Below are 57,172 nucleotides of genomic sequence, written 5' to 3'. Positions count from 1 at the left end.
GCTCATCAATGTCTGGCACAGGGATGATGCACTCCTTTACCTTCTTGGTACTTATTGTGTTCAAGCCCGTCGTCGTCCGCGACGAAGACGTTAGGTGCTTCCGACCGGTGATGGAGTTCATATAACTACTGAAAAACTGCGGGATAATCCGAGCTTGGTTCGGCCGAAACCTGATCAAGTGGTTCTGGTGGACGCAAGAATCGATCTCGCCACCCCAGACCGCTGTCCTTCCGATTTCGTCTGGATTCCCGTGTCCCTCAACGATCAACACATCACCAGGTTGGAGTTCCGTCCGCTCTGCCTCTGCATCGGTCAGGCTGATAGTTTTGATTTCGTCAAGATCAAGCCGGTCACGGTAGACATTAGCGACTCTGAGATACGGGGCGCGTCTTTCGTGAGCATCCCGCTTCCTCGAAACTTGTAGCCCCCCCTGAACTTCGCCCAAATTGCCGACTGCTTCCATGACTGGCTGCGCACCGTCAAACATTTCATGAAAGATCGCCTGGCCGAGGGTGTTGAGTTTGTAGAGGGCACGGGTGCGGAGGCGGCAGAGCTCTGCTGCCTGATCCAGTATCCCCGCAATTCGCTTCTGCTCCTCCAGCGGCGGGAGGGGGATTTTGAGACCACGTAGAACATTCAACTTAATGCCTTTGACCGTAGCGCCTGTTGCTTGTTCTAGTAGTTTGTCGCTGCTGCCGAGGAGCGCGTGATATAGATAACGGGTATCTACGCTAGGCTTCGGAAAAAGAGCTTTCAGGTCTTGATTGATTGCAAGGTCAATAGTGTTGATGGCTGCCTTGCCTACTGCCATGCGGGTCGGAACAATAATATGCCCAGCAGGAATTACTTGGGTGGCCGACGCGGCAACTCCTGCACTCGTTATGCGGTCGGCGGTTCGATCAAGAACTCCGCTCTTGAAGTCCTTCACTGATGCCCACGGAATGTCGCCATCCCAGTATGCTTGAACCTTCTTGTCAGGGGTGCCTCCGCCCTTGATGTCTACGATCTCTCCCAGAGGGACTAAGTTCGTCATCCCAGCATCCCCTCAAGCCAATCCAGCCCTTCGGCGATCTCGGCCTCCAGCACGCGCAGCTCGGCGATGATCTCGGCGGGGGCGGCGTGCGCGACCTCTTCGTGCTCGACTTCCTTGTAGCGGTTCAGCGACAGGTCCCAGGACCCGGTGGAGATGATGTCCTCCGCAGACACGACAAAGCTCTGCGCGGTTCGGGGCCGAGCGGCCTCTGCCTCCCAATTGCCCCAGCGTGCGAGGATGTCGGGCAGGTTGTTTTTCGCATGCTCCTCTGCCGTCAGCGCCTGCGTCGGGCAGGCCCCGAGCTTCTCCGCCTCCAGCAGCGGTGTGCGCTTGTCATCAAGGCTGAAGCCGTCTGCCGTCATGTCGTAGAACCAGAGGCCTTCGGTGCCGCCGACGCCGGTCTTGGTGAACACCACGACGGCGCAGGACACCCCGGCGTAGGGCCGGAAGACGCCCGAGGGCAACTTGATGATGGCGTCGAGCTTATGATCCTCCACCAGCATGCGGCGGATATCCTTGTGCGCCTTGGATGAGCCGAAGAGCACCCCGTCCGGCACGACCACCGCCGCACGTCCGCCGACCCGCAGCTGACGTAGGAAGAGCGCGATGAAGAGCAGTTCTGTCTTCTTTGTCTTCACGATCTTCAGCAGGTTCTTGGCCGTGGTGTCGTAGTCGAGCGAGCCCGCGAAGGGCGGGTTGGCGAGGATCAGCGAATAGGCACCCGCGTCCGCACCATGCTCTTCGGCAAGGCTGTCACGGTAGGAGACATCGGCGCTGTCCACTCCGTGCAGGGTCATATTCATCGCGCCGATCCGCAGCATGGTGGCATCAAAGTCGAAGCCGTGGAACATCGTCCGGTGGAAATGGTCGCGCTGTTCCTTGTTTCGCAGCATCTCGGGGTGGTGTTCCCGCAGGTATTCTCCCGCGGCCACAAGGAAGCCGCAGGTGCCCGCGGCCGGGTCGCAGATTGTGTCGCCGGGCTGAGGCTTCATGATGTTGACCATCAGCGCGATGATGTGGCGCGGCGTACGGAATTGGCCGTTGGTGCCCGCGCTGGCGATCTTGCCCAGCATGTATTCGTAGACGTCGCCCTTGGTGTCGCGGTCAACCATGGGGATATCGTCGAGCATCTGCACGATCTTGGCCAGCAGATTGGCGTTGGAAAAGCCAAGCCGCGCATCCTTCATGTGGGTGCCGTAAGAGGAGCCAACCTCGCCCAGCTGACGCAGGAAGGGAAAGACGTGCTCATCGACGATTCGCATCATCTCGCGAGCCTCGAAGTGCTTGAATCGGGACCAGCGGAGGTTGTCGTAGGGCTCGCCCTTGTTGTTGGCGCCTTCGGGGAAGATGCGGCGGGCCATGGGGATGCCGAGGTCTTCGGACTTGCGCTCCTCGACCGTGTGGAGATCGTCGAGCCGCTTGATGAACATGAGGAAGGTGAGCTGTTCGATCACGGAAAGCGGGTTGGAGACCCCGCCGGACCAAAACGCGTTCCAGATCTGGTCGATCTGCGATTTGATAGTGCCTGTAATCATTTGGGGTCCGGTGTGCTTTTGGCGCGATGGTAAAACATGAGATAGCGGGTACAACTCTTATCGCTGAGAACACACCCTCACCTGCAACCGACGGCCGGGCTAATCGATGTGCATCGCCAGCGAGCCCCCGTGCTGATTGATTGGACAGTGTGAAACACCAAGACCGGCATGCTCGCCAAAAGGAAGGTCGTTGCCAGATCGGTCGAACAGGGCCAGCACGGCTGCCAACCTGCACGATGTCTGTGGCATGTCAGGCCGCGAGTCGGCCTACTCGCAGTTGCAGTAGGCATATCGCTGACATCGACGCTCGGCCGTTGCGTGCCACCACATCCAAGTGTTTTCACATTGGGGGGTCCGTTGGCGGGTGAATTCGCCAAAAGCCGAATTTTCACAATGAAATCAGCAATGTATGGCGGAGACGAAGGGATTCGAACCCTCGAGACCCTTCCGGGCCTACTCCCTTAGCAGGGGAGCGCCTTCGACCACTCGGCCACGTCTCCGCGGACCCGTTTAGAGATGCGGTGGCCGAGAAACAAGGCGAAAATGTCGGTTTCTCGATCATCGCACGCGCGGAGATGGATCGGTCGTCTTCCCCAGCTTTTCGGGCAATGCATATGACAAAGACCTCTCCGGCGCTGGCATGCCGGGATCAGCCGCCCAGGCTCTGCGCCTCTGCCGGCACATGAGGCAAGATAGGAGCTCCTGCGGAGCCGCTCAGGCCGTCGACCGGTTTGAACCGTCGGCCGGGGCCAGCGAGGAGGCGTCCTCGAGCGCCTCCTGCCCGCGCGCCGCGGCGGCGAGGGGCAGCACGATGCTCACGTCGGTCCCCTCGTCGGAATTCTCGATCTGCACGAATCCGCCCGACTGGTTGGCGAAGCCCGAGACCATCGCGAGCCCCAGCCCCGTGCCCGCGCCCACCTCCTTGGTCGTGAAGAAGGGTTCCAGCACCCGGTGACGGATTTCTTCGGGGATGCCCGGCCCGGTGTCGCGTACCGTGACGCGGGCGAAGGTGCCGGGACCGTGCGCGCCACCGTCCGCGGCAATGACCGGCCTGTCGAGGTCGAGGAGATCGGCGGAGATCGTGATCCGCCCCGCGCCGCCCATCGCGTCCTTGGCGTTGATGATCAGGTTCAGGATCGCCGTGGTCAGATGGCTCCTGTCGACCATGACCGGCAGCGGGCGCAGCGCGACCTCGCTGTCGAGCGTGATCGAGGTGGTGACGAGGGGCCGCCCGAGCTGGATGGAGTGCCGCACGAAGTCGCGAAGATCGCCTTCGCGGACGTCGAAATCGGCCCGCCGGGCGAAGGTCAAGAGCTGCTCTACGGTGCCGCGCGCGCGTTCTGCCGCGGCGCGGGCGGCGGCGAGCGTCTCCATCTTCTCGACCCGCGTGTCTGCCAGCTCGTGCAGTTCGAGATTGCCCAGGATAACCGTCAGCATGTTGTTGAAGTCATGCGCCACGCCGCCGGCCAGCTTGCCGATGGCCTCCATCTTCTGGCACTGGATCGAGGCCTTCATCGCCGCCTCGGCGTTCAGCCGGTTCCGGCGCGCCACCAGCAGTGTCTGCATGTAGTAGCCGACCAGCCCCGCTTCCGAGGCGAGGATCACCAGCTGGAGCGCCGGTTCGTCGAGATGACTCAGCACGCGCAGGGCGACGGAGGCCGCGGCGGCGGCCACCACCAGAACCTGTAGGGCAATGACGTCGAGCCGCGTGTCGGCGCGGCTGATCATGAAGAGCATGAAGGCCAGGATCGCGACCGTGGCAGGGATGTGCAGGGCCGGGTCGTCGATCTGCATGAGGTAGATCGGCATCCACACGAAGGCGCATATCAACAGGGCATAGAGGCTGGCCGCAATAGCAAGCGATCGCGGCAGGCGCCCGCTTATGGCAAGCCTGAGGTAGCCGAAATAGGCCGCGTGCAGGATGGCGTAGCCCGCCATCCAAGCCAGCGCGGCCACCCAGCCGGTGTAGCTGTAGAGCACATAGGCCGAGCCGAAGATGATAGCGCACCGAACCGCGAATTCGGCACGATTCTTGTACTCGATCCTGTACTGGCGCGACAGCTCGTCCAGCGTGTCATCCTCCGGGGCGCCGGGGATGGCGCCTTTTCCCATCAAGGACATACGATACTGACCCTGCCTGCCTCAAGGCAAGCATGACGAGCCTTGTCGCATTCGTCGCGCATCGCCCCGATGCCAGGGCGCCCCAGGGTTGCCCTGGGGCCACACCTTGCATGCGGTACCGGCGGTCAGTCGGGGCCGAGGTCCACGTGGCCATAGTGGCGGCGGGCGTGATCTTCGGTGATGTAGCCGTCGGCCAGATCGTCACGCACCGCCTGCGGGTCGCGGCTGGCGGGATCGCCGTAGCCGCCACCGCCACCGGTGCGCAGCGACAGCAGGTCGCCCTTGGGCACCGATATCCGGGTGGCCTTGGGTTTGTGTTCCTCGGAGCCGTCAGCGCGGTGGATCACCGCGTCATTGGCGCGACCGCCGATGCCGCCGAGCAAGCCCCAGGGGCCGTTGCGGGTGCGTTCGACTGAGGTCGTGACGTAAGTGTCCTCGAGCATCCGGAAGGCGAAATCGATGCCCGAGCCGCCCCGCCATTCGCCGGGCCCGCAGGAATCCGCGGCGAGCTCCATCTTTTCGAGCAGCCAGGGGTTGCGGCTTTCCCAGACCTCGACCGGGGAAAAGCGGGTGGCGCTTTCGGCGATGTGCAACATGGTGCCACCGTCGTGGCCCTTCCAGGCCCCCTGCCCCACCGGATGCGGCGCGCCGTCGGCCCAGGGTTCGCCCGTGGCCTCGCGCGTGCCCCAGTGCACCAGCGAACAGATGCAGCCGCCCGACATGGCCGGGACGATCTCGGGCGAGGCCTTGGAGAGAGCCTGGTAGACCGCCTCGATGGCCTGCACCGCGGGCCAGCCGTAGAGAAAGCAGGGCGCGGGCGGCAGCGGGTGGAACATGGTGCCGGGCCTGGTCACCACCTCGATGGCGCGGAAGTGTCCTTCGTTCGGGGCCTCGCCCATGCCCGCCAGCATCGAGATGGCGACCCGGCTGGTGGAGATGGTCGAGGGCACCGGCGTGTTGATCGGCCCCGCCTGCTGCGGCGGGGCCGCGGAATAGTCGAGCCGCACGCTGTCGTCCTCGACCACGACGGTGATCTCGAAGGGGACCTCGCCCACCTCGACGCCGTTGTCGTCCATGATGCCGCCGCCCGTGTAGGTGCCGTTCGGGACGCGCGAGAAGTAGTCGCGCACGACGCGTTCGCCGTGGTCGAACATTTGCTCCACCGCGCGGCCGAACTCGTCCTTGCCGTGGCGCGCCACGACCTCGAGCAGCGCGCGCACGCCGGTGCGGACGCCGACGATCTCGGCGTTGAGGTCCCCGGCGATCATCTTGGGCACGCGCGAGTTGGCCAGGATAATGCGGTAGATCGGGTCGACCATCCTGCCGGCCTCGACGATCTTCACGCCCGGGTAGATCGTGCCCTCCTGGAAGACGTCCACCGTGTCGGTGCAGTAGGGGTCCTTGCCGCCGATATCGAGCCAGTGGCCCTTGATCGCGGCGTAGCCCACCAGTTCGCCCTCGTGGAACGCTGGCATGACCACGGCAAGGTCCTGCGGGTGCGAGCCGGTCCCGTAGGGCCAGTTGTAGATGATGATGTCGCCCTCGTTGAGGTTCTCCTCGCCGCCGATGCCCTTCACGGCCTCGGTCACGCAGAAGTTCAGGGTTCCCATGAACATGGGCAGGCTGGGCGCCTGCGCCAGCAACCGCACGTCGCGGTCATAGAGCGCCACGGCGAAGTCGAGCACCTCGTAGATGACGGGCGAGAAGGCGGTGCGCACCAGCGCGCGCTTCATCTGGTTCGCGGCGGAGTTCAGGGCGTGGCGCACCACTTCGGTCGTGATCGGGTCCACCGGGTCAGAGGGGGCGGTGCGCGACAGGCCCGCCTTGTGCAGAACGGTCTCCATAAATCAGGACTCCTTGCGCTCGAGGATGAGTTCGCCCATGCCGCCGGGCGTTATGCGCCAGCCGGTATCGACGTAGAGGGTGGAGGTCGCCTCGGTCACGATGCACGGTCCCTCGATTGGGCCTGCGATGGTGTCACGCGGCACGATGGCGAAGGTCAGGCGACGGCCCGTGGCGAAGGACCAGGCCTCGACACTGCGGGCCTCGGCCGGGGCCGGTTGCGGCGCCGGGACCTTCACCTCGCGCTTGGCGAGCTTCTCGGTGTAGGTCGCGCGGACGGCGACGGTTTCCACCTGCTCGTCGAGCACGCCGCCGAAGGTCTTTTCGTAGTCCTCGACGAAGGTGGCGAGGATCTGCGGCAGTTCCGCCGTGATGCGGCCGCCCTCCATGGGCAACTCCACCGTTAGCGAGTGCTCCTGCCCCTTGTAGCGCAGGTCCAGCCTTGCGCTCGCCACGGCCCTGTCGGGCCGCGCGCCGCGCTCTTCGAGACCCGCCAGAAGCTCGGTCAGAAGCGCCTGCGCCCGGGCCAGCCCGTCTGTTTCGAGATCCGTCACCAGCGTGCGGGCGGCCGACTGCACGCGGTCCGCGCCCAGCAGGCCCCAGGCCGAGAAGTTACCTGCGAAGGGCGGCAGGACGATGCGGGACATACCCAGTTCGTCCGCCAGCAGGCAGGCCATGAGCGGCCCGGCCCCCCCGAAGGGCAAAAGCGTCATGCCGCGCGGGTCGAGTCCCTGCTCGACCGTCACTTCGCGCATGGCGCCGCCCATGGCGGCCGAGGCAATGCGCAGCGCGCCGGTGGCCACGGTTTCCACGTCCTGCCCCAGCTTACCCGCGACGGTGTGCAGTGCGGTTTCGGAGGCCGCGATGTCGAGGGTGATGCCAGAGGCGAGTTCACCGGGCCCCAGCATCCCGAGGTAGGCCGCCGCGTCGGTCAATGCCGGCTCGGTCCCGCCCTTGCCGTAGCAGGCAGGGCCCGGCACGGCGCCCGCGCTGCGCGGACCGACGCGCATCAGCCCGCCTCGGTCAACGTGGGCGAGCGAGCCGCCCCCTGCCCCGATGGAGCGCACGTCGACCCAGGGGGTCTGCACCGGCATGCCGTCGATGACGCCCTCGTAAAGCACCTGTGGCTCGCCGTTCAGCACCAACGCGGTATCGAAGCTCGTCCCGCCCACGTCGGCGGTGATGAGCGCCTCGACCCCCAGCGCCTTGCCGATCTCGGAGGCGCCATGCGCACCGCCGACCGGGCCCGACATGATGGTCTCGAAGGGGCGGTCTTCGGCCTCCGCAAAGGTCATGGAGCCGCTGCCCGAGCGGGTGATGAGCGCGGTGCCGGAAAAGCCGAGCTCCTGCAGACGGGTTTCCAGCCGGCGCAGGTAGTTGGACATGCGCCCGCGCACGAAGGCGTCGATGACGGTGGTCGAGGTGCGTTCGTATTCACGATATTCGCCCGAGATGCGGTGCGAGAGCGAGATACCGCCCTCGAAGCCCTCGTCCAGGATCAGTCGTTCGACCGCCAGTTCATGCTCGGGATTGGCCCAGGCGTTCATCAGCGCCACGGCGATGGCATCGACCTTTTGCGCCATGATGGTGCGGATCGCCTCGCGCGCGGCGGCCTCGTCCAGCGCGCGGTGTACGGCGCCGTCTGCGCGGACGCGTTCGGGGATGCCGAGACGGCGGCGGCGCGGGACCAACGCGGGGGGCTGCTCCCAGAAGAGGTTGTACATCTCGGCCCGGTCGCCGCGGCGGATTTCGAGCACGTCGCGGAAGCCCTCGGTGGAGATCAGCCCGACCTCGGCGCCGCGACGCTCCAGCAGCGCGTTGAGGCCCACGGTGGTGCCGTGCAGGAAGTAGGCCGCGTCGCGCACGACCTGTACCGGCACGTGATCGCGGACCGCGTGGATCACCCCTTCCTCGGGGGCATGAGGGACGGTCGGCACCTTGGCCTCGACCGTCTCGCCCGTGGATTCGTCATAGTAAATGAGATCGGTGAACGTGCCACCGATGTCGACGCCGATGCGTGTCGCCACCTGTCTCTTCCTTCTGTGTCGCCGGGCGCCGCCCGGCCCCGTGCTATGCCACCCCGGCGCGTCCCGTCGTGCGGATCGCCTCGCGCATGGCTTCTTCCTCGTCGCTGGCGACCGGCACCGCGCCGATGAGCTGGCGGGTGAAAGCGGCCTTGGGCGCGCTGAAAATCTCGTCCGTGGTGCCGGTCTCGACCCGCTCGCCCTCGGCAAAGACGCTGATCCGGTCGGCAAGCGCCCGCACCACGGCAAGGTCGTGGGTGATGAAGATGTAGGTCAGGCCGCGGTCGCGCCGCAGCCGGTCGAGCAGCTTGAGCACGCGCGCCTGCACCAGCACGTCGAGCGCCGAGGTGGGCTCGTCCAGCACGATCAGATCCGGGTCGGCGGCCAGCGCCCGCGCGATGGCGACCCGCTGACGCTGTCCCCCGGAAAGCGAGGCCGGCGTGCGGCGGGCCATCTCGGGCTCGAGCCCGACCTCTTCGAGCAGTTCCTCGACCCGCGCCTTGCGCCCGCCGCGGTCGCCGATGCCGTGCACGTCGAGCGGCAGCCGAATGGAGCTGCCGATGCGGCGGCGGATGTTGAGCGACGAAAGCGGGTTCTGCTGCACAAGCTGGATGCGACGGCGCATGGCGCGCGGACGGTCCTGCCGCAGCGGCGCGCCGTCGAACTGCACCTCGCCATAGGTGGCCGGGTAGATGCCCAGGATGATGTTGGCGAGCGTCGACTTGCCCGAGCCGCTTTCGCCGACGACCGCGTGGCATTCGCCGCGCCGCACGTCGATGTTCACGTCCTTGAGGGCCTGCACCTCGTGGTCGCCCACCTTGAAGGTCTTGGACAGGCGCACCGTCCGCAGGAGGGTATCCTCGCTCATGCCGTCACCTCGTCGTCGGGTTCGCCGCAGCCCTCGTGCACGATCAGCGGATCGCGGAAGGCGTCGGAATGTTCGGGCAGGTCCGGAAGACCGCCACCGATGAGCTTGGGCGCGGCCGAGAGGAGCGCCCGCGTGTAGGGGTGGCGCGGATCGGAGAAGAGCTGATCGGTCCGGCCATGCTCGACGATCTTGCCGCGGTAGATGACGTAGACCCGGTCCGCGAATTCCCGCACCACCGACAGGTTGTGCGAGATGAAGAGCACGGCGGTGCCCTTCGACGTCACCATCTCGTCCATGAGCCGCAGCGTCTGCGCCTGCACCGTTACGTCGAGCGCCGTGCCCGGTTCGTCCGCGAGCAGCAGCTCGGGTTCGTTGGCAAGCGCCATGGCGATCATCACACGCTGGTTCATGCCGCCCGACAGCTGAAACGGATAACTGTCGAGCGCGCGGGCGGGATCGGGGATGTGCACCTCGGCCAGGGCCTGTTCGGCCTTCCTGCGGGCGTCGGCCTCGGAAATCTTCTGGCCGCCGGCGCGCAGCACCTGGGTGAAGATCTCGCCGATGCGGAAGACCGGGTTCAGCGCCGAGGTCGGGTCCTGGAAGATCATCGTGACCCTGTGGCCGCGGATGCGGGCGATCTCGGCGGGGCTATGGGTGGCATCGTGGCCCACGACCTCGACCAGGCCGTCGACCAGCGTACCCTTTTCCTGCTGCAGCCGCGCCAGCGCGAGCTGCGCCGTCACCGACTTGCCCGAGCCACTTTCGCCGACGAGCGCGACCTTCTCGCCCGCGTTCACGTGGAGCGAGACGCCGTGCAGTACCTCGGTCGTGTGGCGCCCCTTGCGGAAGGCAAGGTGCAGGTCGCGGACCTTGAGAACGGGATCTGCCATCGTCACACCTCCGCGTCGAAGGCTTCGCGCAGCCCGTCGCCCAGCAGGTTGAAGCCGAGCACGAGCACCATGATCGCGAGCGCGGGAAAGATCGAAAGCCACCATGCGTCGGGCATGTACTTGGCGCCGTCGGCCACCATGGACCCGAGATCCGGGGTGGGCGGCTGCACGCCGAGACCGAGGAAGCTGAGCGACGACACCATGAGCACCACGAAGCCCACGTCGAGCGTCAGCTTGGTCAGGATCGCCGGCACGCAGTTTGGCAGGATCTCGCGGAACATGGTGTGGAGGGGCGAGGCGCCGATGACCTCGGCGGCAAGCACGTAGCCCTCGCGCGCCTCGGAGCGCACCACGTTGTAGACGAGCCGCGTGTACCAGGGCCACCACATGACCGTGACGGCGAGCATGGCGTTGGTCAGCGTCGCGGGCAGGAAGCCCATGATCGCCATGGCCAGCACCAGCGGCGGAATGGCCAGGAAGATGTCCGTGAGACGCATCAGCACGAACTCGACCCAGCCCCCGAGGTAGCCCGCCAGCAGGCCGAGCACCACGCCCACGGGCATCGAGATCGACAGCACCATGACCGCCATGATGAGTGACAGGCGGAAGCCGTAGATGATCCGCGTCAGCAGGTCCCGCCCTATGGTGTCGGTGCCGAACCAGTGCGCCGCCGAGGGGGCCTGGTTGATGGCGGTGAAATCGCCGATGGGCCCGACGTGTGCGGGATAGGGCGTTATGAAATCGGCCAGCAGCGCAAGCCCGATGCAGAAGCAGACCAGCGTCAGGCCGATGATCGAGATCGGGTTCGACTTGAACTCGGTCCAGGCGACGGAGGATGTCTTGGAGCTCACGACTTGGCCCTCCTTTCGGCAAGGCGGATGCGGGGATTGATGATCGACACGATGAGGTCGACGATCAGGTTGGTGACGAGGAACATGGCCGCGATCACGAGGACCACACCGACGATGGCGTCGAGGTCCTTGCGCAGGATCACCTCCACCCCGTAGCGGCTGAGCCCCGGCCAGACGAAGACCCTTTCCACGAGGAAGGCGTTGGCGAGCATCGCCGCGAAGTCGAGCCCCAGGATCGTCAGCGTCGGGATAAGCGCGGGGCGGAAGGCGTAGCGGCGCGAGATACGGTCCTCGCGGAAACCGTAAGCGCGCGACATCTCGATGAAGGGCTTGCGGTAGGTCTCGATCATCGACGACCGGGTGAGGCGCGCCGACTGGCCGATCCCCGAGAGCGCCAGCGCGGTGGCGGGCAGGATCAGGTGGTAGAGCGCGTCGAAGAAGGTGGCGAACTGTCCCGCCATGAGGGAATCCAGCGTGTAGAAGCCGGTGATCCCCGGCGGCGCGTCGACGCCGTTGGACAGGCGCCCCTCGAGCGGGAAGATCGGCCAGATGTAGGCCAGCAGCAGCTGCAGGATCACGCCCCAGACGAAGGCCGGCGTACAGACCGCGACCACCGCGGCAAAGCGCGCCGCATGGTCGGGTCCCCGCTTGGCATAGCGCGCGGCGAGCCGCCCCAGCGGCAGGCCCAGCAGGATCATCATGGCACCCGCCACGAAGACAAGCTCGAGCGTCGCCGGCAGGTAGGCGGCGATATCCGTCGTCACCGGCCGCCGGGTATAGAGCGAAGTGCCGAGGTCGCCCTGTGCGAGGTCCCTCACGAACCAGCCGTACTGGATGATGAGCGGGTCGTTGAGGTGGCGCGCCTCGCGCATGGCATCGACGGCGGCCTGGCTGGCGTTGGGGCCCAGCGCGATGCGCGCGGGATCGCCCGGCACCACGCGGGCCACGAAGAAGATCAGGATCGACACGCCCACGAGCACGAGGAGCGATATGGCGAGCCGCTGAAGGAGGAGTCGGAGGACAGGGTTCATCAGAAATCCACTCGGTTCGCGATGTCGGGGGGTGCGAGCGCACCTGCGATCTCTGCGGCGGGGGGAGCGGCTGCCGCCCCGGCCCGGCCCGGCAACCAGCCGAAGGATGCCTTGCCATGGGCCAGCATCTCGGCGTGGCCGAGCGGCGCGCGCACGGCGTCGATCACCGGGACGCCCAGTGTGTCACCAAGCCGAAGCGCCGCCTCGATCTCGAGCGTGCAGCCCAGCGCGATAGCCTCGGCGCCGTCTTCCTCGACGGCGGCGCGGGCCTCGGTGCGGATGCGGCCCTCGGTCAGCGCCGGATCGGCGCGCATCTCGGGCGGCAGCTGGCCCAGCGTCCGGATGGAAGCGAGCTGCCCGGCGGCGCCGTAGCCGGTGATGCGGGGGCGGATGTGGGCGGCGGACTTGGAGGTCCCCGCGAGGACCGAGAAGCGCCCGGCGAGTGCACCGGCAAAGCTCAGGGCGGCGGTGCAGGGTCCGGTGACGATCATCTCGCCGGACACCTCGCGCGCGGCCTCGAGCGCGGTGTCGTAGAAACAGCCGATGACCATGACGTCGAAGTTTTCACGCTCGTGGCAGGCGGTCCGGACGAGCTGCGGCACGGCCATGGCCTCGAAGGCGTCGAACTCGAGGTGTTCGGGCACCGTGCCGGGGGCGTAGGACACGACGGTCCCCCGTGTGCCGGGCCGGGCCGCGGCGGCGAGGGTTTCGGCCATCATCTCGTCATCCCGCGGCGTGCCGACGGGATTGACCCAAAGAACGCGCATGGGGCGTCTCCGCTCGGGGTGGTCGGGAAATTCGGAAAAAGACCGGGACGGACCAGGCCGCCCCGGCAGACAGGGATCAGTCGTTGACCTGGATGTCCTTGAACAGCATCGAGAAGCCGGAGATCGGGTAAAGCTTGCCCTCCTCCTGCAGGTTCGGGACCTCGACGCCATTGCGCACGCCGTAGACGCCGGTGAACTCGTAGGCCCAGATGGCGGGGGCGAGGTCACGCAGACGTTCGGACATGGCCTTGTAGATCTCGGCACGCGCTTCGGGGTCCGTCTCGGTCCGGCCCTCGTTCAGCAGGCGGTCGACTTCGTCATCGGCAAGGTAGGTCGCCGACATCCAGGTGTGCGGCACGCTGGAGCTGAACATGTTGAAGGCAAGCGAGTCGGTGTCCGGCGTGCGGGCCGAAACGGCAATCTCGATGGCGTGGGGCGCGGTTTCGGGCTCGGTCACCTGCTGGGTGATGAGCGCCCAGGGCGTCCGCGTCACCTTCACGTCGAAGCCGAGCTGCGTGAAGGTCGCCTGCATCAGCAGGGCCAGACGTTCGCGCGCCGGAACCTCGGCGATCCAGGCAAGGTCGAGCGGGTAGTCGTCGACCGAGTACTGGCATTCGGCCAGTTCGGCCTGCGCCGCTTCCATGTCCTGCGCCAGCGGCGGGCGATCTGGGTTCGACCCGAAGAAGCCCTGCGGCATGGGACCGTTCATCGCCACGCCCTGCGCCATGTCGTCGGTGACCGACAGAAGCTGCAGCGTGGTGGCGTAGTCGTAGGCCAGCGTCAGCGCGCGGCGGCAGTGCACGTCGTCGAGCGGCGGGCGCTGGGTATTGAGCATGATATACTCGCCGGTCCCGCCGGGCTCGGCCTCGAGATGCACGGTGCCCTCGTCCGCCATGGCCTTGAGAACCTCGGGCGGCAGCCAGAGCGAGGAGATGTCATGCTCGCCGCGGGCCATGAGCGCGCGCACGGTCGAGGCCTCGAGCGAGTAGCGGTAGGTGACCTCGTCGGGTGCCGCGGCATCCATGGCCTGGCCGTTGTAGTTCTCGTTCGGCACCATGACGGTTTCGACCTGGGGGTCGTGCTCGGTCACCACATAGGCGCCGGAGCCCGCGCTGTTGGCGGAAAGCCAGTTCGGAGCGTATTCCTCCTCGGCATTCTCCTGCACCAGCGTGCTGTCGACGATGGAAAGCTGCACCAGCGAGGCGAGGAAGGGCGCGAACTGGTCGGTCAGCGTGAAGGTGACGGTGCTGTCGTCCACCGCCTCGACCGAGGCGACACGCCCCTCGAAGAGGGACGAGGGCCCCTGCCCCAACGCCATCAGGCGCTCGAAGGAATAAACCACGTCCTCGGCCGTGACCGGGTTGCCCGAGGCAAAGGTCGCGCCGTCGCGGATGGTGAAGGTGTAGTCGAGCCCGTCGATGGTCCAGTCACTGGCCAGCCACGGCTGCACGCCCGGCGCGCCCTGGTTGGGGTAGACGAGCGGTTCGTAGAGGTTCACGGCCAGCACGGTATCGGCGTAATCGCTGCCCTTCGCGGGGTCGATTTCGCCGATGGCGGCCTCGTCGAGGCGCAGTGGCCGGTCCTGTGCGAACGCCCCGGTGGCGAGCATCAGGGCCGTCGAGCAGGCCAGAAGGCCCGTCCCTGTCAGTTTCCTCATGATCCTGTTTCCTCTGTTGGAAGGTCGCTTTGGTCTTTGTTGGTCTTGTTGCGGGGCGTCTGGGCGCCCCATCCCCCGCCGTTGGCGGTCTCGATCATCAGCGCGTCGCCGGGATCGATCCGGATGCCCGAGGCGAAGGTGAAATCCTCCTCCGCCCCGTCGCGGCGGCGGACCGCGATCCTGTTGAGCCCCCCGGCCCCGCCCCCGGCGGCGCCCCAGACGGGCACGCGGGTGTGCGAGTAGCCGGCGGACAGCGTGGCGCTGGCGCGCGGGCGGTAGCAGGTGGAAAGCCCCCGCCCGCCGCTATTGCGCCCCTGCCCCGCAGAGCTGTCCGACAGCCTGCGCCAGCCGACCTCGATGCCGTAGCGTGCCTCGCAGATCTCGACCGGGCAGTTGAACGTGTCGCCGTGGTTGGTGGAATACATCGCGTCGAGCCCGTCGCGCGAGGCGGTGGCGCCCCAGCCGCCCATCTGCGGCTCGACCATGGTGTAGCGCCGCCCGGTTTCGGGGTGCGCGCCCGCGATCACCGTACCGCAGATCGAGCTGAAGTGCCCGGCGGGCAGGTCCTCGGGCATGACCTGCGACATGGCCTGCCACAGCATGTCCGACAGCCGGATGCGGGTCTCGGAGTAGTAGCCGTGCGGCGCGGGGGCCTCGGCCTCGAAGATCGAGCCGGGCCGGGTGAGCACCTCGAGCGGCCGGAAGGAGCCTGCATTGGCGAAAAGCGTGGGGTCGGTCAGCACCTTGAAGATCAGCTGGCAGGCGATGCGCGTGCCGTCGTGAGAGGTGTTGAAGGGGCCGGGTTTCTGGTCGGGGGCGTCGCGCAGGTCGACGGTGAAGGCCTCGTCCCTGATGTGGATCTCGGCATGCCAGATGTCGCCCTCGTCCTGTTCGCAGGCGACAGGGAAGGTCCCACGCGGCAGCTTGGCAAGGCCCGCCCTTGCCCGCGCCTCGCCCTCGGCAAAGGCGCTTTCGATGGCGTCCTGCACCGCGGCGATGCCGTAGCTTTCCGCCATCTTCAGGATGGGCGCGGCGGCGCGGCGCCCGGCCGAGATCTGCGCCCAGAGATCCCCGGTCACGAATTCCGGCAGGCGCGAGTTCACCGCGATGATGTCGAAGACCGGCTGCACCTTGCGCCCGGCATCGAAGAGCCGCACGCAGGGCAGCCGCAGGCCTTCCTGGAAGATCTCGGTGGCATCCGCGGGCATCGATCCAGGCGTCATGCCGCCCACGTCGTTCCAGTGCGCGATCGATGCGGTCCAGGCGAGCAGCTTGCCCTCGGCAAAGACCGGCTGCGCCACCACCACGTCGTTGAGATGCGTGACCCCGCCCCAGTAGGGATCGTTGGTCACGAAGACATCGCCGTCCTTGACGCTGTCGCCATGCAGACCCACGATCCGCTTCACCGCCTTGTCGAGCACGCCGACGAAACCCGGGATACCCGCACCCGAGGACACGATCTCGCCCCGCGCGTCGGTGACGCCGGTGCCCACGTCGAGCACCTCGTAGATGATCGGGCTCATCGCGGTCTTCTTGAGGACGGCGAACATCTCGGTCGCGGCCGAGGCGAGCCCGGCCTGGATCACGGAGCGGGTGAAGGGATCGAACGCCATCGCCTAGAGCCCCGTCTCGATCACGACCTTGCCGTGGCTCTGCCGCGGCCGGGAGAGGTAGTCCCAGGCCTCGATGTACTGCTCCATCGGAAAGAGCCGGTCGACCTGCGGGCGAATGGTGCCCTTGGCGAGCTGGTCGTAGACGAAATCCATGCCCTTCCGGCACAGTTCGGGGTCCTGCACGTAGTTGAAGACCGAGTAGGGCTGGAAGGTCGCGTTGGCCTGGAACATGTCGACGAAGGGCAGCTCGGGCCATTCCTTGTCGAGGGTCCCGTAGAAGAAGATCCGCGCGTCGCGCGCCAGCGCCGGACTGTACTGCGAGATGAGGCCCACGCCCACCGGGTCGAAGACGAGGTTCACGCCCTTGCCGCCGGTGATGTCGCGCAGCCGCGCGGCGACGTCGTCCTGTCCCTGCACGATGACGTGGTCGGCCCCCTTGGCGCGCAGGTAGTCCGCGCTGGCCGGGTTGCGGGTGGTCGCGATGGTGCTGACGCCCAGCACCCGCCCCACCTCGAGCGCGGCGGCCCCGGCGGTGCTGGTGCCCGCCGTGACGAGCGCATGATCTCCCGGCCCCACCGGCGTGATCTCCGCCTGCGGGAAATAGGCTGTCAGGTACTGCATCCAGATCGAGGCGCATTCCACCGCCGACAGCCCCTCGGGCGCCTTGGCGACGTAGCGCGCCTCGACCACGAGGCTCTCGGTGCTGGCGCCGCGGCCATAGTAGAAATAGGGCATGGTCGAGACACGCTCGCCCAACTCGAAGCCCTCCACGCCGGGGCCCACGGCATCGACGATGCCCGCCGCCTCGATACCGACCCGCGCGGGGAAGCTTTCAAAGCTGAACGAGTAGTTGTCGCGCATGAGGTCCATGTCACCCCAGTTGAGCGCGAAGGCCTCGACCCGAAGCCGAAGCTCGCCGGGGCCCGGCTCTTCGAGCGGGACCTCGTCGAGCTTCAGGCCCTGGTAACCGTCGTAGCCGTGGATCTGCCAGGCGCGGGGCATCAGGTTCAGCCCCCCACCACGGCGACGTCGCGCGGCAGCTCGGAAAAGCGCACGGGGCCCTCGGCAGTCAGGTAGACGATGTCCTCGAGCCGCAGGCCGAACTTGCCCTGCTGGTAGATGCCCGGTTCGATCGAGAAGACCATGCCCTCTTCCAGCACCGTCTGCGAGGACCCGTTCATGTAGGGAGGTTCGTGCACCTCGATGCCCATGCCGTGGCCGGTGCGGTGCAGGAACATGTCTCCGTAGCCGTGCTCGGCGATGTAGTTGCGCGCCGCGTCATCGATCTCGTGCGCCTTCACGCCCGGTTTCGCTGCGGCCATGGCGGCCTGCACGGCGCCTTCCACGATGGCATGGATCTCGTCGTAACCTTCGGGCTTTTCGCCCACGACGGCCATGCGCGTGATGTCCGAGGGCATGCCGTTCAGCCGCGCCCCGATGTCGATGACGATGGCGTCGCCGGTCTTGATCTTGGTGTCGCCGGTCTGGTGGTGCGGGAAGGCGCCGTTGGCGGCAGTGCCCACGATGCAGAACTGGATCGCGGCGCCGTGCTCGGCGAAAACGTCCTTGATGACGGCACCCACCTCGGCCTCGGTCATACCGGGACGGATTGCGGCGAAGGCGCGGGTCATGGCCTCGTCCGCGACAAGGGCGCTGGCCTTCAGGGCGGCGCGCTCGTCCGCGTCCTTCATCATGCGCAGGCGGCCGACCGTGGTTTCGGTAAAGACGTGGCGGGCGCCCGGCAGGCGGTCGAGCAAAGTAAGCGAAAAGTCGGTGCGCGCCGTTTCATCCAGCGCGACGACCTTCGCATCCTTGCCTCCGACGGCGGCAAGCGCCGCGTCGAGTGCCGCGCCCGGGCCCTCGGCGTCGCTCCAGCGGTGCATGGGCAGGTCTGTGTGCTGGCCCGCGCTGTCGGCCTCGAGCGTGGGCATGGCAAATTCCGCGCCCTCCTGCGTCACGAGAAGCAGCAGCAGCCGTTCGTCGCCATGCGGGTGGAACCCCAGCAGCCATTCGAGATGCGCGCTCGGCCCGAGGGCCAGCAGGTCCACGCCTTCTTCCTTCATCGCCGCGCGCAGCCGCGCCAGCCGTTCCTGAACCTTCGTCCTCATTCCTTGTCCTTCATTGGTTCTTGTGGCGCATTCGATCGGTCTCAGCCGTCGTAGCCATAGACCTCGCGCGCGCGTTCGACGGAGAGCAGCCCGTCGCGGATGTCGGCGGCGACCTTCTCGCGCGGGCGGTCCTTGGGATCGCCCATGCCGCCGCCGTTGCCGGTGATGACGCGGATCACGTCGCCGGGCTTCGTCGGCATGGCCGAGACAAAGGCGAACTCGGAGGGCTCGCCTTCCTTCGGCAGGAAGCGCACGTAGTTGGGGCTGCCGTCGCGCCCGCCGTGAAGCCCCCAGGCGGGGAACCTGGAGCGCGTGTAGCCGGCGGTGAGATAGCCGTTCTCGGCCCGGGTGCGGTAGTCGATGACCACCCCGCGCCCGCCGGTTTCGCGGCCCTCGCCGCCCGGTTCGCAGTTCAGCTCCATCCGGTCGATGACGACGCCATTGCGGGCCTCGTTGATCTCGGCCGGGCAATTGTAGGTCTCGCCGTGGAAGCTCGAGAAGATGGCCGAGTTGCCGTCCTTGCCCGCCGCGGCGCCCCAGCCGCCCACCTGCGGCTCGATGATCGTGTACTGCCGCCCGGTCTCGGGGTGGGTACCGCCGATGAAGGTGCCGCAGACGCTGGCGAAGTGACCGGCGCCAAGGCGCTCGGGCATGTGCGGCGCGAGGCAGCGCCACATGAGGTCGTAGGCGCGCAGCTCGATCTCGTAATAGAAGCCCATGGCCGCGGGCTCCTGCGCGTCAAAGGTCGACCCCGGCCGCGTCAAAAGCTCGATGGGACGGAAGGACCCTGCATTGGCCAGCCCGCGCGGATCGGTGAGCGACTTGAACAACATCTGCGCAGCCACCATGACCCCGTCGCGGCACGAGTTGACCGGCCCGGTGGACTGGTCGGGGTTGTCGCGCAGGTCCACGCTGAAGGTGTCGTCGGTGATCTCGATCCTGACTTTGAAGGTGCGGCCGTCGTCCTGTTCCTCGGACAGCTCGAAGCTTCCCTTCGGCAGCTCGCGCAGCGCTTTGCGCGACACCGCCTCGCCGTAGTCCATGAACTCGCCCAGCGCCTGTTCGAAGGCCCCGGCGCCGTACTTGCCCGCGATCTGTTCCAGCCGGGCCGCGCCCACCCGGACCGAGGAGATCGCTGCCCAGACGTCGCCTTCCAGCACGTCAGGCATGCGGCTGTTGACCTTGAGGATGTCGAAGACCGGCCGGATCGGGTCCCCCGCCTCGACGATCTGGATCGCGGGCAGGCGCAACCCTTCCTGGAAGATCTCGGTCGCGTCGCCGGTGAGCGATCCGGGCGCCATACCGCCCACGTCCGAGTTGTGGGCGATGTTGGCCGTCCAGGCGATCAGCTTGCCGTCGGCGAAAACCGGCATTGCCACGATAATGTCGTTGAGGTGCGTCACGCCCCCGTAGAAGGGATCGTTGGTGGCGTAGACGTCGCCGGGCTTCAGGCCGTCTTCGGGGAACTTGGCGGCGATGACCTTCACCGCCTTGTCGAGCACGCCGACGAAGGCCGGGATGCCCGCCCCGGACGAGGCGATCTCGCCCCGCGCGTCCATGATCCCGGTGCCCATGTCGAGCACCTCGTAGATGATCGAGGACATTGCCGTCTTCTTCATCGCGACGAACATCTCGTCCGCCGCTGCCTGAAGCGAGTTCTGGATGATCTCGCTTGTGATCGGGTCGAGCGCCATCAGACCGCCTCCAGCTCTTTCGTCCCGGCCAAAGCCGCAATCAGGATGTGCAGGTTGCCCCAGCGGTCCATCTCAACCCGGTTGCCGGGGTTCACGACGATGGTGGTACCCGGGTCCTCGATCACGGCGGGACCGTCGAAGGACATGCCCGGGCACAGCGCCTCGCCGTCGTAGATGTCGGCCTCGTGCCGGCCCTCGGTTGCGAAATCGACCACGCGGCGCCCCTTGAGGGCCTCGCTCGCCGGGGCGTCGGTGAGCGCGCTCTCGACGGGCTTGAGCTTGCCGACCTCGGCCGAGGCGATAAGGTGCAGGCCCACCATCTCGACCGGTGCATCAAGGCGATAGGTGTATTCCTTTTCGTAGGCCTCGTGGAAATCCGCCACGATCCGCGCCAGCGCATCCTCGGTCACGGCGCCGTCGAGCGGCACCTCGACCGTGTGCTCCTGGTTCTGGTAGCGGAACTTGCCGAAGCGCTTGAGCTCCACCTTATCGGACGGCACGCCTTCCTCGGCGAACTGTGCGCGGGCGCGGTCCTCGGTTTCGGCAAAGCGGGCCTCGATGCCATCGGCTGCCCCCTCGCCCACGTCGGCCAGCGCGGTCAGGAAGAAGTCGCGGCGCAGATCGGACATCATCATGCCCCAGGCGGAAAAGACCGAGGCCCCCGCCGGGACGACGACCTTCTTCACACCCAGCTCCTGCCCCAGCGCCACCGCGTGCATCGCGCCGCCGCCGCCGAAGGCCACCAGCACGAAGTCGCGCGGGTCGTGGCCGCGGTTGAGCGAGACGAGTTTGAGCGCGTTGACCATGTTGTTGTTCGCGATCCGCACGATGCCGCGCGCCGCCTCGTCCCGGTCAACGCCGAGCTTGTCGGCCACCGCCTGAAGCGCCGCGCCGGCGCTTTCCATGTCCGCTTCGACCGCGCCGCCGCAGAAATAGTCGCGGTTGATCCGGCCCAGCCAGAGGTTCGCGTCGGTGGTCGTCGCCTCGGTGCCGCCCTTGCCGTAGGCCGCGGGCCCGGGCATGGCGCCCGCCGACTGCGGCCCCACGTGCAGCTTGCCGAAGTCGTCGACCCAGGCGATCGAGCCGCCGCCATTGCCGATCTCGACAAGGTCCACCACCGGCACCATGATCGGGTAGCCCGCCGAGGTACGGTCCCGCTCGATCCAGTAGTCGGTCATGATGGTGACTTCACCGTCCTCGATCAGCGAGCATTTCGCCGTCGTCCCGCCGATGTCGAGCGCCAGCACATTGGGTTCACCGATCAGCTTGCCCAGCTCCGCCGCACCCCAGAAGCCCGAGGCCGGACCGCTTTCGACCATGGTGATCGGGATGCGTGCGGTGGCCTCGAGGCTGTCCACGCCGCAGTTCGACTGCATGACGTAGAGCTGCCCCTCAAAGCCGTCGGCCTTGAGCCCGTCCTCGAGCCGCCCGAGATACCGCTCGGCCACCGGCTGCACGTAGGCCGACAGAACCGCCGAGTTGCCGCGTTCGTATTCGCGCCATTCGCGGCTGATCTGGTGCGATCCCACGCCCGCGACCTCGGGCCAGAGTTCGCGCAGCTTCTCCAGCACCGCGAGTTCGTGCGCGGGATTGGCGTAGGAATGCAGCAGCGACACGGCGACCGCCTCGACCCCATCGGCCTTGAAGTCGGCGACGATGCCTTCGAGCGGAGAAAGATCCAGCGGCTGGGTTTCCTCGCCGAGGTAGTTCATCCGGCCCGGCACCTCGCGGCGCAGGTAGCGCGGCACGAAGGGCTTGGGCTTCTCGTAGTGCAAATTGAAGAAATCCGGGCGGTTGCCGCGTGCGATTTCCAGCGTGTCGCGGAACCCTTCGGTGGTGATGAGCCCGACCTTCACGCCCTTGCGTTCGGTCAGAGCGTTGATGACCACCGTGGTGCCATGCGCCATGAAGTCGACCGTCGCCGCGTCCACGCCGCCCTTCTTGAGCACGTTCAGCACGCCCTGTTCGAAGTTCGGCGGCGTCGTGTCGGACTTGGCCGTGGTGATCCTGCTTTCGCCGGTCGCAAGGTCCGTCTCGAAACAGACCATGTCGGTGAAGGTCCCGCCCACGTCGGTCGCGACGCGGATGGTCCGGCCCTTGTCGTTCGTTCCGCTCATTGTGCGTTCCCCTGTTCCTCGGCCCGCTTGCGCAGCAGGCACATCGCCCCGGGTGCGACCAGCCGCGCGGCATGGGCCACGCGCTCTTCGGTGTAGTGATGCGCCGCATCGAGGCAGTTGAGCGTGCCCAGCACCTCGCCCTCGACGACCACGGGCAGGTTCATGCAGCTCTCGCAGCCGAGGCTCTCGATCAGCTCGTGATCCGGAAAATGCTCCGCGATGATGCCGATGGTGTTGGCGACGAAGACCTCGTGACGGTCCAGCACGATCTGACCCCAGTCGCTTTCGGGCGCGGGCTTGGTGCCCTGCGGCGGGTAGGCCTCGGGCATGTTCGACCATGTCCGGCTGGCCATGCGGGTCTGAGGATCGAAGGTCATGACGGTGAAGAGCCGTGCGCCGATCTCTTCCTGCACCAGCTTGCAGAGCGCAGCGAAAAGCGGCTCCGTTCCCTCACCCGCCAGCGCCTCGGCGTAGTCGTTCCATGCGCTCATTTGCCTGCCTCCGCGGCTGCCACTCGTGCTTCCTCGTGCCCGGCATGCACGCCGGGCACATCCGCTTCGGCGGCGATGCGGTCGCCGAAGACATCCATCGTGCAGGTATGCATGATGGTTGCGGTCGTATCGGTATGGTTCCAGGTCGAGTGCAGCCGCCGCGACGAGAAGTGCAGGCTGTCGCCCGCCTCCAGCACGAACTGCTCGCCCTCGAGCTCCACCGTGACGCTGCCCTCTAGGATGAAGAACAGCTCCTCGCCTTCGTGGGTCTGCGGCTCGCTGCGATAGCCCGGCGCCTCGTGAATGATCACGCTGGACAACGTCGAGCCGGGGAAGGTGGTGGACACCCGTTCATACCCCGTGGCCGAGCTTTCGGCCTTGAGTTTCAGCAACGGCCGCTCCGCCCGTCGCGAGGCTTCGGGCGCGGGTATAGCATCCGGGAGGACCGCTTGGACCGGCATCTGCAGGACCCGGCAGATGTTGTGCAGGGAGGTCAGCGAGGGCACCGCGATATCCCGCTCCGCTTGGCTGATGAAGCCGGTCGAGAGCCCTGCCCCCTCGGCCACGTCGCGCAGCGTCAGCTTCAGCTCGCGCCGCCGCGCGCGCAGCTTGCCGCCGATCGCCGGCCGCTCCGCCTGCTCGTTGTCCTGTCCGCTCTCCGTCACGCGTCCCTGCTCCGTTTTTTAGTATTACTTAAATTTTGCCGCCAGATCGGCTTGACGCAAGGATTTTCTGTCGCCCTATGCGGCATTCTCGGACCGGGCGGCGGATTTGTAGGCATCGCGCGCCGCCGTTTCGCTGATGCGACCCAGCCGTATGTCCTCTGCGACCATCGTGTCGGGCCGCTCCGCCGGATCGCCGAATCCGGACCCGGCAGACAGCACCAGCTCGACCTCCTCCGAGGGATCGCCCAGCGTGAGGATCGCCCCCGTGCCGCAGTCCAGCTCCCGACCGTCCTTGCGATGCACCGCGTAAGAGCTGAGGCCCGGCAGACCACCGTGAAGCCCGTGCACGGGCAGGTCCACGCCCTCGGGCGCCACCTGGCAGGTCATGGCGCCCACGGCCTCGCGCCGCCGCACGCGTACCCGCGTGGCCATGCCGCCGCGCGCCGCGCCCGGACCGCCGCTGTCGGTGACAAAGCCCTTCTCGAGGACCACGACCGGCAGCCGCTGCTCCATCAGCTCGATCGAGGACGAGGCCGCCGAGGTCGGCCAGAGCAGCGCGCCCCGCCCGTCCGATCCCTGCCCGGCCCCCTGCCCGCCCCCCAGCAGCAGCATTTCCGAGAAATCGCGCCCCTGTTCGTCCGTGCCCCAGAAGGTCAGTACGCTCGGCAGGCCGGAATAGGCCCGCACCGCGCCCGGCACGACCTTGGACATGGCGCGGAAGATGTTGGGCGAGGAATACCAGCCCGTCCGCGTGCGCAGCGACACCGCCGCCGGCTTGCGGCAGTTGAGGATGCTGCCCTCGGGCGCCGTCACTTCGAAGGCGCGGTAGCAGCCGGCGTTGCCCCGCACACCCGGGGTCAGCATGCATTTCAGCGGGTAGGTCGCGTGGGCCTGCGTGTAGCTCATGGTGCAGTTGATACCCCCGCGCGCGACCTGCGGCGGCGCCCCGGCGAAGTCGACCGTAATCCGCTCGCCCGCCACGGTCAGCGACATGGGGATCGTCATGCGGGTGCCCATCGGGTTGAAATCGACCTCCGAGCTGTAGGTGCCGTCCGGCAGCGCCGCGATCGCCGCGCGCATGGCCCCTTCGGAGCGGTCCTGCACCACGGCGGCCAGCCCGCGCAGGTCACGCAGCCCGTACTCGGTGAGGAACCGCCGCACCTGTGCCGCGCCCCGCGCGTTCGCCGTCACCAGCGAGCGCACGTCGCCCAGCACCTGCACCGCCTCGCGGACGTTCTCTTCCATCAGGCGGAAGAGATCCTCGTTCTCCTCGCCCTCGCGCACCAGTCGCATGGGCGGGATCTGCAGCCCTTCCTCGTAGACCTCTGAGGCCGAGAGCCCGTCGCGCGTGCCGCCGATGTCGCCCACGTGCCCCACGGTTGCCGAAAGCGCGACAACACGTCCTTCGGAGAAGACCGGCGTGACCACGGCGATGTCGAAGAGGTGGCCCGCGCATTCCCACGGATCATTCGTCACGTAGACGTCGCCTTCGCGCATGGTCTCGGCCGGGTAGCGCTTCAGGATGTGCCGCACCGCGCGCGGCAGGGTGATGTTGAAGACCGGCATGACGCGGGCCGAATGGGCGATGGTCTCGCCATCGGGGTCGAGCAGCGCGCAGCCGAAGTCCTGGCTTTCCGAGATGATGAGCGAAAACGCCGTACGGCAGACCGTCTGCCACATGTCCTCGGTGATGGTGACAAGCCGCGCCCACATGATCTCGAGCGCGATGGGATCATCTTCGAGCCGCGCCTTGGCCTCGGCCAGCGGCAGGTCGGCGGGGATCTTCACCGCCGCCTCGTGGGCGACCTTCACCTTGATGCGAAGATTGCCTGCGGTATCGGCGCTGACGCTGTCGCCGAGTGGGATCACGGTGGTGGATTCCGGCTCCTCGATGATGGCGGGGCCGGTGATCTCGACGCCCGGCACCAGCGCCGAACGGTCGTGCACGCTGGCCACCTGCCAGCCATCGCCGGTCCAGACCTTGCGCGCGCGCGCCTTGGCGCCGTCGGTGGCGCGCTGCCCCGTGCCAACTTCGAGCGTGGGCGCCGGGCCTTGCGCGCGCAGGCGCAACGACAGGATTTCAAGCGGCGCCTCGGCAGGGCGGCGCGAATAGCGGTCGAGGTAGACGGCCTCGAAGGCGGCGCGCAGCCCTGCCTCGGTCGGGGCATCGGGCAGCGGGACGCCCACCACGTGAAGCTGCCCCTTCAGGCGGATGTCGAGCACCGGGAAAAGCTTCGCGTCCTTCTCCGCGACACCGGCGTCGCCCAGCTCCGCCAGCGCCTCGGCCGTCATCTCGCCCACCAGCGCGTCGATGCCGCCGCCCAGTGCCGTGTCGATATCCATCGGGCGCGAGCGGACGAGATCCACGGTCAGCGGCGCCGAGAGAAAGCCGAAGGCCGAGGCCGCACCCGAGGCGGGCGGAATGATGACCTCGGCGATGCCCAGTACGCGGGCCACCCGCGCGGCAAAGGCCGGGCCGGCCCCGCCAAAGCCGATCATGGCGTGACGGCGGGGATCGCGGCCCTTCTCCACCATGTGGATCTGCGCCGCCGAGGCCATGGATTCCGCCACCGTCTGGTGCACGCCCCAGGCCGCCTGCACCGGGTCTAGACCCAGCGGCCCGGCCACTTGCTCCATGGCCGTTTCGGCGGCCGAGCGGTCCAGCGTCATCCGGCCACCAAGGAAGCGCTCCGGGTCGTAGTAGCCCAGCAGGACGGAGGCGTCGGTCACTGTCGGTTCGCTGCCGCCCTTGCCGTAGCAGGCAGGTCCCGGTGCCGCCCCGGCCGAGCTCGGGCCAACCTTGAGCAGCCCCACGTCATCGACCGCCGCGACCGACCCGCCGCCTGCGCCGATCTCGATCATGTCGACGGTCGGCGCCCGCATGGGCAGGCCCGATCCGTTCTTGAAGCGATGCTCGCGCCCGGCTTCTAGCACGGGCGCGATATGCGGTGCGCCATCTTCGATCAGGCAGGCCTTGGCGGTGGTCCCGCCCATGTCGAAGCTCAGCACGTCGGGCAGCCCCGCCGCCTTGCCGAACCATGCGGTGGCGAGCGCCCCGCCAGCGGGACCAGATTCGAGCAACCGGATCGGCAGCGCGCGGGCGGTTTCGACCGGCACCAGCCCGCCCGCCGACGTCATGAGCCGAAGCTCGCCCGCGAAGCCGCGCGCCGAAAGCTCGCTTTCGAACCGCGTCAGGTAGCGCGCCATGAGCGGCTGCACGAAGGCATTGGCGCAGGTGGTGACGAAGCGCGGATACTCGGAAATCTCGCCCACCACGGCGGACGAGACCGAAACCGCCATGTCGGGCCATTCCGCCTTGATGAGCCCTGCCGCGCGCAGTTCGTGGGCCGGGTTGCGGTAGGAGTGCATGAAGCAGATCGCCAGCGCCTCACAGCCGGCATCACGCAGGGCGCGCGCCTGGGCCAGAAGGCCTGCCTCGTCCAAGGGCGTCACCTCGCGGCCCAGCGCATCGAGACGCCCCGCCACCTCGCGCCGCAGATCACGCGACACCAGCGGATCGGGAAAAGACAGGTCCAGATCGTAGATGTCGTAGCGCTGCTCGTTCCCCATCTCGAGGGTGTCGCGGAAGCCCTCGGTGGTCAGCATGCCGACCTTCGCGCCCTTGCGCTCGATCACCGCGTTGGTAACCAGCGTGGTGCCATGCACGATCTCGGACAGGTCCGCCGCCGCGAGCCCTTCGCGTGCAAGCAGCTCATCGAGTCCAGTGAGCGCACCGACCGAAGGATCGGACGGCGTTGTCAGGGTCTTGTGCAGCGCCGTGCGCCCGCTTGCCCCGCTGCTCAGCACGAAGTCCGTGAAGGTGCCCCCGATATCGACCCCGACCCGGCGCTCTGACATGCCATCTCTCCGCTGCGTTCCGTTTTCAGCAGCGAACGAAAATTTTAGTATTAGTGCAATTATAGTGTGACTAAAATTTCACGAACTCCGATCCTCCGCCTGCATTTTGGGCGAATGGCAGCCCGCGCGGGCACCACATCTGGCGTCGCGGCGTGCGACGTACTGAGAGTCGGCTTCGGGGAATGGCGAGAACGCTCAGCGGGCCCCAGTCTCGGGAAGGCTGATCGTGGCGTGCCACACCAGCCCTTCGGGTTCGAAGGTGCTTTCGGCATGCGACCCCGCCGGAAAGTTCATGCCCTCGATCAGTTGTGAGCCGAGCCCCTTGCGCGAGGGCACCTCGACTGGCGGGCCATCACATTCGCGCCAGGTGAGCTCGACCGCCCCGGCATCGATGGTCCAGTGGACACGTATGAAGCCCTGCGCGACGGAAAGCGCGCCATACTTGGCCGCGTTGGTCGCAAGTTCATGCAGCACCACCGCCAGGTCGAAGCTCAACTTGCCCGGAAGGCGGATCTCATCGCCTTCCAGTTCGAGCTGCGCGGGATCGATCGTGTAGGGCTCCACCTGCTCGCGGATGATATCGCGAAGCACGCCACCCGGCTGATCCCCGGACAGCGTGTCGTGCGCCTGCGCCATGGAGCTCAGCCGCCGCGAGAAGGCCTCGCTTAGCTCGTCGACCGACTGCGCCCGCCTTGCGCTGAGGCGGAAGACCCCCTGCAGAACCGCCATCGCGTTGCGTGTCCGATGCCGCAGCTCGCTCAGCAGAAAGCGCTGCCGCTCCTCGGCCTCGGTCAGCCGCTGCAGAAGGTCGCGGGTTTCGAACTGGCGCGCCCGGGTCTGACGGTAGTTCACGGCCACGGCCCGCAACAGATCGGCCCGCACCGGGCGCTTCAGCATGATATAGTTCACCGCCGGATCGGCACGGTCCAGCGCCCGGCAGGCCGGGGGCGGGTTCTCGGGATCGGTCACGAGAAAGAGCACCGGCACATTGGACCAGGAGGGCTCTTCGCTCTTGAGCGCGATAAGCGCCTCGGCCGTGTCTGGGCCGGCCCCTTCCTGCGAGATGATGATGGACTGGAACGGTTGCACCGCGGCGTTGGACAGCGCCCGCCGCAGGCTCGGGCCGTCGCCGCAGATCCGCGCCGCGATATCCGACACGGCCAGTTCCGCCGCGATATTCTCGGCATCGCGTCCCAGCGGCGCATGGATGATGGCAGGAAGCTCCATACCGCCCTGCTCCGGCTCAGGCACCGGTCATCTCCTGCGCAGCCTGGGCGCTTTCCGCCGCTTCCGGCGACAGCTCGATCACCTCGACGGCACCGGGCCGGATCACAAGCTCCTGAATGCCCCGTTCATGGACACTGTGGCGCTTCTTCAGCACCGCGATCGAGCGGCGGATCTGGCTGCGGTGTGCGTACTGGCGCAGGATGATCACCGAATCCGCCAGATAGCTGGTTTCGAGCTCCGAAACCGGCGGTTCGCCCAGCAGCCCCTTCTGCGCCAGCGTCACCAGTACAAGACAGCCCTGCCGCGCGAGATACTGCAGAAGCGTGTGCAGGTGCGTCAGCACGTTGTCCCGGTCGGGCAGCGCGTTGAGATAGCCCGTCAGGCTGTCGATCACCACCACTCGCGCGCCATGCTCGACCGCGGCCACCACGTCGCGGCAGAACTCGCCCGGCGATACCTCCGTCGGATCGTAGTGGCGCAGCGAGAGATTTCCGGACTTCATCGACTCCTCGAGCGGCATGCCAAGGCTCGAGGACCGCGCCTGGAAGATCTCGGGCCGCTCCTCGAAGAGGAACAGCGCGGCCTCTTTTCCTTGCAACGCCGCCTGGCGCGCGAAGAGCGTCGAAAGCGTGGATTTGCCGCTGCCCGCCTGCCCGGCGATCAACGCGGTGGTCCCGAACTCCAGCCCTCCGCCCAGCATGCGCGACAGGGTTTCGTCCTCGATCCCGAGTTGTTCGAGCGTGACCGATCCCCGATCGTTCTCGGACGGAACGATCCGGGGGAAGACCGAGACACCGCCGGAGCGGATGCGAAAGTCGTGATAGCCTTCGCGGAACTTCGACCCGCGCATCTTCACGACGCTCAGGCGCCGATGCATGCTACCTATCGGCGGCAGGATGGCTTCCAACTTGAGCACGCCATGCAGGATTCCCTGCTCGTGGCCCGACGCCGGATCGTCGGCCACGTGGTCCAACAGCAGCGCCGTGACCTCGGCCTGCCGGATCTGCTGGCGCAGCGCGAGAAGGTTCTGGCGATAAGCCACGCTGCCCGACGAGAGCAGGCGAAGCTCCAGCAGCGAGTCGAAGACCATGACGTCGGGCTTCACGGTGTTGATCGCTTCGGTCACGTCATGCACGAGCTGCGCCAGCGAACTCTCGCTGCTGTCGACCGAGATGGCGCTGTCTTCGGGGCGCTCGTCGATTTCGGAGGACCGGACCCAGATCTTCGACAGGTCCATGCCGTGGGATTCGGCGATCATGCGAAGCTCACCCTCGGACTGCGCGACGCTGAAAAAAAGCGCGCGTTCGCCACGTTCCGCAGCGGCCAGCATGAACTGCAGCCCCACCGTCGTCTTGCCCGTGCCCGGCGCGCCCTCGACGAGGGTAATCCTGTTGCGGGGAAACCCGCCATCGAGCACTTGATCGAGCCCGGCAATCCCACTGGCGACCTTGTCCCGTGACATAAACGCATCCTTCCAAATACTTCGAACGACACCTGACATGACATGGCGCTTCCGGACAGCAAGACCAAACCTATGTGCGACCTACAAGGATCGTCAATCCGATCACATCCCTGGCGCGTCTCGGGGCACTTCGCACCCCTCCGGTCGGCATGGCAATAATTGCAGCCCTCACGCTCTAAACGCCGCGGGGACAGCGACCGGAAGCAGAATTTGCCATTGTCTTACATCATATTGGCAGGACGTCCGAACCACTTTCGCAGAGCGAAAACTTTGAATGCAACAAGAATACACATGAGATACACTAAAAACGGCTTTCCTATACGGAGCAGGCGGGATTAGAAATGATCCACTGGCGTAGGACTTCAACGTGGCGGGATCGCAATTACCGGGCATCTCGGGCCCCAAGGTCAAAGAGTAAGAAATTCGTAAGGGCTCGATGGGATGCAGCGCTCGGCCAAAAGCCGGCCTTCGTTTCCCCGGGTTCGGTCGGGGCCGGATGGGTTTGTCAGCGGGATTGCGGCCGAAGGGCAAGAATCGCCCACGTTTCCAAAGAGTTCTGCAACCAGTGAAAGAGAGACGCCTGGACAAGTGCGCCGCCTGAATGACCATGTCCCCCAACAGGTCATTGCAGCGAAAGAGATAACCGCATTCCAGGCTGTCCGGTCGTCCTGCCCGTGACCGGCACACGGCAGAAACTGACCGGTTTGGCACTCGAAGGGCCGCGCCCCACACGCGGCCCTTTTTTCCGTTTTGGAAACGATTTGACGAAAATCGAGAAACTGACAGCAATTGCTGGCCCAGGGATCGGCAAAACCGAGCAGTCGCACCAAAAATTCGGAATAAGCCGAAAACAATACGAATTATGACGCTAGGTAAACCATGGAATTCGAATTGCCAGATCGGCCTTATTTATGCCTCAATTCCACGATCGCCCTCTTGGCGTGAAATGCGGAATCCGGGTCTTTCAGTCGCGCATGCGATCGCCTTTCGGGTCGAAAAACGGCTTGATCGACGCGACTGCGGGAACCCGCGTCCCCGTCACGTCGATCTCGTATCGCGAGGCCAGCACCTGCTCGGCGCTCTCTCCCTCGCAAGGCACATAGGCCATGCCGACGGCGGCCCCGAGGTGGTGCCCATAGGCCCCCGAGGTGAGGTAGCCGACGATCTCGCCGTCGCGCAGGAGCGGCTCGTGGTGGTAGAGCAGCGGCTCTGGATCGGTAAGACGGAACTGCACCAGCCGTTTGCGCAGCGCCCCTCGCCTCTCTGCGACGGCGCGTTCCCCGATGAATCCGGTCTTGGTCTTCGACACGGCAAAACCCAGCCCCGCCTCCAGCACGTGATCCTCGCAGGTGATGTCGTGGCCGAAATGGCGGAACCCCTTTTCCAGCCGCGCGCAATCCATCATGTGCAGCCCGCAGAGCGTCAGGCCAAGGTCCGCGCCCGCCTGCTCGAGCACCTCGAAGACATGCGCGGCCATGTCGGCACTGACGTAGATCTCCCAGCCGAGCTCACCCACGTAGGACACCCGGTGCGCGCGGGCGAGGCCCATGCCGATCTCCACCTCGCGTGCCGTTCCAAAGGGGAAACCCGCGGTAGAGAAGTCGTCGGGTGACACGCGCGACAGCAGCTCCCGCGACCGCGGCCCCATGACGGCGAGCACCGCCTCGCCCGAGGTCACGTCCGTGACCACGCAGCGCGCTTCGCCCATGTGCGCCCTGATCCACATGGCATCGGCCCGCACGGTCGCCGCCGGGGTAACGACAAGGTAGCAGGTCTCGGACAGGCGCGTGACGGTCACGTCCGCCTCGATCCCGCCCGCCTCGTTCAGGAACTGGGTGTAGACGATCTTGCCCACGGCCACGTCCATCTGCGCACCGCAGACGTGGTTCATCACCGCGCTCGCGTCTGCCCCCTCGACCCGCAGCTTGCCGAAGCTCGACATATCATAGAGGCCAACGCCCTCGCGCACGGCGCGCAGCTCGTCGCCCACGTTGTCGAAGAAGGTCTGCCGTTTCCACGAATAGGCGTATTCCGCCGCCTGCCCCGGCTTCGCGAACCAGTTCGCGCGCTCCCAGCCCGCGAACTCGCCAAAGACCGCGCTGCGATCGGCGAGGTGCGCATGCAGCGGCGACCGGCGCACGCCCCGCGCCGTGGCCTTCTGCCGATAGGGATAGTGGTCGGCGTAAAGCAGCCCCAGCGTCTCGGTCGCGCGTTCGGCAAGGTAGCGACCATTGTTCTGGAAGGGCATCATCCGCGCGATGTCCACGTCGCCCAGATCGAAGGGCTTGCGCCCCGTAGTCATCCATTCAGCCAACGCCTTGCCCGCGCCGCCCGCCGACTGGATGCCGATGGAGTTGAAGCCCGCCGCCACCCAGACGTTGTCGATCTCGGGCACAAGGCCAAGGTGATAGGCGTCATCCGGCGTAAAGCTCTCGGGCCCGTTGAAGAAGGTGTGGATGCCGGTCTCGGCCAGAACGGGCACGCGGTTCACGGCATCCATCAGGATCGGCTCGAAATGGTCCACGTCGTCGGGCAGCTGGTCGAACTCGAAATCCTCGGGGATGCCACCCAGCGCCCAGGGCTTGGCCACCGGCTCGAAGGCCCCCAACAGGATCTTCCCGGCATCCTCCTTGTAATAGGCGCACTCATCCGGCACCCGCAGCACCGGCAGCGCGCCAAGGTCGGGGATGTTCTCGGTCAGCATGTAGAAATGCTCGCAGGCTTGAAGCGGCACGTTCACACCCGCCATCTTCCCCACCTCGCGCGCCCACATGCCCGCGCAGTTCACCACCAGTCCGCAGTCCACGTGGCCGGTGCTGCCGTCCTCGGCCTGCCAGTCGACGCCCGTCACGCGCCGCCCCTCGCGGGCCACGCCCGTCACTTTCACGCCCTCGCAGATCAGCGCGCCGCCATCGCGCGCGCCGCGCGCCAGTGCCAAGGCGATGTTGGCCGGGTCGCCCTGCCCGTCCTTGGGCAACCAGACACCGCTTTGCACGCCCTCGGTATTCAGGTGGGGGTATTTCTCCGCGACCTCCGCCGGGCTGATTTCCTCGACCTCCACGCCAAAGGCGCGCGCCATGGCAGCCTGCCGCCGGATTTCCTCCTGCCGTGCCTCGGTCAGCGCCACGGTGATCGACCCGGTGTGCCGAAAGCCAGTGGCGATACCGGTCTCGGCCTCGAGCCGCGCGTAGAGCTCCTGCGAATACCGCGCGAGCCGGGTCATGTTCTTGCTGGCCCGAAGCTGCGCGATCAGACCCGCCGCGTGCCAGGTGGTGCCCGAGGTCAGCCGCTTGCGTTCCAGCAGCACGACCTCGTCCCAGCCCTCCTGCACGAGGTGATAGGCGACCGAGCAGCCGATCACACCGCCTCCGATGATGACGGCACGGGCCTGCGAGGGGGGCATGGGCATGGCGGAACTCCTTTCCTGCGAGCGCACGATCCGAGCATTGCATCCGCGCTTTCACCGCGGCCAGTGGGGCAGTCCAGAATACCGCGAGAAATGAGCCTTCTGGTCTCATTGGCGGCCCGACGACGAATCCAGATTGACCCGAAGGCCCCCGCTTCCTATCCCGCCGGAAACCAAGCAGAGGTGACCCGAATGCCCTATGCCACGCAGCCCGAAGCCAGCCACTACGTCGCCGGTGCCTACATCGAAGACAGCGCGGGCGACGCGCTGCCGGTGATCTATCCCGCCACGGGCGAGGTGATCGCCAACCTTCATGCCGCCACGCAGGAGGTGATCGACCGCGCGCTCGACGCCGCGACCGAGGCGCAGAAGGAATGGGCCAAGCTGTCGCCCCGCGAACGCGGCCGCGTGCTGACCCGCGCTGCCCAGATCCTGCGCGAACGCAACCACGACATGTCCGTGCTGGAAACCTACGACACCGGCAAGCCGCTGCAGGAAACGCTCGTGGCGGACGCCACCAGCGCCGCCGACGCGCTGGAATACTTCGGCGGCATCGCCAATGGGCTGACCGGCGAACACATCCCGCTGGGCGAGGACTGGGCCTACACCATCCGCGAACCGCTGGGTGTCTGCGTCGGCATCGGCGCCTGGAACTACCCCACGCAGATCGCCGCCTGGAAGGCCGCCCCGGCGCTGGCCTGCGGCAACGCCATGGTCTTCAAACCCTCCGAGGTCACGCCGCTCTGCGCGCTGAAGCTGGCCGAGATCCTGGAAGAAGCCGGCGCCCCCAAGGGCCTCTTCAACGTCGTGCAGGGCTACGGCGCGGTGGGCCATGCGCTCATCACCGATCCCCGCGTGGCCAAGGTCTCGCTCACCGGCTCGGTGCCCACGGGCCGCAAGGTCTACTCCACCGCGGCCGAGCAGATGAAGCACGTCACCATGGAGCTTGGCGGCAAGTCGCCGCTGGTCATCTTCGACGATGCCGACCTCGACAATGCCGTGGGCGGCGCGATCCTCGCCAACTTCTATTCCTCCGGCCAGATCTGCTCCAACGGCACCCGCGTCTTCGTGCAGAAGGGCATCAAGGAGGCCTTCCTGAAGCGCCTCTCCGAACGCCTGTCGCAGGCAATCATCGGCGACCCCATGGACGAAGAGACGAACTTCGGCCCCATGGTCAGCGAACGCCAGATGGAGATCGTGAAGGGCTACCTTGCCAAGGGCCTGGCCGAGGGCGCGCGCCTTATCACCGGCGGCGACCAGGTGGACCGGCCCGGCTACTACCTGACGCCCGCCATCTTCGCCGATGTCACCGACGACATGACCATCGCCCGCGAGGAAATCTTCGGCCCGGTCATGGCGGTGCTCGATTTCGAGGAAGAGGATGAGGTCATCGCCCGCGCCAACGACACCGAATTCGGCCTCTCCGCCGGGGTCTTCACCCGCGACATCAGCCGTGCCCACCGCGTCATCGGCCAGCTTCGCGCGGGCACTTGCTTCGTGAACTCCTACAACGACGCGCCCGTCGAGATGCCCTTCGGCGGCGTGAAGATGTCCGGCGTGGGTCGCGAGAACGCCAAGGCCGCAATCGAGCATTACAGTCAGCTCAAATCCGTCTATGTACGCATGGGGGACGTCGAAGCCCCGTTCTGACGCGGGAAAAGACATGATCACCATCTACGGGCGCGCCACCTCGTCCAACGTCCAGCTCGTGATGTGGCTGGTGGGTGAACTCGGGCTGAAGCACCGGCGCCTGGACTATGGGCACGATCACGGCGGGCTCGACGATCCCAAGTTCGCCGAGATGACGCCGCATCGGCTGATCCCGGTGATCAAGGAGGGCAAGACGGTCGTCTGGGAAAGCGCGGCCATCAACCGCTACATCGCCGCCCGCCACGGCGCGGGCGGCCCCTTCTGGCCCGAGGACCCTGCCCAGCGCGCGCAGTCCGACATGTGGGCCGAATGGGGCAAGACCACCTTCCTGCCGGCCTTCACCGGGCCGATCTTCTGGCGGCAGGTCCGCACCCCCGCGGCCGAGCGCGACCAGGCCGCCCTGCTCGAGGCGATCGACCGCTTCGAGGGGCTGCTCGAGGTCATCGCCAAACCGCTCGCCGACAGCCCCTACATGGCGGGCGAAGAACCCGGCCTTGCCGATCTCACCCTCGGCCACGTCTTCTACCGCTGGTTCGACATGGAGATCGAACGCCGGAAGAACTCGGTGATCGAGGACTACTATCAGCGCCTTGCGGATCGCCCCGCCTATCGCAAACACGTCATGGTCGACTACACCCCCCTTCGCGCCGAGGAGGTCTGAGCCGGGATTTCACCCAGATGTCACCCGCCTGACATCGGTGCGTCGCAGATCGGGGAACACACCTGCGGACATCAGCCCGAAGGAACTCCCCCATGACCCCGCTTCGCATCGGCGCCTGCCTGATGACAGGTGACATCGCCGACCACCGCGACTGGCTCTTCGACGACGACCGCGACATCGAAATCCAGGACTTCATCGACCCCGCCGCCCTGCTCGGCGACTGGCGCGAGCACGCCGAGCGGACGCGCAAGGCCCTCGACGGCCACAAGGGCCGCCGCGGCATCCACGGCCCCTTCCTCGGGCTCGACATGGACACGCCCGACCCCGAGATCGCACCCCTTGTGACGGCGCGCTTCGTGACCGCGATCGAGGCCGCCGCCACCCTGGGCGCCCGGCAGATGGTGCTGCATTCGCCGTTCACGCCCTGGGACCGCGCCAACATGCCGAACCACCCCGGCACTGCCGAAAGCCACCGCGCCCGCATCCACGACACCATGCGCCCGGTGGTCGACAAGGCCGCGCAGGAAGGCGTGACGCTGGTGATCGAGAACATCTTCGATCCCGATCCGGCCACCCGCCGCGCGCTGGTCGAAAGCTTTGCCTCGGAGGCCATCGCGCTCTCGGTGGACACGGGCCACGCGCATCTCGCGCACCACACCTCGGGTGCGCCGCCGGTGGACTATTTCCTGCGTGACGCGGGCGAAAAGCTCGCGCATGTGCACATCCAGGACCTCGACGGCTACGCCGACCGCCACTGGCCCCCGGGCGAGGGCACGATCCTCTGGCCCTCGGTCTTCAAGGCGCTGGCGGATTGCCCCGCACAGCCGCATCTCGTCCTGGAGATGCGGCATGCAAGCGACATCCCCAGGGGCTTCGCCCATCTGCGCGATCTCGGCCTCGCCTGCTGAGCGCTCAGGCCGACAGCAGCCCGCCCAGCGCCGCGATGGCCAGCGGCACGGGCCAGCTGACCGCCACCCGCAGCAGCACCGCCCGCTTTCCCAGCAGCGGCGACTCGTAGGCGAGGATCTTGGTCAGCGAAAAGAGCGACCACGACGAGACGTAGGACAGCACCGCCACCGGGGCGGCCCCGGCCTTGAGCGCCGCCGCCCCGATGGCAAAGCTGACGAAGGCCCCGCCCGGCGTCAGCGGCCCCATCCCCGCCGCCAGCAGCGCGCCCGTGACGCGCGCATCCGCCCCGAAAAGCACCTCCACATGCTCCCGCGGCAGCAGTTCGGCAAAGAAGCCCGCGCCCAGCAGCGCCACGACCATCCGCGGCGCGGTGAACCGGACCATCTCCCAGGTCGAGAGCCAGGCCGCCCGGCGCCATTCGGAATTGGGCAGACCCAGGTACAGCCAGACCGCCACACCGCCGATCAGCAGGGTTCCGATCAGGATGTTCATGCCGTCTGCCTCCGCACCAGCACGCGCACGCCCCAGCCGATCAGCAGCGGGAAGGGCAGGCTTGCCAGCACCCGCAGCGCCACAAGATCATGCGGCAGGAAGGACAGCTCCCAGATCAGCAGCCGGTTGAGGCTCAAAAGGCTCCAGCCCGACACGAAGGCGATCACCGCCCCAAGGTCGGCACCCGCCGCGGCAAACCCTGCTGCCAGCGAAAAGGTGATCATCGGCCCGCCGGGGATGGCCGCCCCGGCGACACTGCCCAGCACCAGCCCGCGCCAGCCGCTTTCGCCGCCGATCCAGGCGGCCACCCGGTCGCGCGGCAACACCATGGGCAGTGTCCCGGCAATGAAGAGACCCGCAGCGATCTTGGGCGACAGCACCGCGATGAAGGCCCCCGTCTCCAGCACGATCTCCCAGGCCCGCCCCGCGCCGAAGCGCCAGGCGACACCCAGGCCGCTCGCCAGCGTGAAGGCCGCAAGGAACAGCAGGCCGCCGTCGACGATCTTCTTGGGCTTCGGCTCGGGCGGCCGGGCGGCGGGCTCTTCCTTCACGACAAACGACATCCACGCGTACTGGGCAACGCGGCAGGTATAGGCGCGCCCGTCCGGAGCCTCAAGCGAGGCCGCCTTGCCTCTGGACAAGCGCGCGCCCGGGCGCAACGCTGGCGGCGAAAAGACGACCACAGGGACACATGCCATGAACCGCCTCCTTCCCGTCGCGCTTGCCTGTCTCGCCGCAGGCCCCGCACTCGCCCAGAACGACTGCGCCGCAGGCCACACGATTTCCGAGGGCACGCTCACCATCGCCACCGGCAATCCCGCCTACAGCCCCTGGGTGCTGAACGACGACCCCGCCTCGGGGGAGGGGTTCGAGGCCGCCGTCGCCTATGCCGTCGCCGCCGAGATGGGCTTCGCGCCCGACCAGGTGAGCTGGGTCCGCACCTCCTTCGACCAGGCCATCCAGCCCGGCGCCAAGGATTTCGACCTCAACATGCAACAGTTCTCCATCACGCCCGAGCGCGACCGCATGGTGGACTTCTCCGAGCCCTACTACAGCTCGGCCATGGCGGTCCTCACCCGCGCCTCCGTGGTCGAGGCCGAGGATCTCAGCCCCGACCTCGACAGCCTGAAAGGCCTGCTCTGGGGAGCTGATGCCAACACGACCGCCCTGCCCGTGCTCATGGCGCTGATCTCGCCCGAACGCGACCCGCGCCTCTACGGCGACAACACCGACGTGACCGCCGCCATGAAGGCGGGTCAGATCGACGCCGCCCTCTTCGACCTGCCCACCGCGCTCTACCTCGCCGCGGTGGCCCTCGACGACGGCGTGATCCTCGGCCAGTTCCCGTCCGAGCGCAGCGAGAACCCCGACCGCTTCGGCATGCTCATGCCCGAGGGAAGCGCGCTGAAACCCTGCGTCGACGCCGCCATCACCACCCTGCGCGAGAATGGCACCCTCGCCGAGCTCGAGGTCAAATGGCTGCAGGACGCGACCGGGGTGCCGGTCATCGACTGACCTCGCCGCTTCTTCTTGGCCCAAATACTCCCGGGGGAGTCCCGAAGGGACGGGGGCAGAGCCCCCTCCCTGCCCGCACGCCACCACAACTGCCAGGCCTGAATGCGACACACCTCCCAAACCCGCCGCGAGATCTTCGAGACCCGGCAGCGCCGCCGCGCCAACCTGCTCGCCGCCGGCTCCACTGCCGCCGTCCTTCTGGCGCTCGTCCTGCTCGTGCCACGCGCCCCCGGCTGGGACGCGGTGCAGCGCGCCTTCTTCGACGGGCAGATCTTCCTCGACACCCTCCCCGGGCTGGCGCGCGCCTTCGTGCTGGACGTGGCCATCTTCGCCTGGTGCGCGCCGCTCATCGCCCTTCTCGGTCTTGCCGCCGCCATCGCCCGCGGCATCCGTCGCCCAGCGCTCACACCCCTGCGCCTCGCCGCCATCGCCTATATCGACATCTTCCGCGGCTTGCCGGTGATCCTCGTGATCTACCTCGTGGGCTTCGGCATCCCCGGCCTCGGCCTGCCGCGGCCTTGGAACTCACCCTACCTATGGGGCAGCGTGGCACTGGTGCTGGTCTACTCCGCCTACGTGGCCGAGGTGATCCGCTCGGGCATCGAGTCGATCCACGAATGCCAGCGCGCCGCAGCCCTCTCGCTGGGTCTCTCCGAAGCCCACGTCATGCGCGACGTGATCCTGCCACAGGCCGTGCGCCGCGTGGTGCCCGCCAACATGAACCTGCTCATCGCCCTGCAGAAGGACGTGGCGCTGCTGAGCTTCATTGGCCCGGTCGAGATCTTCCGCCAGGCCGGCGTCTACAAGTCGCTGCTTGCCAACTTCACTCCCTACGTGGGCGCCGCGCTGATCTTCCTCGCCGTCACGATCCCCGCCACGCGCTACGCTGACCACCTGCTCGCCCGCCAGCAAAGGGCGCGCAGCTGATGGGGCTCCTCGACCTTCAGGGCGTCACGAAAAGCTTCGGCGACACCCCCGTCATCCGCGGCATCGACCTCGCCATCGACGAGGGCAGCCTCACCTGCCTGATCGGAGCCTCGGGCTCGGGAAAGTCTACGCTGCTGCGCATCATGAACCTTCTGGAACCTATCGACGAGGGTGCGGTGCTGCTCGACGGGCAGGACATCTCGCAACCGGGCCTCGACCCGCAGCCCATCCGCCAGCGCATCGGCATCGTCTTCCAGTCCTACAACCTCTTCCCGCACATGACCGCGGCGGAGAACGTCATGCTCGCGCCCCGTCGCATCAAACACCTCTCCCGCGCCGAGCTGCAGGCCCCCGTTACCGCGCTCTTCGACCGCTTCGGCCTGACCGACCGCATGGATCGCTACCCCGACCAGCTCTCGGGCGGTCAGCAGCAGCGCGTCGCCATCCTGCGCGCGCTCGCCATGCAGCCGCAGATCATGCTCTTCGACGAGATCACCAGTGCCCTCGACCCCGAACTCGTGGGCGAGGTGCTCGACGTGCTGCGCCAGCTGCGCGACGACGGCATGACCATGGTACTCGCCACGCACGAGATGGGCTTTGCCCGCGCCCTGGCCGACCGGGTCTGCTTCCTCGACCAAGGCCGCATCGCCGAGGAAGGCCGGCCGGCGCAAGTCTTCGGCAACCCGCGCCACGAGCGCACCCGCGCTTTCCTGCACCGCGTGCTCTGACGCGACATCCCATCTGCCGGGACAGGGCATGCATGTTGTGCATACCGGACCCCCGGCGCGCATATCTCTGCCTTTCAGACCCTTTCGGGTTTGAACGAGAGGGCATTTTGCAGCAAGCCTCGGCGCGAAACGTGCCAGTCAGACCGGAGCCCCCCATGTCCCGCATCGCAAACAAAAGCTTCCGCGCCAAGATCGTGGACGCCGAAACGGCCGCGAGCTTCATCCACCATGGCGACACCATCGGCATGAGCGGCTTCACCGGCTCGGGCTACCCCAAGGCCGTGCCTGGCGCGCTCGCCGCCCGGATCGAAGCCGGGCACGCCGCGGGCGATCCCTTCAAGGTCCGGGTCTGGAGCGGCGCCTCCACCGGCCCCGAGCTAGACGGCGCGCTGGCCAAGGCCGACGGCATCGAGTTCCGCATGCCCTACAACTCCGATCCCATCGCCCGACAGAAGATCAACGCGGGCGAGATGGACTACTTCGACATGCACCTCAGCCAGGTGGCACCCATGGCCTGGGAGGGCTTTCTCGGCCCCCTCGACACCGCGGTGATCGAAATCTCGGGCATCACGCCCGAGGGCGACCTCATCCCCTCCTCCTCGGTCGGCAACAACAAGACCTGGCTCGACATCGCCGACAAGGTCATCCTCGAGGTCAACGCCTGGCAGACCCCCATGCTCGACGGCATGCACGACATCTACTACGGCACAGCCCTGCCGCCGAACCGCGTGCCGATCCCGCTGCTGAAATCCGACGACCGCATCGGCCAGCCGCATTTCCGCGTCGATCCCGACAAGGTGGTCGCCGTCGTGGAAACCGAGGCACCGGACCGCAACGCGCCCTTCAGCCCGCCCGATGCCACCGCCGAGGCCATCGCCGGCCACATCCTCGAGTTCCTGAAGTGGGAGGCCCGCCGCGCCGGCCTGCCGCCGAGCCTCCTGCCCCTGCAGTCGGGCGTCGGCAACGTGCCCAACGCCGTCATGGCGGGTCTCATCGCCGCCCCCTTCGAGCAGATGACCGCCTTCACCGAGGTGATCCAGGACGGCATGCTCGACATGATCGAAAGCGGCACGCTGCGCATGGCCTCGGCCACCGCCTTCTCGCTCTCACCCGATCGCGCGGCCTTCTTCAACGACAACGCCGAACGCTACCGCGACAAGCTGATCCTGCGCCCGCAGGACATCTCCAACAACCCCGAGCTCGTCCGCCGTCTCGGCTGCATCGCCATGAACGGCCTGATCGAGGCCGACATCTACGGCAACGTGAACTCCACCCACATCATGGGCAGCAAGATCCAGAACGGCATCGGCGGCTCGGGCGATTTCGCCCGCAACGGCTATCTCTCGATCTTCATGACCCCGTCGACCGCCAAGGGCGGCGCCATCTCGGCCATCGTGCCGCAGGTCAGCCACGTGGACCACATCAGCCAGGACGTGCAGGTGATCGTCACCGAACAGGGCCTCGCCGACCTGCGCGGTCTGCCCCCGCGCAAGCGCGCCGACCTCATCGTCGAGAACTGCGCGCACCCCGCCTACCGTCCCATGCTGCAGGACTACCGCGCCCGCGCCGCCAGTGCCTCCTTCGGCCGCCACGCTCCCTCGATCCCCGGCGAGGCGCTCTCCTGGCACCAGCGCTTCATGGACACCGGCGACATGAAGGCCTGACCGGGGCCGCACCGCGTCGCGCGCGTCGCTTCTTCTTGGCACAAATATTCCGGGGGAGTCGCGGCACAGCCGCGACGGGGGCAGAGCCCCCTCACCGGGAGCAACAAGACCCAACGAAAAAGGGGCCGCGCGGCCCCTTTCCTCGTTCCGGTCTGTCGGCCCCGCTCAGGACATGCCCAGCGCGCTCATGTAGAGATCGAGCACGGCTTCCTGCTCGGCCAGCTTGTCGGGGTCCTGCTTGCGCCGTTTCAGTATGGAACGGATCGCCGCCGTATCGTAGCCCTCGCCCTTGATCTCGGCGAAGACCTCCTTGATCTGGTCGGCCACTTCCTGCTTCTCTTCCTCGAGCCGTTCGACACGCTCGACAAAAGAGCGCAGGCGTTCGGCGCCGACGGCGTCGTTCGACGTTTCCTGGGGGTCCATCGCGTGCTCCTCGATCCTCGCGCCCGCATGCCTCGGGCGCTCCTTGTGTGCCTGGATGCGGTTGAGTAGCGCCCCGCCCGCCGCCCATCAAGGGGTTGCGGCGCCGCCCCCGCTCGGCTACCGCCCCCGGGAACGCCGCAAGAGGAAACCCCGCATGGAATGGCTGATCTGGATCGGTGCCGTGCTGTCCGTCCTGGGACTGGCCGGCCTGCTTTGGTCTATCGCGAAAGTCTGGGGGGCGCGTCGCGCGCAGCTCGACGACGAGGCCCTGCGCGCCGTCCTCAAGCGCATGATGCCCGTGAACATGGGCGCCCTCATGCTCTCCACGCTCGGTCTCATGCTGGTCATCGTCGGAATCTTCCTGGCCTGACCGGCCGGGGCCGGTCAGGCGATTGTCTTGCCGGCAACAAAGCGCCGGTCAGATCGGCATGTTGTCGAACCGGTCCTCGACGCTGTCGTCCTCGTAGTCGCGCAGGGTGTCGCGCGCCCAGGCGGGCGGGCGCTGCCCCTTCGCGCTGAGCATGTCGACCATCTGCTCCAGCCGCGTGATGAGAACCGCACGCTTGCCGGCGTCGGCGGCTTCGATCTCTGTCCGAAGCGTCTCGATCCTGTCGAATAGTCTTTCGGTCATGGCGTCCTCCCATTGCCGTAGTGAACGCGGTACGGGTGCCACCGCGACTGTATTCCCCCTTGAGAGCGGCAAATCGCCAGCCCGGCCTCCCAACCGGACCTCGTGTCGCCAAGACTGCCCGCGGGGTGCGAGTCGCACAAGACCCGATCCGGGAAAAGGAATCGGCCTGCCGCGAACCCTATGAAAAAAAGACTAGCGCAAACGCGCTCAGACCTCCTTGCGGCAGGTCAAATCCGGGACTTGAAACATATTCTTTTTTTGTTATATGAATCCTGAAACCAGAGGACACCGCCATGAATGCACCGCAGGTCACAGCCTTTTTCGACGAAGCCACCAACACCGTCTCCTACGTCGTGCGCGATCCCGCGGGCGCGGCCTGCGCCGTCGTCGACAGCGTGCTCGACTTCGACTACGCCTCGGGCCGCACCGACACCCGCTCGGCCGACGCCATAGTCGCCTTCGTCCGCGACAACGGGCTCGAGGTGCAGTGGCTGCTGGAAACCCACGTCCACGCCGACCACCTGAGCGCGGCGCCGTATCTTCAGGAACGCCTCGGCGGCAAGATCGGCATCGGAGACCGCATCCGCATCGTCCAGGACACCTTCGGCAAGGTCTTCAACGAAGGCACCGAGTTCCAGCGCGACGGCTCGCAGTTCGACAAGCTCTTCGAGGAGGGCGACAGCTTCCACATCGGCCAGCTCCGCGGCGACGTGCTGCACACGCCAGGGCACACGCCCGCCTGCCTCACCTACGTCATCGGGGACGCCGCCTTCGTCGGCGACACGCTCTTCATGCCCGATTTCGGCACCGCGCGCTGCGACTTCCCCGGTGGCTCGTCCGAGACCATGTACGGCTCGATCCAGAAGATCCTCGCCCTGCCGGACGAGACCCGCATCTTCGTCGGCCACGATTACAAGGCGCCGGGCCGCGATGACTATGCCTGGGAGACGACTGTGGGTGAGCAGAAGGCGCAGAACGTCCACGTGGGCGGCGGCCGCTCGCAGGAGGACTTCGTGAAGATGCGCGATACCCGCGACGCCTCGCTCGCCATGCCGCGGCTCATCATCCCCTCGCTGCAGGTGAACATGCGCGCGGGCCAGATGCCGCCTGCCGACGAAAAGGGCGACGTCTTCCTCAAGGTCCCCGTCAACAAGCTCTGACCGCAAGACACTCATTCACGCACGGAACGCGGCGCGCATCCTCTCGGGATGCGGACTGGGCCCGAACGGACAAGGAAACGCAAGAATGCCAATGGATTGGATCTGGGGTCTGATCGGCGGGCTGCTGATCGGCACGGGCGGGGCGATCTACCTGCTGGGCAACGGGCGCATCATGGGCGCCTCCGGCATCATCGGCGGGCTAATCGACGGCTCGGGCCGCAGCACGGCGGGCGAGCGCCTGATCTTTCTCGCCGGGGTCGTGTTGCTGCCGGTGCTGCTCATGCCCTTCTACGGCGTGGTCGACACCCACATCACCGACAACTGGCCCGTCCTGGCCATCGCCGGCATGCTCGTCGGCACCGGCACGCGGCTCGCCAATGGCTGTACCTCGGGCCACGGCGTCTGCGGCATGTCGCGGCTTTCGGTCCGCGGCTTCGTCGCCACGGGCTGCTACATCCTCGCCGGCGGCATCGGCGTCCTGGTCTTCCGTCACCTCCTGGGGGTCATCTGATGCTCCGCCTCATCATCGCGCTCCTCTCCGGCAGCTTCTTCGGGGCCGGTCTCTTCATCTCGGGCATGACCGACACCGCAAAGGTGCAGGGCTGGCTCGACGTCTTCGGCAACTGGGACCCGACGCTCGCCTTCGTCATGGGCGGCGCCATGATCCCCATAGGGCTCGCCTGGGCGCTGAGCCGCCGCCACGTGACCGCCCTCACCGGTCAGCCACTGCCCCCGCCGCCCTCGCGCGAGATCGACACCAAGCTGATCCTCGGCTCGGTGCTCTTCGGGATCGGATGGGGGCTGGTCGGGCTCTGCCCCGGCCCCGCCATCGCCTCGCTCACCTATGGCGGCCCGGGGCTCTATATTTTCGTCGCAGCGATGCTCGGAGGCATGTTGATGGCCCCCGCAGCACGCAGGCAACTGGACAGGGCGGTCCCCGCTGAATAACCGTAACGACATGGATATTCGCCAGATCACCCCCCGCTATTCCGTATCGCCCCAGATCTCCGTGGAGGACGTGCCCGCGATCAAGGCCGCCGGCATCACCACGGTGATCTGCAACCGACCAGACGCGGAAGTGCCACCGAGCCATCAGGCCGAGGCACTGCGCAAGGCGGTCGAGGCCGAGGGCCTCACCTTCAAGGTGCTGCCCCTGACCCACCAGACCATGACGCCCGACAACGTCGCGGCCCAGAACGACATGGTGACCGAGGCCCCGGGACCCGTGCTCGCCTACTGCGCCTCGGGCACCCGCTGCACCGTCATCTGGGCACTGTCGCAGGCCCGCGAGATGCCGGTCGATGACATCCTCGCCACCGCTCAGAAGGCCGGCTACGACCTCTCCGGCATGCGCCCCACGCTCGAGGCTGCAGGCGGGCGCTAGGCTCGCAGGTTACGAGTCGTCGGAGTCTTCGAAGTCGAAATCCATCGACCCGCCCGCGAAGTCTCCGAGGTCGGGGAGTTCCTCCCCGCCCTCACCCTCGCCCGCGGCATCCACCGACGAGAAGTCGAAATCCCCGCCGCCGTCGAAATCGAGCGACGGCAGGTCGGGAAGCTCCTCGGGTTCGTCCCCGCCGAAGCCGCCGAAATCGGGCGTTTCCTCGGCCTCGAAACCGCTGTCCATGCCACCTCCGAAATCGAAGTCGCCGCCCAATTCCTCCGGCGCCGACAGTGCGGCAAGCCCACCCGCGGCATCCTCCGCCTCGAACCCCTCGCCATCGAGCAGATCACCGGGCCCTTCGCCCCCGCCCGCCATCTCGGGCCAGGTCAGGCGCACCGCGCGCATCCCATTGAGCTGCCCCAGCCTGCCACGCGCCACGATCTTGCCCTCGCCAGCCAGCAGCTCGACCCCGTCGAGCACCTCGGGCGGCAGCGGGATCAGCTCGCCCGGCTTCAGCCCGCGGACCTTGCGCAGGGGAATGCGCACCCGCGCCAGCACCGCGTCCAGCTTCGCCGGCAGCAACTTCACCCGCTTCTCGTAGGGGCCAAGCGCATCGGGCGCACCAAAGCTGCTGCTGCGCAGGTCGCGCTCGGGGAAGATGATCTGCATCTCGCCCCGCCGCCGCCCGAGCGCGAGATCCATGGACACGCGGAACAGCCGATAGCTCGACGCATCGAGCAGCAGGCTGGCACCGCGCGAATCCTCGATCATGGCGCCGAAACGGTAGCCGTCGAGCTGCGGACAGATCGGGTGCCCCTCGAGATTCTCGACAAGCCGCCCCAGCGTGCCGTCGATCAGCGGCGCCATCATGGCGGCGTCTGTGGGCGTCAGCGGACGATTCTCGATCGGAATCTGGGTGACCTGCTGGATCGTCTGCACCTCGATCAGGCCGGTCATCAGTTCCCGGTCGATCGAGACCAGGCCCACGGCCCCATCGGGCCCGTCGAGCAGCAGCAGCAGCTCGCCGGGGCGGAGCGCCTCGATCACGCCGTCCTGGTCCAGCATCTCCTGCGTGACGCCCTGCGTGACCAATGCCAGGTCCCACAGCAGGTCGGCTGTACGCGAAAGCGCCCGTCGCAAAGCTTTTGCAGGCGACATCGCACGGGCCTCGTAGGCCCGGCGGGCCGCCTGGGCCTTCTGACCCAGAACGTCCTGTCGCATCGCTTCTGTCATGAAACCGAATTGCCCGTCATGCACCGCCTCTTCGACCGGTTATGGAGGCGATTTGGTTAAGGCGGGCTTTAGCCTTGCCGGGAATTCACCGGGCCGCCATGGCGATATCGAGCGGCAGCTCGATCCGGAAAGCCGCGCCGGCCTCGTCCGCCAGGTAGCTGATCTCGCCCCCGAGCCGGGTCACGATCTGGCGCGAGATCGCCAGCCCGAGCCCTGCCCCGCCGGCCTCGCGGTCGCTTACGCGGGCGAACTTCTCGAAGATCACGTCGCGCGCTTCCGCCGCGATTCCCGACCCGTTGTCGATGAAATCCACTGTCAGCCGCCCGCCGGCCTGCCCCACGCGAATGCGCAGCTCCGGAACAGGCGCATCGCAATACTTCCGCGCATTCGAGACAAGGTTGATGAAAACCTGTGCCAGCCGGTCGAGGTCGGTCGAGATCCAGACGCGCTCGGCCGCCGGATCGCGCAGAATCCGCAGCGCCTGCCCGTCTTCGTCCGACCGCGCGCTCGCGATTGCCCGGTCCAGAAGCTCCGAAAGCAAACCGCTGCGCACGTTGAGGCTGACCTGCCCGTTCTCCAGCACGCTCAGGTCCAGCAGGTCGTCGAGCAGCCGCGTCAGGCGCAGCGCCTCGTCGTGGATGATCGAGGCATACTTGCTCGCAGCCTCCGCGCTCAGCCCCTCGCCATCCCTCAGGATCTCGGAAAACGCCCGGATCGAGGTCATGGGCGTGCGCAGCTCGTGGCTGATCTGCGACAGGAAGGCATCCTTCTGCACCGAGAGCCGGGTCAGCTTGTCGTTGGCGCTGCGCAGCTGTGCCGCGGTCCTTGCAAGCTCCTTGCTCTGCGCCTCGAGGCGGGCGGAATACTCCATCATCTGCGCCGTCTCGTCGGCCACGGCCATCAGATCCTCGACCGAGACCGACATCCCGCCCACGATCTGGCCCACCATGGCATGCGCCGTCGCCGCCCCGACCGAGCCCGAGAGCTTCCGCTCGAGCGTCTCGAGGAAGTCGGGGCTGGGATCGGGCAGGTTGCCCTCCAAGCCCTGCCGCCGCGCCTCGGCGGCAAAAAGCGCCTGCGCCTCGCCCGCGCCAAGAATGCGCTGCGTCATGATCATCAGGTCCTCGACCTCTGCCGGTCCGCCGCTCCAGCTTCGGGTCGGGCCGGGCGTCAGCTCGATGCTCACGAACTGCGCCCCCTGAAGACGCTCCAGCGGCGAGGGGAAGCTCACCAGCGAGGCCGCGAAGAAGGTCACCGCATTCAGCGCGATGCTCCACATCAGCGCGTGCATCAGCGGGTCGAGCCCCTCCAGCCCGAAAAGCGCGTGCGGCCGCAGCCAGCCCAGCCCGAACAGCCCGGCATCGAAGACGGCGCGCGGCAGGATCACCCCCTCGCCGAAGCTCGGCAGGAACAAGGTGTAGAGCCACAGAACGAAGCCCACGGTCAGCCCGGCCAGCGCGCCGACATGTGTCGCCCCACGCCAGAACAGCCCGCCCAGCATCGCCGGCAGCACTTGCGAGATCCCCACAAAGGACACCAGCCCGATGGTCGCCAGCGCCGCGCCGCCGCCCGATGTCCTGTAGTAGAGATAACCGAGCAACAGCACGCCGATGATCGACAGCCGCCGTGACAGCATCACCACGTCGCGCACATCCCCCGACACGCTTGCCCCCGGACCACGGGTGCGCAGCCAGAGCGGCATGACGATGTGGTTCGAAACCATGGTCGACACGGCGATGGCCGCCACGATCACCATCGAGGTGGCCGAGCTGAACCCACCCAGGAAGGACAGCACCGCCAGCGCGTCCTGCCCCTGCGACAGCGGCACGGTCAGCACGAAAAGGTCGGGGTTCGCTCCCGCGGGCAGCAGCTCCAACCCCGCCACCGCGATCGGCACGATGAAGAGGCTCATGAGCATGAGGTAGAGCGGAAAGGCCCAGGACGCGACGCGCAGCTGCGCGTCGCTGTCGTTCTCGACCACCATGACCTGGAACATGCGGGGCAGGCACAGAAGCGCCATTCCCGACAGCAGCGTGAGCCCAACCCAGCGGCCGCCGTCCATGCGCACCTGCCCCAGCTCCGATGCGTCGATCCGCTCCAGCGTGCCGCCGATTCCGCCCATGACACCCCAGGTGACGAAGACACCGACCGCCAGCAGCGCGGTCAGCTTCACCACCGATTCCACCGCGATCGCCATGACCACGCCGTGGTGCCGCTCGTTCGCGTCGAGGTTCCGGGTGCCGAAGATCACCGTGAAAAGCGCAAGCCCCATGGCCACGTAGAGCGCCGTGGCATCCCCGGCCTCGCGCGCCTCGCCGGGGTGGGCAAAGACCCCCACGCTCAGCGTCACGGACTGAAGCTGCAGGGCGATGTAGGGCGTCGTACCCACCAGCGCGAGGATCGTGACCCCCACGCCCAGCAGGTTCGACTTGCCGTAGCGCGACGAGATCAGGTCCGCGACCGAGGTGATCCGCTGGCTGCGCCCGACCAGCACCAGCTTGCGAAGCACCCACCACCAGCCGATCATGACAAGGCTCGGGCCCAGGTAGATGGTCAGGTACTCGAACCCCGTGCGCACGGCAGACCCGACAGCGCCATAAAAGGTCCAGGCGGTGCAGTAGATCGACAGCGACAGCGTATAGACCAGCGGCGCCCGCAGCCACCGGCCCCGCCCCCGCCGCGCGGCCCGCTCGGCGACGAAGGCCACGCCGAAGAGCAGCCCCACGTAGGCCAGCGCGAAGGCCGCGAGCGTGTTGAGCGTCACCACGGCGGGCGCTCCTCCTCGGCTCTCGTCTCGGGATCGACCTCGCGCGCGCTCCCGGCACTCCGGCCCAACGTGATGGCAAAGACCGCCGCCGCCAGGATCAGCAGGACCCAGATCGCGAAGATGTAGATCCCGGCGCCCGAGGCGCTGACCGTCCGACCGCCGATCCCCCAGAGCAGCGGCACGAGCCAGAGCATCAGCCCCAGCACCGGCAGCAGGCGGGCGGCGTCGATCAGGCGGCGGCGGCGGTAGCTGCGGCGCTCCAGAAACAGCGGAGGCCGCGTCCGGCGCGGGCCGCCGGTGTCGCTCATGCCTCCGACAACGCCCTGACGGCGTCCAGCACCTCGGCGTTGGAGAAGGGCTTGGTCATGAAGCGGCTCACGCCCGCGCGCTCGGCCTGCTCGCGGTCCTTGCTCTGGCCGCGGGCGGTCAGCATCAGGATCGGCAGGGCCGACATCTCGGGGTCGTCCCGCAGGTCGCGCAGGATGTCGAAGCCCGACCGCCCCGGCAGCATGGCATCCAGGATCAGCACGTCCGGGCCGGTCCGGCGCACGTGTTCTACGGCATCACTGCCCTGCGAATGGGTATCCACGCGCCACCCCTCCCGCGACAGGATGAAGCTGATCGCCTCGATGATATTCGGTTCGTCCTCGATAAGCAGCACATGGCCGTTCATCCCTCTCCCCCCATTGTCCGCGCCCTGCCGTTTCGCCGGTTCGTGTCATACGGACATGACTTTTATGGCCAATCCCTTCCGGCCTGTCAAAAGCGTGATGGCCCGGCGCCACCGAGGATCGACGGCTCGCGGCGTGCCGGGCAGTCCTGGCGCGGGCAGATGCGGCAATCGACGCCCACTTCCTGCGGTGCATCCGCTGTCGGCGGCTCGGGCGGGATGGGCCGGATCAGCATGTGCGCCTGCCACACCGGATCGCGACCGCGCCCCGGCCCGTCGCGCGGCACCGCCACTGCATCGGCCCAGAGCGTCGGCGCCCGCCCCGGCTGCGCCAGCGGGGCAGAGACCACCACCATGGGGCGCGCCAGTGCCCGGTAAAGCGGCCAGAGTGGACAGGCCGCCCCGAAGCGCGGCATCGGGAAATCCGGCAAAGGACGGCGGAAGATCAGGACGCCAGAGGCATCGCAGATCGCGAGCCCCAGCCGGTCGGCCATGACCTCGCGCGGCAGTGCCGCCAGCCGTCGCATCACCAGCGCCGGATCGGCGCCCAGTACCTCGGACAGCGCTGCCGGGTCTGGGCCCTGCGCCTCCATCTCCGTCACCAGGCGCGCCATCGGAAGCGCCGCCACATCGGCGGCATAGCGGCGGCACCAGTCCTCCAGCAGTGCCCGCGCCGTGACCGACAGTCCCTCGCCAAGCGCGGCCGCCACTTCCTCCGGCGCGCCGCCCGCCTCGAGTTGCGGCAGATGGTGGTCCACCGCGTCGAGCGCCGCATCCACCTCTTCCTGCGGTGCGCCGGTTTCGGCCGCCGCATCGCCGCTCGCCTCGAGGTAGGCCACCAGCCCCCGGCTCGCCTCGGCTAGCCGCGTGCTGTCCTCGCGGATGTTGCGGTGGAACCGCTCGCGCCACTCGCGGTCGAGATCCCCCGGCTCGGCCAGGATCGAAGCGCTCGACCGGATCGAGGTCACGGTCGAAATCATCTCGTGCAGCGAAGCGGCAAGATGCGGATCGTGCGCCATGCGGTCGGTCAGTGTCTCGACGCTGCGCTCCAGCGCGGCGATGCGCCCGTGGGCCTCGGCCAGCAACCGCGCCCAGCCGGGAAACCGCCCGGCGAACTCGTCCGCGCGGTCCGTCTCGGCCCCCGCCTTGGGTCGGTCGGAGGCCGCTTCGCGCAGGGTGGCGATCAGGGTAGCCTCGGCGCCCTCTGTCAGAAGTGCGGGCTCGACCCCGAGGATGCCGGCGATATCGAGCAGCAGCTTTCCGCCGATTCTCCGACGATTGTGCTCAATAAGGTTGAGATACGAAGCAGAGATTCCCGCAGAGCGTGCAAGATCGGCCTGCTTCATGCCCGTCATGGTGCGCCGCTCGCGGATTCTCGAGCCTGTCAGCGTGTCACGCGGCACCCGGCATTTCCCTTCCCGTTCAAGACCTTTCTGCGCCGCGACATAAAGTCATTGACCACATCCCGGCGAGACTTGTTCAGTCTTTGACAAAAAAATCATGCGTGTAAAGGGAGTTGTTGCCAGCTTTTCTATACACCGCCCATACTGACTTTGCACGATGGTGCATCTGGTCCCGACGAAGAGGAGCGTGGGGACCGCCTTACACCAAGGGAGGAATTCCATGACCAAGAGCAATCTGACGCGTCGTGGCGTACTGCGCAGCGGGGCCATCGCCGGCGCCGCGCTCGGTGTGCCCACCTATCTTCGCGCACAGGAAAGCGGTTTCACCAACGCCCCGGGCGACTCCAGCGTCACGCTGGGCTTCAACGTTCCCCAGACCGGCCCCTATGCCGACGAGGGCGCCGACGAACTGCGCGCCTACGAACTCGCCGTCGAACACCTGAACGGCGGCGGCGACGGCGGCATGCTGCCCACCTTCAGCTCGCAGGAGCTCGACGGCTCGGGCATCCTCGGCCGCAAGGTCGAATACGTCACCGGCGACACGCAGACGAAATCCGACGCCGCCCGCGCCTCCGCCCGCTCGATGATCGAGAAGGACGGCGCCATCATGATCACCGGCGGCTCCTCCTCGGGCGTGGCCGTGGCCGTGCAGGCGCTTTGCCAGGAAGCCGGCGTGATCTTCATGTCCGGCCTCACCCACTCCAACGACACCACCGGCAAGGACAAGCGGGCCAACGGCTTCCGCCACTTCTTCAACTCCTACATGTCGGGCGCGGCGCTCGCGCCGGTGCTGCAGAACGCCTACGGCACCGACCGCAAGGCCTATCACCTGACCGCCGACTACAATTGGGGCTACACCACCGAGGAAGCCATCCGCTCCTCGACCGAGGCCATGGGCTGGGAAACCGTCGCCGCGGTGAAGACCCCGCTGACCCAGACCGACTTCTCCTCCTACATCGCCCCGGTGCTCCAGTCCGGCGCCGACGTGCTGGTTCTGAACCACTACGGCGGCAACATGGTGAACTCGCTCACCAACGCGGTGCAGTTCGGACTGCGCGAAGCCACCGCCAACGGCAAGCAGTTCGAGATCGTCGTGCCGCTCTACTCGCGCCTGATGGCACGCGGTGCGGGCGAGAACGTGAAGGGTATCTTCGGCTCTACAAACTGGCACTGGTCGCTGCAGGACGAGGGCAGCCAGGCCTTCGTCAAGAGCTTCGGCACCAAGTACGGCTTCCCGCCATCGCAGGCCGCGCACACCTGCTACGTGCAGACCCTGCTCTACGCGGACGCCGTGCAGCGCGCGGGCAGCTTCGCGCCCTGCGCCGTGGCCGAGGCGCTCGAAGGTTTCGAGTTCGACGGTCTCGGCAACGGGCCGACGCTCTACCGCGCCGAGGACCACCAGTGCTTCAAGGACGTGCTCGTGGTGCGCGGGAAGGAAAACCCGACCTCGGAATTCGACCTTCTGGAGATCGTCGAGGTCACTCCGGCAGACCAGGTCACCTACGCGCCCGATCACCCGCAGTTCGCGGGCGGCGCACTGGGCGACTGCAACAACGGCGCCTGACCCCCAATCGGGTGCCGGGGGCGGGGCCATGTGCCCTGCCCCAACTGCCATCTCCTCCGACAAGCCCGCTTGCGGGCCTTGCTCTTTTCCTTCCATCCGACCGCAAGGGGTAGGATCATGGATGCTATCATCCTCCAAATCCTGAACGGGCTCGACAAGGGCTCGGCCTACGCGCTGATCGCGCTCGGGCTCACTCTCATCTTCGGGACGCTGGGCGTGGTGAACTTCGCGCACGGCGCGCTTTTCATGATCGGCGCCTTCTGCGCCGTCACGCTGTCGCGCATCCTGACCTTCAGCCACACGATCATCGACGAAAGCCGGACCGACTTTCTCGGCAATCCGCTCAAGGTGCAGGTGCCCTACGTGCAGGACTTCTTCGGAGAAGCCGCCGGGGCCACCATCATTGACTGGGCCGTGCCGCTGTCGATCCTTTTCGCGATCCCGGTGATGATCCTCGTCGGCGTCGTGATGGAACGCGGCCTCATCAAGCACTTCTACAAGCGCCCCCACGCCGACCAGATCCTCGTGACCTTCGGCCTCGCCATCGTGCTGCAGGAGATCATCAAGTACTTCTTCGGCGCCAACCCGATCCCGACGCCCGCGCCCGACGCCTTCCGCGGCAGCTTCGACTTCGGCGTCCTGCTGGGCTTCGAGGCCAACCAGATCATCTACCCCTACTGGCGGCTCGTCTACTTCGCCTTCGCCGCCGTCATCATCGGCGGGGTCTTCGCCTTCCTGCAGTTCACCACCTTCGGGATGGTCGTCCGCGCCGGCATGGCCGACCGCGAGACGGTACAGCTACTGGGCATCAACATCGACAAGCGCTTCACCATCATGTTCGGTGTGGCCGCCGCGGTCGCGGGCCTTGCGGGCGTCATGTACGTGCCCATCAACCCGCCCAACTACCACATGGGCATGGACTTCCTCGTCCTGAGCTTCGTCGTGGTCGTGGTCGGCGGCATGGGCAGCCTGCCCGGCGCCGTCCTGGCGGGCTTCCTGCTCGGCATCCTCGAAAGCTTCGCCTCGATGAAAGAGGTCATCGACCTCGTTCCCGGCATCAACCAGATCATCATCTACCTGGTCGCCATCCTCATTCTGCTGACACGTCCGCGTGGCCTCATGGGCCGCAAGGGCGTGATGGAGGACTGATCCATGCTCGGTCTTGGTAAAAAAGACACCACCCTTCTGCTGATCGTCGCGGCCCTGGTCGTCTTCGCGCCCTTCATCCTGAACCCCTTCCCCGGCGGCTCCGGCATGGCGCAGTTCAACGCGGGCTATCCCGACCTGATGCAGCGCTTCGTGATCTTCGGGATCTTCGCCATCGGCTTCAACATCCTGTTCGGGCTGACCGGCTACCTCTCCTTTGGGCACGCCGCGTTCCTCGGGGTGGGCAGCTACTCGGCCGTCTGGATGTTCAAGCTGCTGAGCATGAACGTCCTGCCCGCGATCCTGCTGGCAGTGGTCTTCTCGGGCCTCTTCGCGCTGCTGATCGGCTACATCTCGCTGCGCCGCTCGGGGATCTACTTCTCGATCCTGACGCTTGCCTTCGCGCAGATGTGCTACGCGCTGGCCTACTCGGTCCTCACCCCCATCACCGGCGGCGAAACGGGCCTGCAGCTCGCGCAGGACGACCCGCGCATCCTCGACGCGGCGCGCGACAGCGGCAACCTGCCGGTGCCCGGGCTCTTCGGGCTCGAGATGCGCAGCACCGCCGACCTCGTGCTCGGCGACTGGGTCTTCACCTTCTCGGCGGGCTACTACTTCTGCGCGGTGGTGATGCTGATCTCCTTCTACATGGCGATCCGCATCTTCCGCTCGCCCTTCGGGATGATGCTTCGGGCGATCAAGTCGAACCAGCACCGGCTCAACTACACCGGCCTCAACGCCCGCCCCTACACGCTCGCGGCCTTCGTGATCTCGGGCATGTACGCAGGGCTTGCCGGGGGCCTCATGGCCTCGATGGACCCGCTCGCCGGGGCCGAGCGCATGTTCTGGACCGCCTCGGGCGAGGTCGTCCTCATGACCATCCTCGGCGGCGTCGGCACGCTCATCGGCCCCGTCCTCGGCGCCGGACTGATCAAGTACATGGAAAACATCCTGTCCAAGATCAACGGCGACATCCTGCACAGCTGGTTCGCCTTCCTGCCCGACGGGCTCGAGGATTTCATCGTCACCATCGTCTATCCCTTCATCGGCAAGGGCTGGCACCTGACGCTCGGCCTCATGTTCATGGCCGTGGTGATCTTCCTGCCCGGTGGCCTCGTCGAGGCGGGCCAGCGCATCGCCCGCGCCGTTCGCGGCCGCCGGAGCGACGACCGCAAGTCCGCCACCACCGAACCCGCCGAGTAAAGGAGCGCATCCATGGGCATTCTCGAAGTCAAGGACGTCAACAAGCGCTTCGGCGGCCTCAAGGCCCTGAGCGACGTGAACCTCTCGGTGAAGGAAAACACCGTGCACGCCATCATCGGGCCGAACGGAGCGGGCAAGTCCACCCTGCTCAACTGCCTGGTGGGCAAGCTCATCCCCGACACCGGCTCGGTCATGTTCGACGGCCAGTCGGTGCTGGGCCGCAAGCCCTACCAGATCAACCAGATGGGCATCTCGCGCGTGTTCCAGACGCCCGAGATCTTCGGCGATCTCACCGTCATGGAAAACGTCATGATCCCGCTGCTGGCCAAGCGCGACGGCGCCTTCCGCCTGCACGCCTTCGAAAGCGTCGAGGACGAGACCGACCTGCGCCACGAGGCCGAGACCATGCTTGAAGAGGTCAAGATGCTCGACAAGCGCAACATGCACACGGCCTCGATGTCGCGCGGTGACAAGCGGCGGCTCGAGATGGCCATGTGCCTGATCCAGAAGCCCAAGCTATTGCTGCTCGACGAACCCACCGCCGGCATGGCGCGCGCCGACACCAACAACACCATCGACCTGCTCAAGGAGATCCGGGAAAAGCGCAGCATCACCATGTGCATCATCGAGCACGACATGCACGTGGTCTTCTCGCTCGCCGACCGGATCACCGTGCTCGCCCAGGGCACGCCTCTGGTCGAGGACGAGCCGCAGAAGATCAAGGGTCACCCAAAGGTGAAGGAAGCCTACCTCGGCGAAGCCGCCTGAGGCGGGCAAGACAAGGATCACGACATGAACGTCCGTCCCGATTTCTCCAAGAACGCCAACATGGCGGAAACCGCCCCGGCCTTCCTCTCCGTGTGGGACATGCACTCCTACTACGGCGAAAGCTACATCATCCAGGGCATCTCCTTTAACGTCCACGAGGGCGAGATCCTCGCCCTGCTGGGCCGCAACGGCGCGGGCAAGACCACCACGCTGCGCTCCATCGCCCGCATCGGCGTGCCCGAGGTCCAGAAGGGCGAGATCTGGCTCGACCACCAGCCGCTCCACCGCATGTCCTCGCACCAGGCGGCCTGCGCGGGTCTCGGCCTCGTGCCCGAGGATCGCCGCATCATCCCCGGCCTCACGGTCGAGGAGAACCTCAAGCTCGCCCAGATCACGCCGCCCATCGGCTGGTCCATCGAACGGCTCTACGAACTCTTCCCCCGCCTCGGCGAACGCCGCAACCAGGAGGGCGTGACCCTCTCGGGCGGCGAGCAGCAGATGCTCTCGATCGCCCGGGCGCTGGCGCGTGACATCAAGGTGCTGCTGCTCGACGAACCCTACGAGGGCCTCGCCCCCGTGATCGTGGACGAGATCGAGAAGACGCTCCGCCACATCAAGGAACAGGGCATGACGACGATTCTCGTCGAACAGAACGCCGTGCGCGCCCTGCAGCTCGCCGACCGCGCGATCATCCTCGACACCGGCTCCATCGTCTACGACGGCACCGCCGCCGAGGTGCTCGAGAACGAGCAGCTGCGCGCCGAATATCTCGCGATTTGATCCTTCTTCGCGGCCGCCGTGTGCGGCCGCGGACTTGAAATCGGGGGCGGTGAGGTCTCTCTTGTAGGAGAAGCGCCACCTTGGGCGTCAGGAGGAGGACAAGATGAAAGATACATTCGCACCGTCCGACGAGATTGTTCGCAACGCGCATGTGGATGCGGCGCGGTACGAGGAGCTTTACAAGCAGTCGGTCGAGGATCCCGAGGGGTTCTGGGGCGAGCAGGCCAAGCGGCTCGA

Annotated in this window: 49 protein-coding genes and 1 tRNA gene (1 of these 50 cut by a window edge); 18 read left to right on the top strand and 32 right to left on the bottom strand. The window is 67.0% G+C overall.

Annotated features, from left to right (window positions below; all coding sequences use genetic code 11):
* The 23 genes from C8N44_RS18520 to C8N44_RS18410 all read right to left on the bottom strand — a co-directional run.
* A protein-coding gene (locus C8N44_RS18520; RefSeq protein ID WP_107978271.1) for a restriction endonuclease subunit S crosses the window boundary here: on the bottom strand, window positions 1-1,033 show its 5' portion. Its footprint begins 125 nt before the window's first position; only the first 1,033 of its 1,158 coding nucleotides appear in the window; the start codon lies at window positions 1,031-1,033; the stop codon falls past the left edge of the window.
* Window positions 1,030-2,568, bottom strand: a complete 1,539-nt coding sequence (locus tag C8N44_RS18515) for a type I restriction-modification system subunit M (RefSeq protein WP_107978270.1) — start codon at window positions 2,566-2,568, stop codon at window positions 1,030-1,032. The genes C8N44_RS18520 and C8N44_RS18515 overlap by 4 nt, the downstream gene beginning before the upstream one ends.
* Window positions 2,569-2,978: 410 nt before the next feature.
* Window positions 2,979-3,068, bottom strand: a tRNA-Ser gene (locus C8N44_RS18510).
* A gap of 214 nt (window positions 3,069-3,282) precedes the next feature.
* On the bottom strand, window positions 3,283-4,689 hold the full coding sequence (locus C8N44_RS18505) for a sensor histidine kinase (protein ID WP_107978269.1): 1,407 nt from the start codon (window positions 4,687-4,689) through the stop codon (window positions 3,283-3,285).
* Between the two features lie 125 nt (window positions 4,690-4,814).
* Window positions 4,815-6,533, bottom strand: coding sequence for a hydantoinase B/oxoprolinase family protein (locus C8N44_RS18500; RefSeq protein ID WP_107978268.1), 1,719 nt, complete (start codon window positions 6,531-6,533; stop codon window positions 4,815-4,817).
* A gap of 3 nt (window positions 6,534-6,536) precedes the next feature.
* The gene (locus C8N44_RS18495) at window positions 6,537-8,558 is read right to left on the bottom strand and encodes a hydantoinase/oxoprolinase family protein (RefSeq protein WP_107978267.1); all 2,022 of its coding nucleotides are present in this window, start codon (window positions 8,556-8,558) and stop codon (window positions 6,537-6,539) included.
* Window positions 8,559-8,601: 43 nt separating this feature from the next.
* Window positions 8,602-9,423, bottom strand: coding sequence for an ABC transporter ATP-binding protein (locus C8N44_RS18490; RefSeq protein ID WP_107978266.1), 822 nt, complete (start codon window positions 9,421-9,423; stop codon window positions 8,602-8,604).
* Complete coding sequence (locus tag C8N44_RS18485) at window positions 9,420-10,313, bottom strand: ABC transporter ATP-binding protein (protein WP_107978265.1); 894 nt, start codon at window positions 10,311-10,313, stop codon at window positions 9,420-9,422. The genes C8N44_RS18490 and C8N44_RS18485 overlap by 4 nt, the downstream gene beginning before the upstream one ends.
* A gap of 2 nt (window positions 10,314-10,315) precedes the next feature.
* Window positions 10,316-11,164 carry an ABC transporter permease gene (locus C8N44_RS18480; RefSeq protein ID WP_107978264.1) on the bottom strand — a complete coding sequence of 283 codons (849 nt, stop codon included), beginning with the start codon at window positions 11,162-11,164 and terminating at the stop codon, window positions 10,316-10,318.
* Complete coding sequence (locus tag C8N44_RS18475; RefSeq protein ID WP_107978263.1) at window positions 11,161-12,195, bottom strand: ABC transporter permease; 1,035 nt, start codon at window positions 12,193-12,195, stop codon at window positions 11,161-11,163. The genes C8N44_RS18480 and C8N44_RS18475 overlap by 4 nt, the downstream gene beginning before the upstream one ends.
* Window positions 12,195-12,962 (bottom strand): aspartate/glutamate racemase family protein, encoded by a 768-nt coding sequence (locus C8N44_RS18470; protein ID WP_107978262.1) that lies wholly within the window; start codon window positions 12,960-12,962, stop codon window positions 12,195-12,197. The genes C8N44_RS18475 and C8N44_RS18470 overlap by 1 nt, the downstream gene beginning before the upstream one ends.
* Window positions 12,963-13,038: 76 nt before the next feature.
* Window positions 13,039-14,619, bottom strand: a complete 1,581-nt coding sequence (locus tag C8N44_RS18465) for an ABC transporter substrate-binding protein (protein ID WP_107978261.1) — start codon at window positions 14,617-14,619, stop codon at window positions 13,039-13,041.
* The gene (locus tag C8N44_RS18460) at window positions 14,616-16,232 is read right to left on the bottom strand and encodes a hydantoinase B/oxoprolinase family protein (RefSeq protein ID WP_107978260.1); all 1,617 of its coding nucleotides are present in this window, start codon (window positions 16,230-16,232) and stop codon (window positions 14,616-14,618) included. The genes C8N44_RS18465 and C8N44_RS18460 overlap by 4 nt, the downstream gene beginning before the upstream one ends.
* Before the next feature lie 3 nt (window positions 16,233-16,235).
* Window positions 16,236-17,234, bottom strand: a complete 999-nt coding sequence (locus C8N44_RS18455; RefSeq protein ID WP_107978259.1) for a zinc-dependent alcohol dehydrogenase family protein — start codon at window positions 17,232-17,234, stop codon at window positions 16,236-16,238.
* Between the two features lie 5 nt (window positions 17,235-17,239).
* Complete coding sequence (locus tag C8N44_RS18450) at window positions 17,240-18,340, bottom strand: M24 family metallopeptidase (protein ID WP_107978258.1); 1,101 nt, start codon at window positions 18,338-18,340, stop codon at window positions 17,240-17,242.
* Window positions 18,341-18,381: 41 nt separating this feature from the next.
* Complete coding sequence (locus tag C8N44_RS18445) at window positions 18,382-20,034, bottom strand: hydantoinase B/oxoprolinase family protein (protein ID WP_107978257.1); 1,653 nt, start codon at window positions 20,032-20,034, stop codon at window positions 18,382-18,384.
* Window positions 20,034-22,151 carry a hydantoinase/oxoprolinase family protein gene (locus C8N44_RS18440; protein WP_107978256.1) on the bottom strand — a complete coding sequence of 706 codons (2,118 nt, stop codon included), beginning with the start codon at window positions 22,149-22,151 and terminating at the stop codon, window positions 20,034-20,036. The genes C8N44_RS18445 and C8N44_RS18440 overlap by 1 nt, the downstream gene beginning before the upstream one ends.
* Window positions 22,148-22,642 (bottom strand): GAF domain-containing protein, encoded by a 495-nt coding sequence (locus tag C8N44_RS18435; protein ID WP_107978255.1) that lies wholly within the window; start codon window positions 22,640-22,642, stop codon window positions 22,148-22,150. The genes C8N44_RS18440 and C8N44_RS18435 overlap by 4 nt, the downstream gene beginning before the upstream one ends.
* Window positions 22,639-23,307, bottom strand: a complete 669-nt coding sequence (locus C8N44_RS18430) for a cupin domain-containing protein (RefSeq protein ID WP_107978254.1) — start codon at window positions 23,305-23,307, stop codon at window positions 22,639-22,641. The genes C8N44_RS18435 and C8N44_RS18430 overlap by 4 nt, the downstream gene beginning before the upstream one ends.
* 75 nt (window positions 23,308-23,382) lie before the next feature.
* Window positions 23,383-27,165, bottom strand: a complete 3,783-nt coding sequence (locus tag C8N44_RS18425) for a hydantoinase B/oxoprolinase family protein (protein ID WP_107978253.1) — start codon at window positions 27,163-27,165, stop codon at window positions 23,383-23,385.
* Window positions 27,166-27,360: 195 nt separating this feature from the next.
* Complete coding sequence (locus C8N44_RS18420) at window positions 27,361-28,416, bottom strand: sensor histidine kinase (RefSeq protein WP_146178873.1); 1,056 nt, start codon at window positions 28,414-28,416, stop codon at window positions 27,361-27,363.
* Window positions 28,409-29,854 carry an ATPase domain-containing protein gene (locus C8N44_RS18415; RefSeq protein ID WP_158274091.1) on the bottom strand — a complete coding sequence of 482 codons (1,446 nt, stop codon included), beginning with the start codon at window positions 29,852-29,854 and terminating at the stop codon, window positions 28,409-28,411. Before C8N44_RS18415 ends, C8N44_RS18420 begins: the two co-directional genes overlap by 8 nt.
* Before the next feature lie 964 nt (window positions 29,855-30,818).
* A complete protein-coding gene (locus tag C8N44_RS18410) occupies window positions 30,819-33,257 on the bottom strand; it encodes a GcvT family protein (protein WP_373282726.1) in 2,439 nt (812 codons plus the stop codon).
* 195 nt (window positions 33,258-33,452) lie between these two features.
* On the opposite strand from C8N44_RS18410, the gene betB reads away from it, so the two are divergent.
* From betB to C8N44_RS18395, 3 genes are all read left to right on the top strand, one after another.
* The gene (gene betB / locus C8N44_RS18405; protein ID WP_107978249.1) at window positions 33,453-34,910 is read left to right on the top strand and encodes a betaine-aldehyde dehydrogenase; all 1,458 of its coding nucleotides are present in this window, start codon (window positions 33,453-33,455) and stop codon (window positions 34,908-34,910) included.
* Between the two features lie 13 nt (window positions 34,911-34,923).
* Complete coding sequence (locus C8N44_RS18400) at window positions 34,924-35,571, top strand: glutathione S-transferase family protein (protein ID WP_107978248.1); 648 nt, start codon at window positions 34,924-34,926, stop codon at window positions 35,569-35,571.
* A gap of 92 nt (window positions 35,572-35,663) precedes the next feature.
* Window positions 35,664-36,479 (top strand): sugar phosphate isomerase/epimerase family protein, encoded by an 816-nt coding sequence (locus C8N44_RS18395; protein ID WP_107978247.1) that lies wholly within the window; start codon window positions 35,664-35,666, stop codon window positions 36,477-36,479.
* Window positions 36,480-36,483: 4 nt separating this feature from the next.
* Here the strand turns inward: C8N44_RS18395 and C8N44_RS18390 are convergent, their stop codons facing one another.
* Complete coding sequence (locus C8N44_RS18390; protein WP_107978246.1) at window positions 36,484-36,972, bottom strand: hypothetical protein; 489 nt, start codon at window positions 36,970-36,972, stop codon at window positions 36,484-36,486.
* Window positions 36,969-37,670, bottom strand: coding sequence for a hypothetical protein (locus C8N44_RS18385; protein WP_107978245.1), 702 nt, complete (start codon window positions 37,668-37,670; stop codon window positions 36,969-36,971). Before C8N44_RS18385 ends, C8N44_RS18390 begins: the two co-directional genes overlap by 4 nt.
* Here C8N44_RS18385 and C8N44_RS18380 point away from each other — a divergent pair.
* The 4 genes from C8N44_RS18380 to scpC all read left to right on the top strand — a co-directional run bounded on the left by C8N44_RS18380 (window position 37,669) and on the right by scpC (window position 41,806).
* Complete coding sequence (locus tag C8N44_RS18380; RefSeq protein WP_107978244.1) at window positions 37,669-38,487, top strand: ABC transporter substrate-binding protein; 819 nt, start codon at window positions 37,669-37,671, stop codon at window positions 38,485-38,487. The genes C8N44_RS18385 and C8N44_RS18380 overlap by 2 nt on opposite strands.
* 102 nt (window positions 38,488-38,589) lie before the next feature.
* Entirely contained in the window at window positions 38,590-39,414 is an 825-nt protein-coding gene (locus C8N44_RS18375; protein ID WP_107978243.1) for an amino acid ABC transporter permease, read from the top strand.
* The gene (locus C8N44_RS18370) at window positions 39,414-40,142 is read left to right on the top strand and encodes an amino acid ABC transporter ATP-binding protein (protein ID WP_107978242.1); all 729 of its coding nucleotides are present in this window, start codon (window positions 39,414-39,416) and stop codon (window positions 40,140-40,142) included. Before C8N44_RS18375 ends, C8N44_RS18370 begins: the two co-directional genes overlap by 1 nt.
* Before the next feature lie 155 nt (window positions 40,143-40,297).
* The gene (gene scpC / locus C8N44_RS18365) at window positions 40,298-41,806 is read left to right on the top strand and encodes a succinyl-CoA:acetate CoA-transferase ScpC (protein ID WP_107978241.1); all 1,509 of its coding nucleotides are present in this window, start codon (window positions 40,298-40,300) and stop codon (window positions 41,804-41,806) included.
* A gap of 165 nt (window positions 41,807-41,971) precedes the next feature.
* Here the strand turns inward: scpC and C8N44_RS18360 are convergent, their stop codons facing one another.
* Window positions 41,972-42,229 (bottom strand): DUF2312 domain-containing protein, encoded by a 258-nt coding sequence (locus C8N44_RS18360; RefSeq protein WP_107978240.1) that lies wholly within the window; start codon window positions 42,227-42,229, stop codon window positions 41,972-41,974.
* A gap of 154 nt (window positions 42,230-42,383) precedes the next feature.
* Here C8N44_RS18360 and C8N44_RS18355 point away from each other — a divergent pair, with 154 nt between their 5' ends.
* Window positions 42,384-42,599: a hypothetical protein gene (locus C8N44_RS18355; RefSeq protein WP_107978239.1), complete on the top strand. Its 216-nt coding sequence runs from the start codon at window positions 42,384-42,386 to the stop codon at window positions 42,597-42,599.
* A 48-nt stretch (window positions 42,600-42,647) separates the two neighbouring features.
* Here C8N44_RS18355 and C8N44_RS18350 read toward each other — a convergent pair whose 3' ends face one another.
* A complete protein-coding gene (locus tag C8N44_RS18350) occupies window positions 42,648-42,860 on the bottom strand; it encodes a hypothetical protein (RefSeq protein WP_107978238.1) in 213 nt (70 codons plus the stop codon).
* A 293-nt stretch (window positions 42,861-43,153) separates the two neighbouring features.
* Here C8N44_RS18350 and C8N44_RS18345 point away from each other — a divergent pair, with 293 nt between their 5' ends.
* The 4 genes from C8N44_RS18345 to C8N44_RS18330 all read left to right on the top strand — a co-directional run bounded on the left by C8N44_RS18345 (window position 43,154) and on the right by C8N44_RS18330 (window position 45,404).
* Window positions 43,154-44,020, top strand: coding sequence for an MBL fold metallo-hydrolase (locus C8N44_RS18345; protein ID WP_107978237.1), 867 nt, complete (start codon window positions 43,154-43,156; stop codon window positions 44,018-44,020).
* An 85-nt stretch (window positions 44,021-44,105) separates the two neighbouring features.
* A complete protein-coding gene (locus tag C8N44_RS18340) occupies window positions 44,106-44,531 on the top strand; it encodes a YeeE/YedE family protein (RefSeq protein WP_107978236.1) in 426 nt (141 codons plus the stop codon).
* Window positions 44,531-44,968, top strand: coding sequence for a DUF6691 family protein (locus tag C8N44_RS18335; protein ID WP_107978235.1), 438 nt, complete (start codon window positions 44,531-44,533; stop codon window positions 44,966-44,968). Before C8N44_RS18340 ends, C8N44_RS18335 begins: the two co-directional genes overlap by 1 nt.
* Before the next feature lie 10 nt (window positions 44,969-44,978).
* The gene (locus C8N44_RS18330) at window positions 44,979-45,404 is read left to right on the top strand and encodes a protein tyrosine phosphatase family protein (RefSeq protein ID WP_107978234.1); all 426 of its coding nucleotides are present in this window, start codon (window positions 44,979-44,981) and stop codon (window positions 45,402-45,404) included.
* Between the two features lie 9 nt (window positions 45,405-45,413).
* On the opposite strand, the gene C8N44_RS18325 is transcribed toward C8N44_RS18330, so the two are convergent.
* The 5 genes from C8N44_RS18325 to C8N44_RS18305 form a co-directional block, all read right to left on the bottom strand.
* Complete coding sequence (locus C8N44_RS18325) at window positions 45,414-46,622, bottom strand: flagellar motor switch protein FliM (RefSeq protein ID WP_244641122.1); 1,209 nt, start codon at window positions 46,620-46,622, stop codon at window positions 45,414-45,416.
* Between the two features lie 97 nt (window positions 46,623-46,719).
* Window positions 46,720-49,401: a sensor histidine kinase gene (locus C8N44_RS18320; RefSeq protein ID WP_107978233.1), complete on the bottom strand. Its 2,682-nt coding sequence runs from the start codon at window positions 49,399-49,401 to the stop codon at window positions 46,720-46,722.
* Window positions 49,395-49,709 carry a hypothetical protein gene (locus C8N44_RS18315; protein ID WP_107978232.1) on the bottom strand — a complete coding sequence of 105 codons (315 nt, stop codon included), beginning with the start codon at window positions 49,707-49,709 and terminating at the stop codon, window positions 49,395-49,397. The genes C8N44_RS18320 and C8N44_RS18315 overlap by 7 nt, the downstream gene beginning before the upstream one ends.
* Entirely contained in the window at window positions 49,706-50,074 is a 369-nt protein-coding gene (locus tag C8N44_RS18310; RefSeq protein WP_107978231.1) for a response regulator transcription factor, read from the bottom strand. The genes C8N44_RS18315 and C8N44_RS18310 overlap by 4 nt, the downstream gene beginning before the upstream one ends.
* Before the next feature lie 86 nt (window positions 50,075-50,160).
* Complete coding sequence (locus C8N44_RS18305) at window positions 50,161-51,474, bottom strand: helix-turn-helix domain-containing protein (protein ID WP_107978230.1); 1,314 nt, start codon at window positions 51,472-51,474, stop codon at window positions 50,161-50,163.
* A gap of 220 nt (window positions 51,475-51,694) precedes the next feature.
* On the opposite strand from C8N44_RS18305, the gene C8N44_RS18300 reads away from it, so the two are divergent.
* The 6 genes from C8N44_RS18300 to C8N44_RS24200 all read left to right on the top strand — a co-directional run.
* The gene (locus C8N44_RS18300; protein ID WP_107978229.1) at window positions 51,695-53,038 is read left to right on the top strand and encodes a substrate-binding protein; all 1,344 of its coding nucleotides are present in this window, start codon (window positions 51,695-51,697) and stop codon (window positions 53,036-53,038) included.
* 117 nt (window positions 53,039-53,155) lie between these two features.
* A complete protein-coding gene (locus C8N44_RS18295) occupies window positions 53,156-54,187 on the top strand; it encodes a branched-chain amino acid ABC transporter permease (RefSeq protein WP_107978228.1) in 1,032 nt (343 codons plus the stop codon).
* A 3-nt stretch (window positions 54,188-54,190) separates the two neighbouring features.
* A complete protein-coding gene (locus tag C8N44_RS18290; RefSeq protein WP_107978227.1) occupies window positions 54,191-55,387 on the top strand; it encodes a branched-chain amino acid ABC transporter permease in 1,197 nt (398 codons plus the stop codon).
* 12 nt (window positions 55,388-55,399) lie between these two features.
* The gene (locus C8N44_RS18285) at window positions 55,400-56,155 is read left to right on the top strand and encodes an ABC transporter ATP-binding protein (protein WP_107978226.1); all 756 of its coding nucleotides are present in this window, start codon (window positions 55,400-55,402) and stop codon (window positions 56,153-56,155) included.
* Between the two features lie 24 nt (window positions 56,156-56,179).
* Window positions 56,180-56,935, top strand: a complete 756-nt coding sequence (locus C8N44_RS18280) for an ABC transporter ATP-binding protein (protein ID WP_107978225.1) — start codon at window positions 56,180-56,182, stop codon at window positions 56,933-56,935.
* A 103-nt stretch (window positions 56,936-57,038) separates the two neighbouring features.
* Window positions 57,039-57,172, top strand: a 134-nt coding sequence (locus C8N44_RS24200) for an acetyl-coenzyme A synthetase N-terminal domain-containing protein (RefSeq protein WP_146178872.1), incomplete at its 3' end; no start/stop codon positions are given.

It is taken from the genome of Allosediminivita pacifica (genome assembly GCF_003054175.1).
Lineage (GTDB): Bacteria > Pseudomonadota > Alphaproteobacteria > Rhodobacterales > Rhodobacteraceae > Allosediminivita > Allosediminivita pacifica.
The sequence above is the reverse complement of the archived record's forward strand: the minus strand, read 5'-3'. Positions and strand labels throughout refer to the sequence as shown.

Excerpts from the sequence above, each read along its gene's own strand:
- C8N44_RS18515 (WP_107978270.1), bottom strand. The coding sequence starts at position 2,568 with ATGATTACAGGCACTATCAAATCGCAGATCGACCAGATCTGGAACGCG.
- C8N44_RS18505 (WP_107978269.1), bottom strand. The coding sequence starts at position 4,689 with ATGTCCTTGATGGGAAAAGGCGCCATCCCCGGCGCCCCGGAGGATGAC.
- C8N44_RS18500 (WP_107978268.1), bottom strand. The coding sequence starts at position 6,533 with ATGGAGACCGTTCTGCACAAGGCGGGCCTGTCGCGCACCGCCCCCTCT.
- C8N44_RS18490 (WP_107978266.1), bottom strand. The coding sequence starts at position 9,423 with ATGAGCGAGGATACCCTCCTGCGGACGGTGCGCCTGTCCAAGACCTTC.
- C8N44_RS18485 (WP_107978265.1), bottom strand. The coding sequence starts at position 10,313 with ATGGCAGATCCCGTTCTCAAGGTCCGCGACCTGCACCTTGCCTTCCGC.
- C8N44_RS18475 (WP_107978263.1), bottom strand. The coding sequence starts at position 12,195 with ATGAACCCTGTCCTCCGACTCCTCCTTCAGCGGCTCGCCATATCGCTC.
- C8N44_RS18470 (WP_107978262.1), bottom strand. The coding sequence starts at position 12,962 with ATGCGCGTTCTTTGGGTCAATCCCGTCGGCACGCCGCGGGATGACGAG.
- C8N44_RS18465 (WP_107978261.1), bottom strand. The coding sequence starts at position 14,619 with ATGAGGAAACTGACAGGGACGGGCCTTCTGGCCTGCTCGACGGCCCTG.
- C8N44_RS18460 (WP_107978260.1), bottom strand. The coding sequence starts at position 16,232 with ATGGCGTTCGATCCCTTCACCCGCTCCGTGATCCAGGCCGGGCTCGCC.
- C8N44_RS18455 (WP_107978259.1), bottom strand. The coding sequence starts at position 17,234 with ATGCCCCGCGCCTGGCAGATCCACGGCTACGACGGTTACCAGGGCCTG.
- C8N44_RS18450 (WP_107978258.1), bottom strand. The coding sequence starts at position 18,340 with ATGAGGACGAAGGTTCAGGAACGGCTGGCGCGGCTGCGCGCGGCGATG.
- C8N44_RS18445 (WP_107978257.1), bottom strand. The coding sequence starts at position 20,034 with ATGGCGCTCGACCCGATCACAAGCGAGATCATCCAGAACTCGCTTCAG.
- C8N44_RS18440 (WP_107978256.1), bottom strand. The coding sequence starts at position 22,151 with ATGAGCGGAACGAACGACAAGGGCCGGACCATCCGCGTCGCGACCGAC.
- C8N44_RS18435 (WP_107978255.1), bottom strand. The coding sequence starts at position 22,642 with ATGAGCGCATGGAACGACTACGCCGAGGCGCTGGCGGGTGAGGGAACG.
- C8N44_RS18425 (WP_107978253.1), bottom strand. The coding sequence starts at position 27,165 with ATGTCAGAGCGCCGGGTCGGGGTCGATATCGGGGGCACCTTCACGGAC.
- C8N44_RS18415 (WP_158274091.1), bottom strand. The coding sequence starts at position 29,854 with ATGTCACGGGACAAGGTCGCCAGTGGGATTGCCGGGCTCGATCAAGTG.
- C8N44_RS18410 (WP_373282726.1), bottom strand. The coding sequence starts at position 33,257 with ATGCCCCCCTCGCAGGCCCGTGCCGTCATCATCGGAGGCGGTGTGATC.
- betB (WP_107978249.1), top strand. The coding sequence starts at position 33,453 with ATGCCCTATGCCACGCAGCCCGAAGCCAGCCACTACGTCGCCGGTGCC.
- C8N44_RS18400 (WP_107978248.1), top strand. The coding sequence starts at position 34,924 with ATGATCACCATCTACGGGCGCGCCACCTCGTCCAACGTCCAGCTCGTG.
- C8N44_RS18395 (WP_107978247.1), top strand. The coding sequence starts at position 35,664 with ATGACCCCGCTTCGCATCGGCGCCTGCCTGATGACAGGTGACATCGCC.
- C8N44_RS18390 (WP_107978246.1), bottom strand. The coding sequence starts at position 36,972 with ATGAACATCCTGATCGGAACCCTGCTGATCGGCGGTGTGGCGGTCTGG.
- C8N44_RS18380 (WP_107978244.1), top strand. The coding sequence starts at position 37,669 with ATGAACCGCCTCCTTCCCGTCGCGCTTGCCTGTCTCGCCGCAGGCCCC.
- C8N44_RS18385 (WP_107978245.1), bottom strand. The coding sequence starts at position 37,670 with ATGGCATGTGTCCCTGTGGTCGTCTTTTCGCCGCCAGCGTTGCGCCCG.
- C8N44_RS18375 (WP_107978243.1), top strand. The coding sequence starts at position 38,590 with ATGCGACACACCTCCCAAACCCGCCGCGAGATCTTCGAGACCCGGCAG.
- C8N44_RS18370 (WP_107978242.1), top strand. The coding sequence starts at position 39,414 with ATGGGGCTCCTCGACCTTCAGGGCGTCACGAAAAGCTTCGGCGACACC.
- scpC (WP_107978241.1), top strand. The coding sequence starts at position 40,298 with ATGTCCCGCATCGCAAACAAAAGCTTCCGCGCCAAGATCGTGGACGCC.
- C8N44_RS18360 (WP_107978240.1), bottom strand. The coding sequence starts at position 42,229 with ATGGACCCCCAGGAAACGTCGAACGACGCCGTCGGCGCCGAACGCCTG.
- C8N44_RS18355 (WP_107978239.1), top strand. The coding sequence starts at position 42,384 with ATGGAATGGCTGATCTGGATCGGTGCCGTGCTGTCCGTCCTGGGACTG.
- C8N44_RS18350 (WP_107978238.1), bottom strand. The coding sequence starts at position 42,860 with ATGACCGAAAGACTATTCGACAGGATCGAGACGCTTCGGACAGAGATC.
- C8N44_RS18345 (WP_107978237.1), top strand. The coding sequence starts at position 43,154 with ATGAATGCACCGCAGGTCACAGCCTTTTTCGACGAAGCCACCAACACC.
- C8N44_RS18340 (WP_107978236.1), top strand. The coding sequence starts at position 44,106 with ATGCCAATGGATTGGATCTGGGGTCTGATCGGCGGGCTGCTGATCGGC.
- C8N44_RS18335 (WP_107978235.1), top strand. The coding sequence starts at position 44,531 with ATGCTCCGCCTCATCATCGCGCTCCTCTCCGGCAGCTTCTTCGGGGCC.
- C8N44_RS18330 (WP_107978234.1), top strand. The coding sequence starts at position 44,979 with ATGGATATTCGCCAGATCACCCCCCGCTATTCCGTATCGCCCCAGATC.
- C8N44_RS18325 (WP_244641122.1), bottom strand. The coding sequence starts at position 46,622 with ATGCGACAGGACGTTCTGGGTCAGAAGGCCCAGGCGGCCCGCCGGGCC.
- C8N44_RS18315 (WP_107978232.1), bottom strand. The coding sequence starts at position 49,709 with ATGAGCGACACCGGCGGCCCGCGCCGGACGCGGCCTCCGCTGTTTCTG.
- C8N44_RS18310 (WP_107978231.1), bottom strand. The coding sequence starts at position 50,074 with ATGAACGGCCATGTGCTGCTTATCGAGGACGAACCGAATATCATCGAG.
- C8N44_RS18300 (WP_107978229.1), top strand. The coding sequence starts at position 51,695 with ATGACCAAGAGCAATCTGACGCGTCGTGGCGTACTGCGCAGCGGGGCC.
- C8N44_RS18295 (WP_107978228.1), top strand. The coding sequence starts at position 53,156 with ATGGATGCTATCATCCTCCAAATCCTGAACGGGCTCGACAAGGGCTCG.
- C8N44_RS18290 (WP_107978227.1), top strand. The coding sequence starts at position 54,191 with ATGCTCGGTCTTGGTAAAAAAGACACCACCCTTCTGCTGATCGTCGCG.
- C8N44_RS18285 (WP_107978226.1), top strand. The coding sequence starts at position 55,400 with ATGGGCATTCTCGAAGTCAAGGACGTCAACAAGCGCTTCGGCGGCCTC.
- C8N44_RS18280 (WP_107978225.1), top strand. The coding sequence starts at position 56,180 with ATGAACGTCCGTCCCGATTTCTCCAAGAACGCCAACATGGCGGAAACC.